Here is a 55,391-nt window from a genome sequence, read left to right as displayed (position 1 = left end):
AAAACAGTTTTTACTATGCTTTCCAAAGATAGATTCCTGTGACAATACGACTTTGACAACCGCATTCTCGCAGTTTCTATCTTTGGTACAACCTACCATTCTCAGCCAAAAACTGTCCACAGTATTGTTTTAGAAACTGTCGATAAACTAATTAATCAGTTTGAGCCAAGTAAAATTGGCGTTCGACTTTCGCCACTTGGATCGTTTAATGACATTGCGGATGATGAAGCTGAGGAAGTTGCTTTATACGTACTTAATGAGCTAAACAAACGAAATATAGCGTATATTCATTTAAATGAACCAACTTGGGCGAATGGGCAGCCTTATACAAACACCTTCAGAGAAAGAGTAAGGCAGAGCTTCAATGGTGCAATTATTGTTTGTGGAGCCTATGACAAAGCGCGGGCAGAACAGGTCGTAAACGCTGGCTGGGCTGACTTGGTTGCTTTTGGCAGACCTTATATTGCTAATCCAGATTTGGTAGATCGTTTTAAATCTAATTCAGAATTAAATGAACCTGATCCAGATACATTCTACGGCGGTGGCGCAAAAGGTTATATTGATTATCCTATACTTCAAGCAGCTCTAGCGTAAGCGAAATAATTTTGAAAATCATACCATTATTGTTTTAGTGACGGCATTGTAAGTTGAACAGGCGACAGTTCATCGATATTAAATCCAGGTTGCCGTATTAATGCGGCAGCCTGGATTTAAGGAATGAATAGATTGATTCTTAAAAATAATGGACTCGTTAACAGAGTAAGCTCTTTACTCAGTGAACAATGACCTCATATTCTTCTCCAGAGCCAAAGAGAAAAACACGTCCAGGACAACCTTGTTCATCAAAATCATACCACTTTGCATGTTGTTGGCCGTCAATTGACTCGGTATAACCACAGCCTCTGGTTTTATCTGGTACATTTTGATTCCAAAAAATATCGCAGCCGTTATTTGCAACAAAACCAGTTGCAGTCGCTGATGTGTCACAGCCGTTTGGCCAAATACAGGTAACAGTCCATATCGTTGCACAATCAACTTCAACGTTAGTTTGTAGCGTATCATGTAACTTTTGTGTTACTAATTGATTATTCTCGACAGTGGTAAATCCTTGGCTAAATGCTAAAGCGGACAATCCAGCTGTAACTAAAAATATAAATCCTTTTAAAAAAACCATAATAAATCTCCCTATTAATTTCTTACATAGCGTTAACAGGCTCTAGTAACATTGTTACATTTAAGTACTATAGCTGTCTTACAACATTGTACGCCCTATAATGGTGTGAATTTTGGACTACTGAAAAAAACTATCTATTATCAATAGTGCGCTAATCAACGGTAAAACTCAATGGGAATGTTTACTGATGGAGAGTCTTTTGGGGGGACATGTCAGTCAGTGGATAAATAGCTTTGAAGGATAGATTTATAGATACCTGATTGTTTCATCGCCAATAAGTTTCGGTTGAATAAATCTTTTAATTTTTTATTAGTAAACCCTGCCTGTTGATAAATTAGAGGAAATATTCTATGTATAGTGTAAGGCTTTTGTGTATCTAGACCTTCAGACTGAAGTTTCTTTTTCATCCACAGAAAAATGGATAGATCACATACGATAACTTTAGTTTTATTTTGCCAAAACATTTGGTTTTGAAGTTTTTGAGAAGGAACTTCAAACCACAACGCTTTATTTTTTTGATAGAGTATTTGGTATTGTTTTCCCAGTACTTTAGATGCCCCCTTCCATGCCAATAAATCAAGACCATTCAGATCATTGATTGTTGCTATAGTAAGATTATGTTTCTTTAGTGTTATTACCACATCATCAAGTGCTATGTAAGGTTCAGAGTAGAACAGTTGTTCATATTTTTTATGGGTAAATGCTGATGCATTGATTTTAGATTTTCGTAGATTAAAATCCATAGCGGTATTAGACATTGGTATAAATTTTAATTTATAATCTCCTTTTTTGAATATATAGGTGAATATGTCATAAAGTATACCTTTTTGATTGAAGGCATAAGGAGGTTTATCATTAGGAATACCAATTGAAATATAGTCAGCATAGGTAGTATTTAACCAGAAAAGAACTGATAAAATAACCAGCTTTTGGTGAAGGGTGGGTGTTATCATTACGTGGCTTATATTTTTTCAGTGTTTTTAGAAAAGCCAAAGTTTTTAACGAAAAACTGTATTGCTGTAGATATATTTTCAAACTCACTTGAAGGTAACTTATCAAACTCAGCGAGCTGATTAAAGCCAGGAATTGTACATTCTAAGGTGTTCTTAGTCATACGTTTAAATCCCATACTCCAGTCAGGAAAATCTCTGTGATAGGTTAACTCGGTATGAATAAGGGTAATACCGTAGTGTCTTTTATCTTCGCAAATAGTCGAAAATAGGTTTTCAACGATATCTCTATTACCTTCTAAAAACTGAATAATAGTACAGTCACAATATAGCAATAATCCGGTTATATAGAGTTGGCTATTATTTTCTCTAGCGCTTTTTAGTAAGGTAATAAGCTCTTGCTCGGACATTGGCGCTGTAGCTGAGCTAACGTAAATAAGTTTAAAGATCATTTTGCCTAAAGGGGTCCATCCCGTATCAAGAACACCTCTAAAGTATATTGAATAATTCCTATTGTGTATAGGTAAAAGATTTTTTAATAGAAATCAAATGAAAATTTATCAAGTGTAATCTTGACAAGCATTTTTCACTTTTTCTCACGAGGACATGAAAAATTTAGCAGCATCCTTGATTATTATTGGTGATAGTTATGGACTTATCAAAAGGCATATCAATACCGCAGTCCGAAAATGGTCCAAAGTGATGAGTAAAGTTTCCCATAAACTCAAAATGTGGTTTAAAACGAGTTTCATTTAACATTCGCCAAGTATTTCCACACACAGAGTAAATTTTTCCTTTTTCAAAAATATGGTGTTTATCAAGTGTTATTTCTTTTTCAAAGAAAGGGACAGTTCCCTTATATACAACAGCTTGACCATAATCTTCACAGTTATCATCCAGATTGGTTAATTTGAAAAGTCGGTAAGTGGCTGAGTAAAAATCGATATTGTTTACTTTCAGTTGTATTTCAGGATTTTTAATTAAAATAGGGCGGTCACTCACTAAACGAGGGTCTGTGAAGCCCGTTTTTTTGGCTATAGATAAGAAGTCTTGCCAATATAGGGCTCCGCTGAGGCATTCTCCGTAAAGCGCTGTATCGTTCTGTAAATCAGATGGTATTCGACGACTAGCGTATACATCAGAAAAATAAAGTTCACCACCATTTTTAAGTAGCTTATAAGCTTGTTCAAATACCTTATTTTTAGCAGGCGACAAATTAATTACACAGTTAGACACAATAATATCAAAACTATTTGGCTTCAGTTCTAGCGAAAGTAGATCTTCGATATAACCCTGGTAAAATGTAACATTGTTTTTCTCATAGCCAAATTGTTTTTGATGATAGTCTTTGTATTTGTTAGCAACAGCAATTTGTTCATCTGTCATATCGACGCCATGTACCTGGCCTCTTTCTCCTACGAGATGAGCTAATACATAGCAGTCACGTCCACTGCCACAGCCAAGATCCAGCACATGGCAGTCATTTAATAAAGCAGGTACCACAAAGCCACAGCCGAAATATCGGCTTTTAACTGCTTCATGAACCAGTGCCATGGCTTGTAGAATATCAGGCGTGGGTCGATCAGTAGTCGTACATGCGTCAGTTTGAAGGTCCTGTGAACGTTTTAAGACTTTGCCATAGTAGTTTTTGATATGATCTTGCATAATATCTCTTTCTAACTGGTTGCAGTCAAAATGAGCTTTCCTGTCTCATATATTACAGATATGACTGTTATTGTAAGTATACTTTAAAGGAGCCCTTTAATTGAAACATTGCATTTGGATGTATGTGTAATCATTATAGTCTTAATTACTGCTATAGATCAGTATGAGCAACACAGTGAATAAAATACTTAACTTTCTCGTCGTACTAAGTGCAGGTGTTACCATTGGTTGGTATGGACACGTTTTATGGCAAGAACTCAATGAGTACGATAGACAACAGTTGATATCTACATTTGATATACGTCAGGTCATTGAGACTGAGCCGGTTCAGACTCCTTCGCTCCAGGCATCCTATTGGCGAGCGTTCCAAGATGCCTTATTAACAAAAGACAGTCAACTAATTATTAACTCATATCATGCATTGGTACTGAGTAATCCTGTTATGCAGCAGGATGCAGATATACTTCTAAGAGAGTATCTTCAAGGCGAGTTTAATGCCAAACGATTTGTATATCTTATACCATTACTGGAAGCACTTTTAAAAAATTATCCACAAGATATTACCACTTGGAATATCCTTATTGAGAGTTATCTACAGTCTGCAGATATACGGCAAGCAATTTTCACACTGTATAAGCTTGAGAGTAACCTTGATAACTATGAGGCTATTGAGAAGGTAAAATCTAGAATAAAGCTTTTAGTGCAAGCTTATGATCAACAGCTAATTGAAGATAATCAAGTCACTCAATTACTGAAGTTTTATGAAGAATTATCATTTATTGATGAAAGTAATTATAGTTATTTATTCAGAAGAGCAGAGCTTTTTGCTCAGTTAAAGGATTACTCTCAGGCACTGAGCTTGTTAGACTATTTACAAAGTGACTATAAATGGGGGGCGGCCGCAAAACGTTTAAAAGATAAAATTCTGGAAAAAATGAGAGCTAAAGATGGTATTTTACTGACTAGGCATGGTGAACACTTTATTGTGCCTGTTGAATTGAATAGTCAGTATAAGCTGAATCTGTTGATTGACACTGGAGCAAGCTTATCAGTTATTTCAAGAGCATTTTTTCAAAACGTTATTGGAAATAATGTCGCTCATTATCAAAGCCAGGTTAGAATGAATACCGCTAATGGACAAGTAATTGCACCTGTTTATCGATTTAAAACTATATCTATTGCTGGAAGACAGGTGAAAGATATTGATGTGGCTATGGTCGATATGCCTGAATCAAATGCTTATCAGGGATTATTAGGCATGAATTTTCTCAAGTTTTTTCAGTTTGAAATGGATCAGGAACAAAGTTTACTGTTCCTTGACCCTAAGCATTAGAGCACTGCTAAAAATGCAATTTTTTCATGATAGTGAAGTTAACTGTGCTCTTATATCAATATTCATTTTAAAAGTTAATTTATTGGATGCCATAAATTTGTTCAGGTAGCCATGTAACCATTTTTGGCCAACAGGCTAAAATAATCAACACAAGTAACTGTATTATAATATAAGGTATTACTCCCTTGTATATTTGTGTTGTTCTTACGTTGTTTGGTGCGACGCCGCGTAAATAAAATAATGCGAACCCAAAAGGTGGCGTGAGAAAAGAGGTTTGTAAATTCACGGCAATCATTACGCCTAACCAGATAGGGTGTAGACCCATTGCTAATAACACAGGGCCAACAATAGGCACGACAACAAACGTTATCTCTATAAAGTCAAGAATAAAACCAAGTAAGAAAATGACAACCATGACAATGAGTGTTGCGGTAAAAACGCCTCCTGGCATTGTTTGGAAAAAGTGATGAATGACCTCATCTCCGCCATATGCTCTAAAGACAAGTGAAAAAATAGATGCACCGATGAGAATCATGAAAACCATACATGTTACTTTCGTTGTTGACTGCACCACTTCAGAAAGTTGTTTCATGTTTAATTGTTTCTTGCTAAAGGCTAATAGTGTGGCACCTAATGCGCCTACTCCAGCCGCTTCTGTTGGCGTTGCTATTCCTGCCAATATGGAGCCTAATACTGCAATTATTAAAAATAATGGCGGTAATAAGTTAGATAAAAGAGAGGTTTTGCCATTTGTGCGTTGATATAATTCCTGGCGATCAATGGCTGGTGATGTTTCTGGTTTTATTAACGCTAAAATAAATTGAAAAACAACATAAAAAAAGACAAGTAATAAGCCTGGAATGAGTGCACCAACAAATAAATCGCCTACAGAAACAGTTTTTAGAGAATATAAACCTAAGTTTAATTGCGCTTGTTGATAGGCGCTTGATAGTACATCGCCTAGCAGTACGAGCGCAATGGAAGGAGGGATAATTTGACCAAGGGTGCCTGTGGCACAAATTGTTCCTGTGGATAACGAGGGGCTGTAACCTTGTTTTAGCATGGTTGGTAATGAAATTAAGCCCATAGTTACCACGGTCGCACCAACGATTCCTGTGCTGGCAGCTAATAACATACCAACAATGGTCACAGAAATGCCTAAGCCCCCAGGAAAACGGCCAAAGATTACTGCCATTCCTTCTAAAAGATTTTCTGCAATTTTGGATTTTTCCAACATGACGCCCATGAGTACAAAAAGTGGTACTGCCATGAGCGTCTCATTCGTCATTGTGCCATAAAGTCTGCTCGGTAGTGCCGTTAAAAAAGAGGTATCAAATATACCTGTTAATATACCCCCACTGACAAATAATAAGGCTGTGCCTGCAAGAGAAAATGCTACAGGGTAACCAAGTAACAGCACAAAACAGACAACTACGAACATTAGAAGTGGAATGAGTGCGTCCATTATACATTCACTCCTGTTTTATGTGGGTGATTCCACGCGTTAGCCAGAATTAGAATTGAGCGGAAGAACTCAGCAAAACCTTGTAAAATAAGTACACTACTCATGACAAGTATTAGGGTTTTTAATAGAAAAACACCTGGGATTCCACCTGGCTCATTTGAGCTTTCCAAAATTTGCCAGGATTTTCCTACGTAGTCCCAGCTCATGATGCCAATAAAAAAACAGACAGGTAATAAGAAAAATAGTGAACCTATAGCATCAATGAACGCTTGGCGTTTTCTGGACATTTTTCGGTATAAAATGTCCACTCGAACGTGAGCGTTGTGTTTAAGCGCATAACCGCTTGCGGTCAGAAAAATAAAAGAATGTATATAATGAGCGGATTCTTGTAATGCAATAGAGCCGATATTAAAGACATATCGAAGCAAAACAACTAGAAATATAGACAACATAAGTAGCAGTGAAAACCAAGATACAAAACGACCGATGTGTTCTGTGAGAAGGTCTATCTTCGTTGTTGTTTTAAAAAGAATAGTGAGTATTTGATTAGATTGAACGTTGTGCGTTGGGTGGTTTGATGGAGTATTATTAGAATAGTTGTTGTCTTTAGTCATTATTATTATCCCAGGTTACAACACGTGATATGCCTTTTGGTTATGACTTTAGAAAATGCTTTTTTTACACTGTACTTAAAACATCATGAATACTTGGTATATTGGCATGTTAAAATGTACAGTTCTTACCCTCAGAGCTAAATAAAGAAGTTAATCCATTTAATTTCTTCGTGTTTAATATTCCAGCATTTACTAATATTTTTATTTTTCGTTCTGTTTTAAGGTTCATATACTATATAAAAATGGTCATCTCACCATGTTTAATAGCCACAGTTTACCAGCTTTGTGTCGTAAAAAACCTCCAATGCGAGTATTGAATGAGGTCTTGATTTCTTATTATTGTGACCAATTATACTTGAAATGACTATAAAAATGCCAAAAACCTTTAATACGTTTGGTATTCACTGCACATGGGCTGTACAAATTTGCATCAGTTCTCTTTTTGCGCGAATGGGCGTGACTGTCTAAGTAGCTTAACATAATTGTCATATTGCATTCATATAGTTTGCGCATAGTCAACGCACATCACCGCTACTAAAAAAACTTGCAGGAGACTCAAATGAAACTGAAAGCATTTATTATTGCGCTGTCAGTTGCCTCCATGGGGATTACAGGCAGCTCTGCTATGGCAGCTTCACAAGTAGATACTAATTTACCTGAATATAAGAAGGCGAGTGGCGTATCAGGAAATTTATCAAGCGTTGGTTCTGATACATTAGCAAATTTAATGACGTTATGGGCTGAGGACTTTAAAAAGACTTATCCCAACGTCAACATTCAGATACAAGCCGCTGGCTCTTCAACTGCACCACCTGCGCTCACTGAAGGGACTTCAAATTTAGGTCCTATGAGCCGTAAAATGAAAGATAAAGAGCTCGAAGCGTTTGAGAAAAAATATGGTTATAAGCCAACCGCTATTCCTGTCGCCATTGATGCCTTAGCGGTTTTTGTTAATAAAGATAACCCCATCAAAGGTCTAACGATAGCCGAAGTCGATGCTATTTTCTCTTCAACTCGCAAATGTGGTGCAAAAGGCACAATAGAAGCCTGGGGAGATGCTGGTTTAGAAGGACCTTGGTCTAAGAAAAGTATTCAACTGTATGGTCGTAATTCCGTTTCAGGGACCTATGGTTACTTTAAAGAAAAAGCACTTTGTAAAGGGGATTTTAAGAACAATGTGAATGAGCAGCCGGGATCTGCTTCTGTTGTTCAGGCCGTTAGTGCTTCAGTGAATGGTGTAGGGTATTCTGGGATCGGCTATAAGACATCAAGTGTAAGAACAGTGCCATTAGCGCGTAAACTTGGTGGTAAGTTTATAGATGCAACGCCTGAAAATGCCATAAAAGGTGCGTATCCCTTATCACGCTTTTTATATGTCTATGTGAATAAGGCGCCAAATAAACCTTTAGCACCTCTGGACCGAGAGTTTATTAAGCTTGTTTTATCTCAGCAAGGACAAGGTATTGTTGTTAAAGATGGATATATTCCATTGCCTTCACAGGTTGTTATGAAAGAGCTCAAAAAGTTAGGCATTAATTAATGTGATGCCATGTCAGGTAGAGCTTAGACATAAAGGCAGTCAACGCTGCCTTTATGCTTTTTAAAGAAAAGAATCAATATCATGTATGACTTTTTATTCTCTATATCTAGACGCGTTATAGCACAGTGATTACTTTTAATGGAGTGTTGAATTTGCCTTAGAAAATCGCGCAACAGTTCAAGTTAAGGTCAATTAATTGTAACAAATATGTCATATGACGTCGGTATGGTACTGCTGCATGAAACCATATACATCTAAGTACAGCTCAATTGTAGACTTCTCAAGTCCAGCGCTTAAGCGCCATAAAATGCTGCGTCACTTTAAAGACAAATTAGCCGAGTGGGGTGTAGCTGTTGGTGGTGTTGGTGTTATTGTGGCAATTTTGCTGATTTTTCTTTACTTGCTATATGAAGTTGTACCCTTGTTTCGTTCTGCCAGTATTAATTCTGTGGCGACTTACTCTTTGCCCGCATCATCAGCAGAAAAAAATCTATATTTTGCGATGGAGGAGCAAGCTGAGATTGGCTTGAAGCTGGATAGTAATGGGCAGGTAACCTTTTTTAAAACGAATACTGGGAGTGTTATTCATACCGAAACAATTCCTATACCTGAAGATGCATCGATTACCAGTTTAGCCGAAGCTGATCCTGCAACTCATGTGCTTGCTTTAGCTCTTTCTAATGGTCAGGTTATTGTTTTTAAACATGAATATGATATTCAGTTCGGTGATGATAATCAGCGGACAATCAGCCCAAAAATTAGTTATCCCTATGGTAAAGAATATATATCCTTAGCAGCCGGTACGTCTTTTTCACATCTGGCATTAAGGGATACTGACGAGGCGTTAATTATCGCTGGGGCTGGAAAAGATGCTTTTGTTGTAAAAGCGTTAAATAAGGAAGAAAACTTTTTATCGGGCGAAGTCACGTTAACAGAGCAATTACTGTCTGTACCTAAATTACCAGGAACAATTAATGGCTTATTAATCGATCCTGAACAACGCTGGATTTTTGCTGCTTTAGAAAATGACCATTTGGCTATTTTAGATATTAAGGATAAAGATAAGCCTGTCATCAATGCTGTGCTTGATGTGACTGAAGATGGATCCAGTTTGACTTCTATGCATTTCTTGTTAGGAGGCATCTCGTTATTACTGGGAGACTCTTCAGGCCATATCAATCAGTGGTTTTTTGTCAGAAGTGAAACAAATGAATGGCAGTTGAAAAAAATTCGAGGTTTTCAATTGGGCCAAAGTGCGATTGTGAGTATTGCACCTGAACATAGGCGAAAAGGTTTTGTGGCTGCCGACGCTCAGGGCAATATTGGTATTTTTTATACCACAGCACAACGCACGTTAATCAAGCAATCCATTACAGATCAATCAGTAGCAGGTATTGCTATCTCTCCGAGGGCAAATGCGTTACTGGTAGAAAATCAGCAAGGTGAAGTCAGTTTCTGGGATGTTAATAATACACATCCGGAGGTTTCCTGGTCTGCGCTATGGGACAAGGTCTGGTATGAAAGCTATTCTGAGCCAAAATATATCTGGCAGTCTTCTGCAGCAACCAATGACTTTGAACCCAAGCTCAGTTTAATGCCATTATCATTTGGCACACTGAAAGCTGCATTTTATGCAATGTTATTGGCCGCACCATTAGCAATATGTGGTGCTATTTATACGGCCTATTTCATGGCACCAGCAATGCGCCGTAAAGTTAAACCTATCATTGAGCTAATGGAAGCATTACCCACGGTAATTTTAGGTTTCTTAGCGGGATTGTGGTTAGCCCCGTTTGTTGAAAATACCTTAGCAGGCATATTTGTACTGCTACTCTTTATGCCAATTGGTATGTTGTTATTTGCTTATATTTGGGCACAGCTACCTGGCAGTATTCGTCATAGAATTCCTGACGGTTGGCAGGCCGCTATTTTAATTCCAGTGGTTCTTTTAATTAGTTGGATCAGCTTGCAGCTAAGTGCGCCGATTGAGAGCTTATTTTTTGGTGGTGATATTCGTCATTGGATAAATGAAGCCACAGGGCTTAACTACGATCAGCGCAATGCGCTGGTGGTTGGCTTGGCTATGGGCTTTGCTGTTATACCTACCATTTTTTCCATTGCTGAGGATGCAATCTTCAGTGTTCCTAAGCATCTTACCTATGGCTCCTTAGCCCTTGGTGCAACGCCATGGCAAACCTTAGTCAGGGTGGTGTTATTAACGGCAAGCCCAGGTATTTTTTCTGCATTAATGATTGGTTTAGGGCGCGCTGTAGGCGAAACAATGATTGTTTTGATGGCGACGGGTAATACGCCCATCATGGATGCCAATATTTTTGAGGGAATGAGGACTTTAGCGGCCAATATTGCTGTTGAAATGCCTGAGTCTGAAGTAGGCAGTTCGCATTACCGTGTTTTGTTTTTAGCGGCCCTAGTGCTTTTCTTATTTACGTTTGTCGTGAATACCTTAGCAGAACTGATTCGGCATCGATTACGTAAACGTTACAGCTCTCTCTAATTAATTGACTCTCTGACGATGGAAAGCGTGTCTTATGCGCATAGGATTAAAAAACTGGTATAAAAGTGGAGAGCCTTGGGTTTGGCTAAATGCCGGGGCTGTTGCCATTAGTATCATTATGGTTGTTGGCTTACTTGCGCTGATAGCCATTCGAGGTTTAGGGCACTTTTGGCCTGCTGATGTTTTTCAGGCTAATTATGCCGTGCCAGGTAAAGAGCCTGTCATTATTGCTGGAGAGGTGGTTGAATCAGAAGAAGTTTCCGTTCAACGACTACGTGATTCGGGTATATCAATTTCTGATAATGATATTGAATTCATGGAGCGCCAGCTCATTAAGGTGGGTAACCGTGATGTGTATGGCAGTGATTTCCAGTGGATTTTGCCCGCTTTTTTACAGCATGTAGATCTTCCCAAGAAAATCATGGTGATAGAGCGTCGTGAGTGGGGAAATTTCTATGGTTTTTTAAAAGAAGTCAGAGAGGGTGACAAGCCTATCTTAGATGACAAACCATTGTGGGATACTTTCCAACAACGCATTGCCAGGGCTGAAGAAATACACGATGCCATTTATGAAATAGAGAAGCATCAAATAGGTCGAATCAATGCTTCACTTGAACGTTTACGGCTGCAAGAGCGTCGACTTGAGTTAGAAGCTAAATTGACTGATGTGGCTCAAGCCCAGCTACAGTTAGAGCGTGCTGAGTTTCAACAACAATATAAGCAGCTTGAACAGCGTTTAGGTGAGTTGTACCAGCAGTTTAATCAAGACCACTTTGTAGCCGAAACGGTTGATGGTCGGCAGGTGACGCTGTCTATTGGTAGTGTGGTAAGAGCTTTTCAACCAAATGCAATGTCACTGCTTGATAAGATTGCGCACTATGGTGACAAGGTCTGGGAATTTGTCGCTGATGATCCACGTGAGGCGAATACTGAAGGGGGCATTTTTCCTGCTATCTTCGGCACAGTGATGATGGTCATTCTAATGTCGGTCATTGTGACGCCTTTTGGGGTTATTGCTGCTGTGTATTTGCGGGAGTATGCACACCAGGGTGTAGTGACACGCATGATCCGTATTGCTGTGAATAACCTTGCAGGTGTTCCTTCCATTGTTTATGGCGTATTCGGCTTAGGATTTTTTGTTTACTTCATGGGGGCAGCGGTTGATGAGACATTTTTTCCTGAGGCGTTGCCAGCACCTACATTGGGTACACCAGGTCTGTTATGGGCTTCAATTACACTAGCGTTGCTAACATTGCCTGTTGTTATTGTGGCGACAGAGGAGGGCTTATCACGTATCCCTCGCTCTGTACGTGAAGGTAGTTTAGCGTTAGGTGCTACTAAGGCTGAAACGTTATGGCGGGTGGTGTTGCCTATGGCCAGTCCAGCGATGATGACAGGTTTGATCCTTGCAGTTGCTAGAGCGGCAGGGGAAGTTGCTCCATTGATGTTGGTGGGTGTGGTTAAATTAGCCCCCTCTTTGCCACTGGATGGTAATTATCCCTATTTACACTTAGATCAGAAGTTCATGCATCTGGGCTTTCATATTTACGATGTTGGCTTCCAGAGTCCGAATGTGGAGGCTGCCAGACCACTGGTTTATGCCACTGCATTATTACTGGTGGTTGTAATTGCCATATTGAATTTATCTGCGGTGGCAATTCGCAACCATTTACGAGAGAAATATAAGGCTTTGGAAGTCTAACTAACGAGTTTCCATTATAATGTTAGCAAGAGTGCAGTTATGTCTGAGGCAACGGTAGATTTAAGTACTGATCAGCAACAGGCTGATAAAAAGGCGCATGCAATTAATATGCAGTCTCTTGGTCGAGTAAAACAGGATTTAGACATTGGTTCTGAAACAACATGTTTGGATATCAATGGTCTCAACCTTTTTTATGATGAAAAACAAGCGCTGTATGATGTATCAATGAGTATTCCGCAAAAACGTGTTACATCATTCATTGGTCCATCAGGCTGTGGTAAGTCGACTTTATTACGCACCCTTAATCGGATGAATGATTTAGTCGATGGGTGTCGGGTTAATGGAAACATATTGCTTGATGGTCAAGATATTTATGCAAAAGGTGTGAATGTAGCTGATCTTCGTCGTCGAGTTGGCATGGTATTTCAAAAGCCAAACCCTTTTCCCAAAAGTATCTATGAAAATGTTGCCTATGGATTGCGTATTCAAGGTATCAATAAAAAACGTATTCTTGATGAAGTTGTAGAGTGGGCCCTTAAGGGTGCTGCACTTTGGGAAGAAGTGAAAGACCGTTTACACGAGAGTGCGTTAGGTATGTCAGGTGGTCAGCAACAGCGTTTGGTGATAGCCCGGACCATTGCTGTAGAGCCTGAGGTTTTGTTATTGGATGAACCAGCTTCAGCATTAGACCCTATCTCTACATTGAAAATTGAAGAATTGATTAATGAATTAAAATCAAAATATACCATTGTCATTGTGACACATAATATGCAACAAGCCGCGCGAGTATCAGACTACACTGCTTTTATGTACATGGGAAAATTAGTGGAATTTGGTGATACAGATAGCTTATTTACAAATCCTAAAGAAAAACAAACCGAAGATTATATTACCGGACGCTATGGCTAAGCGTTGTTAAACCTTGGTACATTTTTTAAATTGAGCGTTTGCGAATATCATAATTTTGTGCTTGCAGGTGGTTTAAATAGTTTGTAGTAATAAGTAGTTAAGCATATACCCTATAAAGACGATTTATCATGCTATGTCATTACTAATGTATTTACAAAGACATTATTTACTGTCCATTAATTATACATAATATGGATATTGGTAATTAAGTTGATGTCATTGTTTGGACATGCAAAAAAATCATTTGTGTTAACATTAAAGGGTATGCTATTTCGAAATACCATCCTTTTTGAGGCTTACCATGGATAAAAACCCAGACATGTATTCGCAGCACATTTCTCAACAGTTTAACAATGAACTGGAAGAAATAAAAAACCAACTGTTGTCTATGGGAGGCTTAGTCGAAAAGCAGGTCAGTGATGCGATGCGTGCATTAATTGATGCTGATAGTGGTTTAGCGAAAGAAGTACGACGTAAGGATGATGATATCAATCAGATGGAGTTGCATATTGATGAAGAGTGCACTCGAATTTTGGCTAGACGGCAACCTGCAGCGATCGATTTACGCTTAGTTTTAGCCTGTAGTAAAGCTGCGACAGATCTTGAGCGCGTTGGAGATGAAGCGGCAAAAATTGCCCGTCATGCTATCAAGCTGACTGAGGAAGGTGAAGCGCCGCGAGGTTATATTGAAACACGACATATCGGCTCTAGAGTGCGTCGAATGATTCAGGATGCACTGACAGCCTTTGCCCGTTTTGATCCAGAGCTTGCTTTTCGTGTGGCACAGGAAGACAAGTCAGTAGACCTGGAGTATAAAACGGCCATGCGTGAACTTGTGACTTTTATGATGGAAGATCCAAGAAGTATTACCCGTGTACTCAATATTATTTGGGTTTTACGCTCCCTTGAACGTATTGGCGACCATGCACGCAATATTGCTGAGCATGTTATTTATTTAGTTAAAGGTCAAGATGTGCGCTATATTGGCTTGAAGCGAATGAAAGAAGAAGTGCTTAAGGATAGCTGAAATTCAGTAGAAATAGTTTGAGTTATGTTGAGCCATTATTAAACATATTCCTTTTACTACATTTTATACCAGATATCTTTAGTTGCTTATCTAATGGCATATTAAGCAAGTTACACGGATTAATTCATAATCAACTCGTTGGCTGATGTGCTCACTAAACCAACATGTGCAGTTAATACATGAGTGATTAACTGCCAACGTTCACATAAACTTCCACATAAGTTTTCACCATTAGAGGGTTAATTAACTCTTTTGTCCTGTGGGCCTATATTGTTGTTTTCAGCTAGTATTTATAAGATTAAGTCGAGTTGGAGGTGACGACACAGGAGATGGCTATAGTCAAATATCTGACACTATTCGTTTGTTTGTTGCAGATATCTATCAGTTGTGCAGAGCAAACTATACGACTGACAAACGGTGAATGGGAGCCTTTTCTATCAGAAAAATTGCCACACTTTGGTCCATCTGCTCAAATTGTTACTGAGGTATTTTCGAGGTTAGGAATAACGGTTCGTTATGATTTCTTTCCATGGCCTAGAGCTTATGAGAACGCCCGAATTGGACGCTGGGAAGGTTCTGTTATTTGGATAAAAAGTGAAGAACGAGCTAAATATTTTTATTTTTCAGATCCTATTCTTACGTTACCTCGTTACTTCTATCATTTAGCTGATCGAAAATATGAGTGGTCAACAATTAAAGATCTTAAAGGCTTAGTGATTGGTGTTACTTATTCTTATACCTATGGTCCAGAGTTGGATGAAGCATTAGCAAGTGGATTTGTTAAAGCCTCTTGGTCTACGTCAGACCTTATCAATATTAAAAAGTTGGTTGCCCGAAGAATTGATTTATTACCTTTGGAACCTCATGTGTTCAATAGTTTATTGAATCAGAATTTTAGTAAAGGTGTGAAAGACAAAATAAAGTTTTTAAAAAAACCTGTTACGGTCGCTGCTTATCGATTAATGTTAAATAAAATTAATCCAAAACACGTTCAACTCATTGAATCATTTAATCTAGAATTAAAAGAGCTTAAACGTTCTAAGCGTGTTGAAAAAATTTATCAGCCTGTCTTTAATGATACCCCTATGCCACTCAATATTGATTAAATATTCGCATTAACTGCCCTTGTATTAATATCTAATAGTAATTAGCAAGCCACTATACCCTTAGTTGTGAATATATTCGGTACTAAACGCGCTTTGTGATTACACACATGCTAGCGCTCAATCGACTATATTCATAAAGATAACTTCTGATTTATCTGGGTGATCTATGCAGAAGGTAAAATTGCTGGTTGTGGATGATGCTTCATTCATACGCGATTTGATTAAAAAAGCTGTACGTAGCCGATTTCCTCATTTCATTCTGGAAGACGCTGTGAATGGGCGTCGTGCGCAGTCACTATTGGAAAAGAATATTTATGATTTAGTACTTTGTGATTGGGAAATGCCAGAACTCAGTGGTCTAGAGCTATTGCAGTGGTTACGTGAGGAGTTCCCTGATCGAAAAACGCCTTTTATCATGGTGACCAGCCGAGGTGATCGAGAGCATGTGTTACAGGCAATAGAGGCAGGCGTCAGTGATTATATAGGGAAGCCATTTTCTAATGACCAATTAATTTCAAAAATTGTGAAAGTACTTTCCAAGCGCGTGTCTGCTGATCGTATTAAAGGACAAGGGCGTCCTGCTGAGTCAGGTGATGCAGTAAGCTCCTCACTAGAAGCACTCACAGGAAAAGCTAAACCTGCTGGAGGAGCACCTTCTGGTGGAATGGCAACCCATCAATCGTCGGTGAGTGTACTCACAGGAGGAAGTGCTCAAGCATCAAGCCCTGTGCCTTCAAGTGGGAGTAAAGGCAAGCATAAGGGGCAAGTCATCGTTCGTGTTCACGATAAAGCCATGCCTTGTGCGATAGAAACAATTACGCTGAAAGAGATAAAAGTGATTGCGAGAAAAGCTGATGGTATTCCACAGTTATTTGAACAAGCTGTAATTGATTTTGAGCAAGGGGAACAGGCTTCAGATATTGCCCGAATCAATGGCTGTATTTATTTACTTCAATCTCTTGATAAAAAAATGGAGGCTGAAGGGTTTAAAATAGGTATTTTATTTGTCGACGATGACCCTCAAAAATTCGAATATATTTCAAAGCTGATAGCATCTGGTACAGGGCAAAAATATTATTGAAAAAATCAGGGGATGACTTGGTGGGTCTTAGCGGGAAAGGTAAAGTGACAGCATAAACCATTTTCAGGTAAAGGTGTTATCTGTAGCTTGCCTTCTGAAGAAGAGATGCTTTTACTTAATACAATATCCATTTTTATTTCTTCTATTTTGTCAATGGTTGATTGTGTGCCAGTAATATTTTCTGTTATCTCTTCATCTCTATCTGACTTTTTGGATGTATAGGTTTCAGTATATATAAGATCACCAGAGTCAGCTTTAGCAACAAAATCAATTGTTATTTCAAGTGAACTATTGTTTGAGCGATATATAGACCCACAAAGAAGTGCAATGATTATCTTGCTGAAATTTACTGCAGGCACTGTGAAATCTATAATGTCAGATGTTAGATCATTAACTTTAACTTGGTTTGTATCAATGTTCTGCATGAAATAAATTAATGCTTTATTAATAAGTATAGACGGATGTAGTTTTAAATTATATTCCTTAAAAGAGTTTACGTTTAAACCTGATAGTCTTTTTTGTAAGCCTTTAAGTTCAGAGCCAAGTTGGATGGTAAGTTCTGAATAAAGCTTTATGTGGCTAAATAATTTATTGTTTTCATGTGCTGTTTTATAGTATATGTCACTATTTTCTGACGCTAACTTATCTATGAGGTATTCTGCGGTGTGACAATATTTATGTGTGTAGTCAGTGATAACCTCATACAATGCAATCATAACAATTTCGTCATCAATACCTGTGGTTGCTGGAATATCAGGTTTGTTTTGATACTTTGTATCAGACTCAAGTTTTACTTTTATTTTTGAGGCTTTTCGATAATTGTCTGTGTATATGGTTGCGGTTATTAAGAATATAATAAAAATGGAAAAATAAATATCAATAATTAAAAGGTTGTTTTCTCTGGTGGTGTCAATGTGCTCTTTTAACGAAATTGATCCAATAATAATATCACTAGGTGTTTTTGTTAATGCAATGAAGTAAGTCATTCCAGAAATGCTTGCTTCCTGGAAAATAGGCGTATTATTTCTCGCATCGTTCAGTGACTCTTTTTTTATATAAGGAAGTTGATAAACATGTTCGTATATTGGGTTTTGACGATCAACATTAATAAAAACTTTGTTGGTTGCCCCATCGATAAAAAATAAAAGTGACTTAGAAGTGCTTTGTTGTGCTTGTAAGATTTGCAGCACTTTATCCAAACTCCATTCGACGGATATGACTCCCTTAGCGGCCTCGGATGAAGGCATAACATAAGTCGTTGATAGAGAGTATTGTTTATTGCTTCCTGGAGATGGGAATGCTATATGCCAAGTTAACTGACGATCATGTTTAAAGTAATTCTGTAAGCTACTGAAATACCACCTGGGATACAGTTGGTCTTTATCTAGCTTTTTGTGGGATATACTTTTGGTTTCTCGAAACGCAAATGAAGATCGATTAACTAAATGAGAGTGAGCCTTCAAGTATTCTGGTGTATAAAGTAGTGTAATGCCTAATAACTCTTCATAATTATTGAAAAGATGTGTTAGATAGCTTTCCAGCGTGGACTGGTAGTTTGTATGATGGTTATTGTTGATGAAGTATTCTGTATTGACCAGGATATCCCCAATACGTTGTAATGAATATTCAAAGTAGTTTGCTGAAAACTTGAGATCATTCGCATATTGTTTGGTTACATTGTTTTGTAGGTAGTCATCAATAAATCCGCGTAAGTGTAGGTAAATTGAAGTAAAAAGAATTAGTTCAATTAGTACTATAACTGCTAAGCTTTTAAAATTTTTCGTAATTAACATGGCTGCTCATGATATTGCACTCACTACTAATCATAGATGAATGTACAACTCAAAGAGGATAGGAATACGTTTAAAATTTGATTTTTTATAGTCGTTGATTTTGTATAAACTTTCTCCACCTTTGTTCTTAGTCTTACTGTTATAAATACATTATTGTGGAAATCTACTTATAACTTATGGTGTGGCAATGTTGAATGGTTATTAAAGTTATGCCCCCTTAAAAGTAAGTGCTTACTATCAATTTCATTCACATAAGTAACCTTGATTATTTGCTCATTCAGCCACTTTTCTAAATATCGTTATGCCTTGGGCCTGTGAGATGGAATCAGAAACTAATTTGTGGGAGTAGATGTAAACATTGCTGCTATCAAAATAGCTGAAGTTTTAATTTTATATGTTTTTAACGCAGTTAATAAAATAGTTTTTAGTATACGTTAACTGTCTTGATTTAGGTATTTTGATGGTTTAATGTTCTGGTGGATATCGCTTAAATGGTATCAAGAAAGGACCCTCTATCATAGGGTAATGAAAACTGACATACTAACAGGAAGAAGTATGGCTATAACAAAAAAAGCCACAGCCATTGCGCTTGGCACATTTATCAGCGTTGGTTTAACTACTCAAGCCCAGGCAGGGTACATGGCAGCAGATGTTGCCTTTGTTATTGACCAATCAGGGAGTATGCAAAACGAATTTGCATGGTTGGGAAATAGCCTGGCAACGATGGACAATCAAATGCGGGCTAATGGTATAGACGCGCGGTATGCTGTAGCTGGTTATGAACGTCTTGCTGGAAGTGAAAGTAATAAAAATATTTTTGTAGATTTTACAAAGGATTTTAATACGATTGCATCCAACGTAAATTTTGTGAATACCTATGGTTCTCAGGAGCGTGGATATCATGCAGCTCATTGGGCATTGGGTGGCTTTAACTGGCGGGATAATCGAGTCAAGATGGTTATTTTGATTACTGATGAATCGGGTGACCAAGCAAGTTCTATGACTGAATCTCAGCTGGCTGGAGTGCTTAAAGCTAACAATGTTTTGCTAAACGTAATTTCATTGAACAACTACGCTTCTGAATGGGATGAAATGGTTTACACAACGAAGGATGGTGAAAAAGGGTTTTTTGACTTAGATAAGTTGAGAGCTGATCCAGAACTCGTTACTCATGAAATCATTAAGCGTAAAGTGAAAGAAATTATTGAAGCGCCTGAGCCAACGACTGCAGGTGTTATTGGTTTTGGTTTGCTTTCACTGTTATTCACAAGACGCAGACGTTTAAATCAAGCAAAATAAGTGTATTTTCAGAGAGGCTCGCCTCTCTGAATTTGTGAGAGAGCATATAAAGCAGAAATTATTTTTTGGGATAAAATGTCAGTGAAGCTAAGGGATCTTTCAGCAACCAAGCAAAAATTTTTTCAAGCTAATCAACAAATAACGATAAAACAAAAAGCAGACTATTTTCGTGATGGTTATCTTATCATCAAAGATTTTGCATCCTCGTTAGAGTGTTTAACGTTAAAACAAGTTATACAGCCTTATTTAAAACAGGGTGAGAGTGAGGAAGTTATTTTCTCAACTCAGGACCAACACCATTGTGAACAACAGTACTTCCTTGAGTCAGGTAACCAAATACGTTGTTTTTATGAAAAAAATACAAAACAGGGTGCAACAATACGAGAGGTCAATAAAGTAGGCCATGCTTTACATGCTCAGGATGCAGTTTTTAAACGTTGGTCTACCTCGCCTAATATCGCTAGACTTGCATATGATTTGGAAATGAAGCAGCCTGCAATTATACAGTCAATGTATATCCTAAAGCAGCCCTTTGTCGGGGGAGAAGTGACTTGTCATCAGGATGCGACATTTTTGCACTCTTCCCCTATAACGGTAACAGGTTTTTGGTTAGCACTGGAAGATGCTTCAGTTAAAAATGGTTGTTTATATGCTATACCAGGTGGTCATCAATCAGAATTAACCCAACGTTTAGTGTGTAATGGAAATCGACAGGTTTACATGCAACGCTTGGTTGAAAATGAGTGGGATATTAAGGAAGCCATTCCTTTGGAAGTAAAGCAAGGGACATTGATTGTTTTGCATGGGTTGCTACCCCATTATAGTCCTGTGAATTATTCTGCGGCATCAAGGCATGCTTATGCAATACATGCTGTAGATCTAGCAAGTCAATTTTCAAACGATAATTGGTTGCAGAACCCCTGTATAGAAAGGTTAGGGTACTGTTAGTTTTAGTGAAAAACACTCCTCCCTATTCGTTTTAAGTTCTAGGGAGGAGGGTATCGGTATTGCTGCTGGGATTTATGCGGTTAACTTATGTGTGAGTTTATATATCACTGCCTCGTAAGGTCTTAGCCTGAGAGAAGTTAGTTTATTTGTGGTATCACTGTAATTGCTAAGCAGCACTTCGGCATTGTCCTGGCAAGTAGTCAGGAGGGCCGTTTCCTCTAAAGGAAAATCGGTGTGCTGATCATAAAAGTTACAGACAATCAGTAACGCTTGGTTGTTATATTCACGCACGTAAGCAAAAAGTGTTGGGTGTTGACTCAGCAAAAGTGAAAAACGACCATATGTAAGCAAGGGCTCCGTTTTGCGAAGCTTAATTAGCTGTTGATAATGATAAAACACTGAGTCTTCATCATTGAGTGCAGACTCAACGTTAAGCTGATGATAATTATCCGCAACTTTCAGCCAAGGCGTCCCTTCTGTAAACCCTGCATGGTGAGAACTATCCCATTGCATGGGAGTTCTTGAATTATCACGAGACTTTGCTTGAATGATGGGCATAATTTCCTGATCAGTCATGCCTTGGTCACGCATTATTTGGTAGTAATTAATGGTTTCAACATCTTGGTAGGCATCAATAGATGTATAATTTGGATTGCACATACCAATTTCTTCGCCTTGATAAACGTAAGGCGTGCCACGTAAGCCATGTATGGCGGTTGCCAACATTTTAGCCGACTGCTTGAAGAATTTAGTCGTATCACCAAAGCGTGAAATTACACGTGGTTGATCATGATTACACCAGAACAAAGCATTCCAGCCACGCGCGGAAAGACCTTCTTGCCAATCAGCAAGAATTTGTTTCAAACTAATAAAATCGAAAGGTGCTTTTGACCATTTTTCACCATTGGGGTAATCAACTTTCAAGTGGTGAAAGTTAAATACCATACTTAATTCTTGGCTGGTTGGATCAGAATATTGCTGGCAATGTTCAATGGTAGTGGAAGACATTTCGCCGACGGTCATTGCATTCCATGGAATAAATACCGCTTTACTTAATTCTTGTAAATACTCGTGGACGCGTGGACCATCAGTGTAAAAACGTCGGCCATCACCGATTTCGTCACTAGGAAAGTTTTGCTGTTTTGAGATCAGGTTTATGACATCAAGTCGAAAACCATCAATGCCTTTTTTTAGCCAAAATTCGACAACTTTTTGTACTTCTTGCCGTACGGTTGGGTTCTCCCAGTTTAAATCTGCCTGTTCTTTAGCAAACAAATGTAGATAATATTTATTAAGGTGTGGAACAAACTCCCAGGCTGAACCACCAAACTTGGACTGCCAGTTATTAGGAGGATTTTCTGCATCACCCTGATGCCAAATATAATAATTATGGTAGGGGCTGTTTTCTGAGCTTATTGCTTCTTTGAACCAGTGGTGTTCAGTTGATGTATGGTTGACTACCAGATCCATAATTATTTTTATATCTCGGGCATGTGCTTCTTTGATAAGGTATTCGAAGTCTTCCATGCAGCCATAGCTAGGATCTATGTTGTAGTAATCACTAATATCATAGCCATTATCAATTTGCGGTGAGCAGTAAACAGGGGTCAACCAGATGGCATCAATACCCAGTTTTTTTAAATAATCCAGTTTGCTGACAATGCCTTGTAAATCGCCTGTGCCTTGTTGGCCTGAGTCTTTAAAGCTTTTGGGATATATCTGATAGATGGTGGCAGTCTGCCACCAGGATAATTCTGTTGCTGTCATACTGAAACCAATATCAATAAAAAAAGGGCTACTTTTGTAGCCCAACGACTATGCCATCAATTCCAGAATTTCTTCTTTAAGGATTGAAGAATTTGTTCCAAATATGGCTTGAATCCCTTTGCCGATTACAAGCACATCTTTTGCACCTAGTTCAATAAGGCGTGGTTTATCAATTAAATCATGGTTATTGACTGAGACTCTTAGTCGGGTCAAACAAGCATCAACATGTGCTAAATTTTCTGTTCCACCAAAGGCGGCGATGACTTGTGCTGCCTGAGAATCGTTGTCAGGTTGTGATGAACTTTGTTGAGCTTGCTGCTCTTTTTGCTTCGCCCGGTACTCTTGAGATGAGTACAGTTTAACTTGATCTTCTGTACGGCCTGGGGTGGGTAAGTTGAACTTCAAAATCAAAAAGCGGAAGGTTACATAGTAAACCGCAAAGAAAATCACTCCTAATATGGCAATGGTAATCCAGGCATTATTGTGGTGTGGCAATACATTAAACAGGAAATAGTCAATAACACCTGAGCCTCCACCAAAACCTGCTTGTAAATCAAGCATGGCCGCTAAACCAAAGGCAATACCTGTCAAAATGGTATGAGCAACGTAAAGTAAAGGTGCTACAAATAGGAAGGTAAATTCTAAAGGCTCTGTAATTCCAGTTAAGAAGGCCGTAAATGCGGCAGCAATTAGCAAGCTTCCTGCAATTTTACGCTTGGCTGTTTTAGCCGTATGGTACATGGCTAAAGCGGCACCTGGTAAACCAAACATGACGGGAATAAATTTACCGGCAATAAAATGTCCACCGACAACGCTTATGTTGCTATTTTGTAGACGGTCAACAACAGAGGCAATGTAAATGTTTTGGTCACCTACAATGGTTTGCCCGTCTATTGTAAGGTACTCACCACCTAGCGGAGAAAATAGCAAGGGAGCGTTATAAATATGATGTAAGCCAAAGGGAATCAGCATTTTCTCAACTGATCCATACATACCCACAACAAGGGCATTAGTATTTGAAGCAATTAGATCACCGATACTCAAGATAGCAATATGAGCGTAAGGCCAGAACCAGAAAAGTAGTAAGCCTAAAAGAATTGCAAAGAACGAAGCCATAATAGGCACACTGCGCTCACCTGCAAATAATGCGATAGCATCTGGAAGTTTGACTTGATGAAATCGGTTGTAAACCCAAGCACTGATAAAACCAATTAACATACCGCCAAATACGCCTGTTTGCAGCGTTTCAATACCTAACTCTTTGCCAAACATACGTTGCAAAGCATCTACTGGCTGACCAATATCCGCAGCCCAGGCTTCAGCCAACGCGGTTGTGCCACCATTAGTTTGTATCAGCACACTGATTACCGTATGCATAACTAAAAAGGCAATTAAGCTGGAAAATCCGGCAATGGGTTTGCCTGTCCAAGTGGAAGCAATACCGACTGCAAAAAGTAAAGGTAAGTTATTAAAAAGGGCTTGTCCGGCCTTTTGTAGGAAAAGTCCAATGGATAACCAGGAAGGTGCATCAAGGAAGGGTATAAAAGCATGAACATTCGGGTTTAGTATTATGCCACCTATCCCCATTAAAATAGAAACCAGGGGCAGGATGAGTACTACAGTCATCATTGCCCTTCCAACTCGTTGGAAGAACTCAAATGACTTGGCAGCTTGCAAGTTCATGGGCCATCTCCGCGTATATTATAATCATTCTTACTGCTCGGGTGTTTCCCCGTTTATTATCACAATCAAACCAGCGCTGATTTGAACTAGAACCGTGTTGTAACATTCCGTCGTGCTATTATGTACCACATCGTAGCAGAATTGGAAACGTTTCCAATTCTGTATTTTCCACAATTGTTGGTTTTGTGATATGACGAGCATCACAGATGTGGCGAAGTATGCTGGTGTCGCTGTTTCAACTGTTTCAAGAGTGCTTAACGGTTCTGGTGCTACCAGTGAGAAAACCAGACAGAAGGTTATGGCTGCAGCTGCAGCCCTCAACTACCAGCCTAATCTGACAGCCAGAGCGCTGAGCACTAAAAAAAGCAATTTGCTGGGGTTATTAGTACACAACTTTAAAGCACCAGGTACTGCAGCATTAATTGCCGGTATTGAACAGGCTATTCATGACAGTGGCATGGAGCTGTTAGTTATTTCTTGTCAAAGTGAGGAAGAACGTGAGGCAAAATCACTTAATACATTATTAATGAGAAAGTGTGATGCCATGATTTGGCAGTCACGTACATACAATGAGCAGTTAATTCATGAATTTGCTAATAAGGCACCACTGGTTCTTGTTCCACCATCTGCATCGTCTTCTCATGTGAATACACTGTCTTTTGATTATGCCCTCGGAAGTGAGATGCTGGTTAACTATTTACTGAAAAAAGGGCATCAGCAAATAGCTTACATTGCTGGTAATCGAGGTTATTTAGATACAGAAGCAAAGTTAGCTGGATTTCAACGAGCAATGGATCAGGCGGGTATACGACACAATCCCGAACTACTGGTCTGGAGTGAGGACTCCAGTGCAGGAGGTTACAGAGGAATAAAGCGGATTTTACAAAAAGGTGTGCGATTTACCGCTATTATGGCGGCCAGTGATAATATGGCTGCAGGGGTTATGCATGCATTACGTGAAGAGGATATTCGAGTTCCTAAGAACATTTCTGTTGTCGGATTTGGGGATAATCAAGCCGCACGTTATACCATGCCTCCTTTAACCACTGTTTCGTGTCCTTATGAAGAAATCGGTTTACTTGCGGGCCAAACTGCTCTTCGATTGGTCAACAATGATCCACCAGAGTTGAGTACATTAAAAATTCCTGTTTACTTAATAGAACGAGAGTCTGTTGCATCCTTAACTGAGCAAGTGCTTGGACACTGGTAAGGATAAGACTATTTTTTCAATCATAAATGATTATTACACCGTCCATACACTCTTCATCCCTAAATATTATTTTGTCAGAACTCAATAGTTACGGGTTTTGCTAATGGATATTGTGCAAACATGTGGTTCAATGGACGGTCTCGAATAAAATGACTGAAAATGAATCATATGAAGGTTTTTCATTTGCTGATTGACTTCGATGGACTGACTGTATCGGCTTATGGATTTGCCTGATTGTGTTTCGTTGAGAGGGTAGCTCCTGTGGGAGTGGTTTAGTGAGTAACAAGAAAGCCTCTAAGGAAAATGCATGGTTATGCGTAATAAGAAACTCGGCAGCGCTTTAATATTAGCGGGTACTGCCATTGGTGCGGGTATGCTGGCACTCCCCTTAAGCTCAAGTAGTTTAGGTTTCCCATTAATGATTGCATTAATGGTTTTGTTTTGGGGGCTTATGTTTTATACCGCTATGTTAATCATGGAAGTTAACTTAGCGATTGAGCCTGGCTCAACACTGTTTACGATGGCCCATCGAACATTGGGTAAGCCCGGAAAAATAGTTGCTAGCTTTGCCACACTCTTCCTTTTTTATGCGCTGTTATCTGCTTACATCACAGGCGGTTCCTCTTTACTAAACAGCTACTTAAGCTCTCTGCTTGATCAGCCGTTATCTCAGGTGAATACAACACTATGCTTTACTGTGATTGCCGGGGGGTTAGTATACTGGAGTACCAGGACAGTAGATTTTGTCAATCGTCTTTTGTTTTTGGGTAAGATTGCTATATTCCTAACGATTATTGCTTTCCTGCTTCCTGAAGTTAACCAACACCATCTGACTGAAATGCCCGTTGATAATGGACTTATGTTGGCTGCAATGCCTATCGTTTTTACTTCATTTGGTTTCCATGGCAGTGTAACCAGTGTCATAGCCTATCAAGGTAGTGATGTGAAAAGCCTGCGAAACATAATTCTTTTTGGCAGTTTGTTGCCGCTTTTGGTCTATTTTGCATGGGAGATCGTAACATTAGGGGTGCTACCTGCAACTGCTATTGGGGCAATTGTCCAGCAGGGCGGCTCTGTACCTGAAATGATTTCTGCACTAGGTAACCAAATTCCTAAAACACCCTGGGTAAGTACAGGATTAAACATTTTTTCAAACATTGCTTTGCTTACATCCTTTTTAGGGGTTGCTTTAGGGCTATTTGATTTTATTGCAGATGCTCGAGATCATGGCGACTGTCGCAGGGGTCGTTTGATTACTGCTTTATACACATTTATACCACCTCTCATCTTTGCTCTTTTCTACCCGAAAGGCTTTATCATGGCATTGGGCTTTGCTGCTTTAGCACTGGCTGTGTTAGGGGTAATTCTTCCTGTATTAATGGCCTGGAAAGTAAGACAAAATGCCAATGAAGCCCAATATCAGGTATTTGGCGGTATGCCGCTGTTAATGATTGCAATGCTATTAGCTTTACTTATTATCCTTATTGAATTGAGTTCAAGTGTGGGACTCATCGAGGGGTTATAATCTGCCGCCAATAAAAGTGAGTATACATTCTTTATATTGGTAGTGAGGTTTCATTCGTTAGATATGGCTACTAAATAGTGCATTATCTGTGGCTAAACAATAATAGTGATTTATATAGGAAAGATGTGCAGGGAAAGCACAAGTTATTGGAACGGCCTGTAATATGTGCCTATAAAAAAGAAGGATATATTAGCCGTTAAATATGCATTAAACTAATTAGCCTGGCTTAATTAAGTCATATCTCATTGATAATAATAGGTAGTTGACTAAACAATGTTAAGATTTAGAGCAGCTTGGTTATTATTGCTGGCACCCGTTGTCCTTAATGCTCAGGACTTACAGCTGAGTGAGCACATCTCTCTACCTATTCCCGAAGGTTGGGAAGTAGGTAAACAGCTAAGCCCAGCAAATGACCTTCATTATCACACGTTGTATAATCCTAAAACACAGCAAAAGCTACTCATTTTAAACGGTCTCATAGAAGAGTGGCAAAGCCAGTGTAAAGTAGATGCCCGTGTTAGAGAGTGTGTAAAAGAACAGCTACAAGAGAAAGGATTAGCTGAACGAGATAAGCTTTTACAGTCGTATCAAAAAAAGATAATTAGTGGTCCTGACGTTGTTAATAAACAAGTTAATGAGCAAAATGAATTGTTGCGATTCAGTTGGATTGCACAAGATAATAATATTGTTGATTTAAATTCAGCAACGCAAGAAACACCTTTATTTTACGATTGTTTTGTTATTGGTTATATATTTAATGATAAATACGTTACTCATTTAACAATGATTGATATAGTTGATCAACCACAAGACTGCAAGAAAAGAGAAGCATTTATTGATGAAATAGCATGGGCTGTTCGTGTTATAGAAGATAAAGCTCAACAACAAGATGATAATAAAGAAAAGCCTGCTACAGAACCCAATTGAGTCGATTTTTAATTATAATGCTTTTTTACAGAAGTCACCTGCCCGGTCACAAGGCAGGTAACATTTTACACAACACTTAATTTGTATTTAAAATCATAAAAGATATTGTTTAGAAAATATCAAAAACGTAATCAATATAGATGCGGTTATAATCGATATCTTCTACATTTCCAGGTCTTAGAGTTTTTGATCCTCGATAAGTACCATTATTCCAGGAAACACTTAAACCTTTTAGGGTAGGATCTTGGAAAGCATAACTTAGTGTCATATCTCGACCCCATTCTGTTTCTGGTCGATCTATTGGATTATTCAAACCATCGTCATGTTTGTCTAGTCCAAAACCTCGTTGGTAGTTAATATCAAATTCTAAGCCAGGCATTCCCATGTCTGAAAAATCATATGAAAAGCCAACTAAGAAAGCTTTTTCATCTTTGTATGCGAAGTCTGACCAAACAGGAATACTTGAGTTAAAGCCTCCATAGTATTCACCGCTTTCCCAGGCATAGAAGAAATCACCTCCAGAGGTTTGCTGGTAAGCAACACTATAAGTTGCAGAATCAAAATGTAATTGAGCTAAAAGTGATGTATTTTTTGACTTAAAGTCATCAGAGTTAGTAAATGCTTGTTTAAAGGGATCACCTATACTTTCAATCGTATGATGAATACCTTCTAAATAAAGCTTATTATTGTCACCAAGCTCCATGGTGTAGTGTAGCTTATAGAGATTAGCTTTTTGGAAATCATTTGACTTACCCCAGTCGTACTCAACACCAATCCCATTATCAAACTGATAAGCGAGTCCATAAGCTTGAATATAATTTACCTGCTCTTGACCATCTGAAAAGTGTTCAAAGTGTCCGGATGAGCGCCATGAGTGTTGGGTAATATAAGCGCCATGGAGTTTAAGCTCTCCAATATTTACTTCACCTGTTGTGCCATATAATGAGCTAGGAACAGCACGGGATGAAGACCCTTGAATCAAGTTATCATTGTAAATTTGGCGACCATGTTTAATGTTGATATTAAAATCATCATCACCATATTTAAATTTTACAAAAGCTTGACCAATTTTATTGATGTCATTGGTTTCTCTTTGGTTTCTTTTATCTTTTGGTAAATGAGTAAAACTATCACCAGGAGAGTCCAGGTCCCATGCACCATAGTAGGACATGTCAAAACCAATCATATCGGCAAAATAGCCTGAATGATAATTTAGGTGTAAGCCCTGAACCCATTCACGGTTATCATAGGTTGACTCATCACGACCATCACGATTGAAGTAAACGTTTCTTAATTTAGCATCAAGATGACTGCCTTCAAGAAAACCGTTACCTTCGTTTGCATGTGCATTAGAAAAAGAGAAAATAGTAGCGGTGACGGCACAAAACAATGCCGAATACTTAAAAGTATGCATAATACCAAGTTACTCCTAGAGCGTTTTGTTAGACACTTTTTTATTATTAATTTATATGCTCGTGCTAAACTCCTGGGCCTAGCTTGCGAAACAGTAAAAGAGTGTAAATTCGCTGCTAAGTCTTATTAGCTGTTTTAATTTTATACTGTTTCGTATTTAACAAAAAATAAATAATTTTAGCAAATAAAAATCGAAAATAAGTTTAATATATGCTTATTCTAATTTAAAAAACTTTCCCTATTATAAAAACAATTAATGGTAAAGAGTAAAATATGACTAGTAAGTTTGAGCTGTTCTTTGAATTTATTTCGTTAAAGAATTATTTTTAGCTAATAATAAAAATATCCTCAATAAAGGATATAAATGACGAGCATAATACATCATTAGGGCTTGTAGCTTTAGATGTAATGGGAGCAAAGGTAACGCAGATATGGATTGGTCTGACAAATCTGGTGATGCGTTTTTGTAAAAAGCAGTGAACTAGAATGAAGTTAGTCAATACATAAAACAGCCACTTGCTGAGGAATTGAGTTAGGATTTTGACTGAGGGGTTGCATTACTGAAATATATCTGTATTATAAGCGGCCCGTTGGGTCGTTAGCTCAGTCGGTAGAGCAGTTGGCTTTTAACCAATTGGTCGCAGGTTCGAATCCTGCACGACCCACCATTCTCACCGCTTGTACTTATTTTCTCACCTGAAACTTATTCTGTAAGTCAGTCATCGTTTGGCCGTTGAACCTTCTTTGTTTTAAATAGAGTGATTTATTGCTGTTTAAATATCGTTTTGGCGCTATTTAAACGGTGAAAAATGCACGAGAGTAATGTTACTAGTGGTTAGGTAAGCTGCCAGCCTGCAATTCGTTACTAAACCACCAGCATCACATCTTCTAGCCAAACAACTATTGACGTACTAATCGTAAGTTATTTGCTGGCAGTGCTTCAAAGTTACTTCTAAATGGGTTGATATCTAAACCGCCACGGCGAGTATATCGAGCAAATACGGATAACTTCTCTGGAGCACAGTAACGTTGAATATCAACAAAGATTCGCTCAACACACTGTTCATGAAACTCTTGGTGTTGTCGAAAAGAGATGAGATAGCGCAATAAGGCTTCTCGATCAATCTGCGGTCCTTGGTAGTGTATTTGGACACTTCCCCAGTCAGGCTGACCTGTGACCAAGCAATTTGACTTCAATAAGTGGCTATGCAGAGTTTCAGAAACAATCATATTTGATGTGGCATTTTTCAGCAGAGCTGGGCTTATTTCATAATTATCAACTGATATATCAAGCTCATCCAAAAGTTCTCCATCTAAATCAGCCATGGCGAGTGGTGTGCTGGATAGAGGGTTAATTTGGACTGTGACCGTGCCACCTGCGCAAGCTGATAGATCCCGTTGTAAGGTTGACCTGACTTCTTCAATAGAGGCAAAGCGAGTTTGATTAAAACTATTTAAGTACAACTTGAAGGATTTTGATTCAATTAAGTTAGGTGTAGCGGCATCTATTCGCACTTCACCCATTGCGACACAAGGTTTGCCTTTTTCATTCAGCCAGGATAACTCATAAAGAGTCCAAAGGTCTTCTCCATGGAAAGGGAGTGCGTCATCACTTACGCTAATCTTTGATCGGTTAAGTTGTCTGGGAACTGGATGTAGCAGCTCCGGTTTGTAGTGACAAACATACTCGGTGGCTTGCCCTAAAGGAAGATTTTTTAGGATATCATCATTACTCATTTGTTCTTTTCCCTGCAACAAATCTAAATAGGAGAAGGAAGGGCTTTGAGCAATGATCTCTACTTTAGTCGCATTGTGCAAGTGCCTCTTGGGCAGGTAAACTTCATCCGCTAAAATGGGTAGATTTGTGTTAGTAAGTGCCTTAAATATCTGTAGCCTAAAAGAAGTCTAAATAAGTATATCTAGGACCATTATTTCTGGGAGATGTGCCATGCAGGAAACTCAACCTATACTTTCGGGCATAACGATTTACCCCGTTAAATCAATAGCAGGTATTTCATTATCTTCTTCTTATGTTGAACTCCAGGGTTTAGCATTTGATCGGCGCTTTGTGTTAGTCGATCAACATAATAAGTTTATTACGGCACGTACTGAGCATAAGTTACTTCATATCAGAGCTACCCTGAACGTGAGAGGGCTGCAGCTTTCTGCTCCAGATATGAAGCCGTTAGCCATTGATTATGGTGTGTTTGCTGAAAACCAGAAACAGTCTTTAGAAATTTGGGGGAAGCAAGCTGATGGGCTTCATGGTAGTCAAGACTATGATTTATGGTTCTCAGAGTATTTAGATAAACCATGCTCATTACTGTATCAGGGAAATATCAGTACCAGAGAAGTAAAAAGCAGCCCTGACTATAAGGTAAGTTTTGCTGATGGTTTTCCATTTCTGCTTATATCTGAAGACTCTTTAGCAGACCTTAACCACTATACAGAAGAAGCCATTAGCATGAGTCAGTTTAGGCCAAACTTAGTAGTTTCAGGTACTAGTGAAGCATTTGCAGAAGATGGCTGGGATCGTATTCGAATTGGTGAGGTTGAATTTTCAGTTGCAAGACCATGTACGCGCTGTGTATTAACTACAGTTAACCCAACAACGCTGAAAAAAAGTTCGGTGAATGAACCACTCAAAACCTTAATGACCTATCGACGTGATATTGAGGGCAGAATAGATTTTGGTCAGAACCTGATAGCGTTAAATGAAGGTACGATAAGTGTTGGTGATACTGTGGAAATCATTTCAACAAAAGCAAAGCCCGTTTACGTTGATCTTCGCACAATGGTTGCTTCCACAAAAGTTAATGTTGAGAACCGTTCTTCTGCACAACCGTCTCGATCAGATGGAAAATATCAAGCAGCCATTGATAACGAGGTCGTTAATCAGGATGCAGTTAATAAGAGAATACCATGGCCTACAGCGGAAGAAGGCCAATTAAAGTGCTTACATCGTGTGCAGGAAACATGGAATACCGTAACATTTTGGTTCCAATTATTAGAAAGTTGGGCGCTTTCATTTAAAGCTGGACAATATATTACGTTGCATCAGGAAATAAATGGAGAGCCTGTTTCCCGTTGCTATACGATTTCTTCTGCACCAGATACAACTAACAGTTTTGCGATTACTGTGGAGCGCACTATTGATGGTGTATTTTCTAGCTGGCTCCATGAGCATTGCCAAACTGGTACTTTAATCAAGTCGAGTAGACCAGAGGGTTTATTTCATAATGAAGCGACGGAGAATGAAAAAGTTTTACTATTAGCAGCTGGTAGTGGGATCACGCCTATGCTGTCTATGATTCGTTATTGGTACCAACAAAAATCTGATAAAGACATTATTCTTATTTACACGGCGAAAACAGAATCTGACTTAGTGGGTGCTGATGAACTTAAAGTTATTGCCAAACATTACCCTTCTCTGCAATTAATATTCACGCTTACCCAAAGTGATATGAGTTGGCCGGGATTCAAGGGACGATTAAACCAGTCAAGAATCTTGCAGATGGTGCCAGATGTAAGTCATCGAGCGGTTTATATTTGTGGGGGCGAATCTTTCATGGCTGATATGCACGAAGCTTGTTCTGCATTAATGGTAAAAGAAATATATGAAGAACACTTCCAAATAGTAATTAAAGAACAGCCTGCTATTCAGCATGAACAGCGTAGTATTACTTTGCTTTTTGATAGTTGGGATACTTTTATTGAAGATGGTAACAGCCAGGATACATTATTAGAACAGAGTGAAATGGCTGGACTGGATCTGGATTATTCCTGTCGTGCAGGGGTATGCGGTATTTGCAAGGTGAGAGTTGTTTCTGGGTCATATGACCATGTAGCAGATTATGCGTTGACTGAAGATGAAAAGGAAAATGGGATTGCGCTGGCGTGCTCTTGCATACCTCAGAGTGACATTGTCATTGAATCGCTATAAGTTTTATTAATAGTTGTTCGGTCGTTCCACTGCTTTAAGGATTGAGCATAAATTTAATGCTGTGAATATAGCTGTGGATAACAGTGTGATAAGTGTTCATTTACTGTGGATAGAATAAAAGTGATTTGTTGTTTTTAAGCTGCAATTAATAATGCGCTCTTTTCACTTCAATATTGTTTGCATACAGGCTTGGTTTTTTAGTTTAAGAATCAGAGTGGAGTAATGACTTTTACGCTTGTTAAAAACTAAGTATGTAAAAAATATAGCTTAGCGGTTTCTCAGTATTGATAAACGAATTGACTTAAAATAGGTATACACAATATGATGTATTTTTAAATGCATTAATACAGCTACGGGGTTTTACGTACGAATAGTACCGGACTCAAGTTTATCGTAATAACTGAATTTAAAGGTACGATGAACTCGTATTTACGATGAGGTGTTGCCTACACTGCTAAATATTGAAACGCTGTTTTAATAATGAAAGAAATTGGCGGTAGACCAATATATTGGTATACGTGTTTCCTAAACAATTGATGTAGTAGCAGATTGATACCCAGACTCGTTTGATACACTGAAGCTTGATATATTTAACAAAGTTTATTCGATCTAAGATAAAAGAATGAAATCTGATATACACAATATGGTATAGGTATGAGAACTAGCTTATACACTTTACTTTCATTCTTTTATACAGTTTGGCTTTCAGGATATTAAATGACAAAAGGGTAAAAGGAGTTAAAATGGCGATTACTACAACAGATGGTTGGGTGGTAGTCCACGATAAACCCATCAATGGTTTTCCATGGTTGTATCGTCGGCTTATTGATCCAGACCATTTTCAAATTCGCTATGCAACACCGCATGGTGACTGGGTAGAGAAAATAGGGTCTTTGGACTTGTTAGGTGAGCTGCCTGAGCCAGATGATCATATTGACTGTGTAGTGGCTGGTCACTGTCTTATGGATGATGACGATACCCGTTCAATTGCTCTGCTTAAAATTGGCGTAAGACATTAGTATATACCTCACCAGTAATCCACTTCCCTTTAGATGATATTGAGCATAAATGCCCTTGGTTGCTTAGGGCATTTGTAGTGTATATAAATCGTATGCTAAAACACGCCTAGCAACATTATCACCAAACTTTCGCTATAGTTATGCTTAGTTTTTTATTATTGGTTAGGCAATACGCTACTTCTTCTAACAAATCAAAAGTCTGAATAGCCATATATACGACAAATGGTTAATATTAGTGATTTGGTATATCGAGTTGAGCTAAGCAATTTTGGGTTTTTATGGCGAATTTTAACACACACATAAATGTTGCTGCAGCAGCCGGTGGCGTTGTATCTATTGTGGGTTTGGGGGAAGGCTGGCTATCAATCTCTCAAGCGTTAACAACATGGTTGCTTATTTGTATTGGTGGTGTTTTGCCTGATATTGACTCCGACCATGCTAAGCCAGTCAAAGCATTATTTACAGCACTTGCTGTTGGGTCGGTCGTATTGGTAGTAACGCATTTAAAACCAGTACCTGCTACACCATTTTTATTGCTAATAGGCTTTTCCGTATTTTTAAGTGTACGTATTATTGGTTATAAAGTATTTGCAAAGTTTAGTGTACACCGAGGTATTTACCATTCATTGTTGGCAGGGGCATTTTTTATGTCGATCACAATTGTCCTCTGCCATTATGCCTTGCAAGCTAACCCTGTATTGGCTTGGGGTAGTGGTATTGCCATTGCGTTTGGCTTTTTGATTCACCTCACATTGGATGAAATATACAGTGTTGATATCGCTGGAGCCAGAATTAAAAAATCATTTGGTACAGCATTAAAGCCGATCGATTTTAGAAATCCACTTAATTCTGTATTAATGGGGGGAATTGTCGCTGCTTTATTTTTTATATCGCCTTCACCAACTCCTTTTGTTGACTGGTTGATTAAGTAAAACATACTTTCCATTCTCTGTGCACTTATCCCCTCCACCTATTATTTAATATGAGCGCTATCCTTAGCGCTTCCCCTAACAACTCCGCAGATCTGTATTCATGTCGTACTGACACATTTTTGCTGTTTGCGTTCTTAAACGAAAGTCCTTGTAATGCTCTCTTAGCCTCACTAAACCCCTTACATAAGGAGGATAGATTGCGCACATAGCTGTTCAGGAAGTTGGCCTTATTCTCTTATGGTTTATTTGACTGGCGGTAGCTATTTAGCTCTTCTAGTAGCCAGGATGCACTGTTTTGTATAGGTTTACCTTGGCAGTGGATACGATAGTGTTTACCAGATAGTTCGCTCTTGGTGGCACTATAGCGAATAAAGTCTTCAGTGGTTTTCACTTTGTCTTGGAAGTAGTTATATTTCTTCTGGATATGCTCTACAGCTTCTGAGCCTGTGTGCATTTCCCCATTTCGGTCATACTTGCAAGTAGTGTTTTGAACAAATTCCAATAAGTGTGCTATCTCTTGTTTGGTTTCAGGGCTTATGTCAGCTATTACTTGGGTACTTGAAAGCAGTGCAGTAAGAGCAATAGTGATTGAGTACTTCATTTAAAAGTCACCTGCTTACTCGTTTAACTTTTGATCATAATGGGTGATTCTGGATCCAGCAACTTGAGACTTATCATTCCATGGTTACTCGATCCCCATGGCTTGGTGGACATGATATTACCAGCAAGTGCAAGTCTTCACTTCCTTGATTACTGAGTTTGTGAGTGACACCCTGTGTTACATGAAAACCTTGGTTGGTTTTTAATGTGTGAATATGACTGTTTTCTAATTCTAATGTGGCTTGGCCTGCTAAAACATAAAAGAACTGCTCAGATCGCTGGTGATAATGTCTAACTTCGGAACTATTTGGCGGAACACGTTCTTGGATAACACTTAAGTTTGATGATTTAGCCAGGTGCCAACCATCACAGATTGACCCCCAGATATAATGTTCTGCATTTTCGGTGGATACAATACTCATCAAGCACTCCTTATTGTTATACCCTTCACGAATCATTTTTAGGGTTTGTTGTCCGCGCTCTTCACCCCAGTCACTTATTAATATAAGCTCCTGAGGCTTCATCGCTTGACAGCCGCCCCTAAAAATCCTTCGTATTGGGTATATTTAAAAGCTCCCGTAGCCTCTTGCTACCATGAGCGCAAGTAAAGGCAGTAATAAAAACAAGGTTAATTCTACTCGCAAAATGATGGGGATGGCTTTAGATACGGATATTTTACTTAAGTTGCTCTTACGATTTTTTATGAAAAATATTGTGGGGTAAATAGAAAGAATAACGATTAAAATAAATATTGAAATTTTGGTATGAAAAATCCAGTTTTTCAAATAGTAGTCTGCAGGCTTACCTACAACGAACCATAATAACAAACCGGCAGTTAAAGTGACTAAAGCGCTAATGCCATATACAGCATCAATCCTTGCAATCTTTTTAATTTGTTGTGCTGTTAATTCTGATGAGATCAGTAAATGCTCTACAACAAGTGTTGCACCTAATCCAATAATTCCAATAAAGTGAACATAGCGTACGATTATTTCTACCATAAATCCATGTCCTTAATAATGTCTGTTATTATACTTTTTTTATGATTATGAGTTTGAAAGGCTCATTGCAAAGCATATGCATAATAGCTATATAAAACAACAATTATATTCTTTTTTTGAAAATCCTAAATTTGCTAGTATGTCTGTGATTCGATCAGATCAGATAAATGAAGAAGCCTATGTAATTGATACGACTATTAAGTAGTCAGTTTTTATTAACGAGAAGTATTTTGTTAGACAATTGTTTATGCCAGTGAGTTGCAGAGAACCAGCAAGGCCGGCGAATATGAACTTGTTCTTATTGGGTTGTTAGGTCCTTTCTAATAAACACATAAAAGCTTCATATATTACGTATTATTCATCTTGTGGATATTCAGTACAATTATGCTTTGTAATCTCTTAACCCGTTGGACCCCTTTCTATGGATACTGACATACTGCTGGGCAAAGTTACCTTTTTATTTATTCTTGTTGTGCTAGGCTTTATTGCGGGCAAGCGCCTTCCTTTGAATACCCGAACATTCTCTTCATTACTAATTTATGTCGTAGCACCTATTGTTATTTTTACAGGCATGATGGAAGCACCAATTAAGCTCAGTTATGCCATGCTACCAATTATGTTTTTTTGTATTTCCTGTAGTTTAGCTTTTATAGCTTTTCTATGGGGAGGCCGTTTGTGGCAAGATAATACGCGTAATTTATTTGCTTTTTCATCGGGTACAGGTAATACGGGCTACTTTGGATTACCGATTGCCATGGCACTGTTCGATGCAGAAGGCATTGCTGTGGTACTTTTTTCACTAATGGGTTTTATGGTATTTGAGAGTACGGTTGGCTTTTATATTACGGCACGTGGAAATTTTACGATTCAGGATAGTTTACGTAAAATATCCCGGTTGCCTTTAATTTATGCATTTTCGACAGGTTTAATTTTAAACTTAGCGGGTTTTCATTTACCTGCAAATTTAGCAGAAAGCCTTGAAGCATTTAAAGGTGCTTATACTGTTTTAGGTATGATGATTGTTGGCCTTGGTTTAGCACAAGTATCTCGTAGCCATATTGATATGAAGTTTATTGCGGTCACATCAATTGTTAAATATATCTTTTGGCCAGTTGCCGTAATCATCGCAATCATTATTGATCACTTTGTTTTTCATAGTTTTAATCGCACAATTATGTACGGCATTTTATTAATGTCGATGGTGCCTTTAGCGGCAAACAATATTGCAGTAGCAGTCGAGCTGGATGCTCAACCACAAAAGGCTGCAGTTGCCGTACTTGCGAGTACGGGGATGGGCATTATTATTATTCCATTTTATATGTCATTAGTGCTTGCATATTTATAATACTTTAATTTCTTTTTTTATTCTCCTTCTTATCCCCACCCTAACCCTCCCCTTACTCAAGGGGAGGGAACAGAGAGCATAGCGATATGTTGCATGTTTAATTCCGCTTTTTTGTTGAAAGGAATGGAATAGATTGTGCGGTTTTTTAATTCCTCCCCCTTGTTGAAGGGGGAGGTTAGGAGGGGGTTAAGTAGTGTGGTTAGGCAAGTGTCTTAGCAGGAAGCGCTTCAAACCTCATAATAAAGCCCGAAACCTTCACGAGGACCCACAAAAACAGCAACGGTAATAAGACGGTTTGTAGTAGAAAGCTGGCAATTAATAGCATCATATCTTCAATAGCTTGGTTTGCTTTAGCCTGTAAAGCTTCAAACTGTTTTGATGGGTTAAGCTGCCGACTAACCTGATCCCATCGATCACGAAGAGAATCCATGAAAGATTTTTCTTCATGGGATTGTTCGATTTGCTGCTGTTGAAAATCCTCAATAGCCTGAGTGGTTATTTGCAAGTGTTCCGTGGCTTGCTGCTGTTGTTGCTCAAGAAAATGTACTTGCAGTAAATGATTAGCCAGCACAACTATCGTTAAAGCAAAGCGTACCACAATCAGTAATGCAAACAGCTTGGTAAACCACAGTTGAGTACGAGGTATTGCTTTTGGAGTCCATAATGCAATGACAAGTAAACCCGCCATGACTGACAGCATAATGTTAAACCAGTGCGCACTGATCATTTGAATCAACAGTTTTTGAATGCCGAGGGAGGTGGTACTGGCGAGCATTACCCAGGAAAACCGCTCAACCATATCATTCACTGGGTCAAGAATTTCCCCGGCTTTAAAGGTAAGTCCTATACCCACAGGTTCTATGGACAGCTCAGTGCCTTGCACAACCGAGATAGCGCCATTCAATAAGCGTGCAGCCGCAAACGTGACAGCCGCATTTTTTAAGTGCTCAGTTATGATGGCATCGGTGGACTGATCAATAGGCTTAATCCAGGCAATGCTTGCCAGCAATGCAATAATAAGACTTATCAAGCATTTCAGACGCAGCGGCATAGTGGCTCCTTTTCAACCTGTCTGGTTAAAAAAGACACTAGCATCTTTGTTTGCTATAGCCTAGTTTTGAAATGAAGGAGAAGGGCGTAAAACACATTACGCCCAAATTTTACTGGAAGAAAATCACGTTTTTAGTGAGACTTATTTGATAGCTCTAACTTTTCAGGCAAACGTAACACAATAAACTCAGTGTCGTCTGGTTGCTTGGATGCTAAATGACGACCCATACTGAATGGGTAGTTATTGTCGTTCATTATTGCAATGTGCTGTTCATCCAACACCTCAATGTTTTCAATGGTCGTGTAGCTAAAGGCAAACTTACCATTGCCAACGCCAAAATCACCTGTCTGTTTATCTGCCAGTTGATGAGGATCATTAATCGTCATTAAGTTGACCAATGGCTTTTTTGATACTTGACCATCGTTCTGCAAGGTAATGAGATAAACCATTTTGAAGGCTTCAGCAGTACCTTCTTCGTTATCACGTTCTATCACTAACCCATGTTTTGCATTAATCATGGTGAAGTCACCTATGGCCTTGCTTTTATCTGCCATAGGGTAGCGATAGCTTTTTCCGGAAAATACTTTACGTTGCAGGTCAAAAGCATGAATTAACAGCTCACGTTTATCGTTACCAATCACTGGCTCTTCAAGCATGGCAAACAGAGTATTGCCATCGGCACTTAATGCCATGCCTTCAAAGCCGCTACTGCGATTGATGCGGATACCATCAACCAACGCAGTGTTGCGATAAGGCCAGTATAAACCAGCTAACCACGGTGTATTTTTACCTTGTTCATCCTGTAAGTTGGTACCGTCATCAGCATAAGGCCCTTTATTGGGAAAATCACCGATGAGGTAAACGGTTCGAATTGCAGGATAGTTTTTCTGAACATATAACAGTGAGCGAAAATCAAAGCTTTGAATATCCGCTCGCTTTGTTAATCCATTACGCATGATAGTATTCGCTAAAATTGTTGCCATTTTTTCTGGCGTAACAGTACGCTTGTTATAAACGACACCATGGCTATCACGATCACTACGTGGATTTAATTTCGTTTCAATATTAAATCGAACTTGCTGAGCTACTTTGCTGCGTTGAACGGCAAGAGGATGGTTTTTACCTTGGCCTGTTGTATAAAACTGTTGATAAAAACGAACAAAGTTAAAAACCTGCTGTAAGCTAGGCGGTGTATAACTGTGTTTTAAGCCTATTTTCTGGGTAAAAGCTAAAGTAACTGGCGATAGTGAGGCATCGTTAACCTGAGAGTCACCACGAAAGACTTTATCGCAAACAAAATTGTTTTGAATTTCATTAAATGTAAGGTCTTTGATAAGTTTTTGCTGGTGTTCTGTATAAACCCTGTTATTACTTAAACGACACTTAGTGGCTTCAATATAAGGGTCATGACTAAGTACCGCAACACCATCTTTAGTAATACCAATATCTGTTTCCAGTGTCGTCATTAGGTTATCCAATGCGACTTCCATTGCGGGCAACGTATTTTCAGGGCGTAAATTACGACCGCCACGATGGCCTTGGGCGTCAAAATGTTGGGCATCAATCAGTCCTTCAGCAGTGAGGTAATCTGGTTTGCCATCCTTGTTTCCATCAAACTGCTTAACTGCGGTTAATAATAAGTCTGGACGGTCAGAAATAATGCCACTCACTCCTAGCTCCATCAGTTCCAACATTCTTGGAAGCTCATTAACGGTCCAGGTAACAACGGGGTAGCCTGCTTTTTTAATGGATTGAATATCAAATACATCACTTGCCGCAAGTTTTAAACCATTGGGGGTGTCATTATCCCGTGCATAGTGAATTACTTTTGGATTATTGTCCTGCAGCATAACATGGTAGGGTGAAAACACAGGCTGATAATTGGCACCGTGTTGTGCAGCATGTTGAGCGACAGCATTCATAATACGAACACTAGAGCCTTCCTCTAAATAAGGATTTTGTGGCGAGTTTAAATAGTGACCTGTCCGACTAAAGTCAGGCAGTCGATAAGGCTCTTCTAAAACTTTGCCATTAGCATCTACATGCAGTAAAAAAGGACCAAACTCATCGCCTAACCAATAAGTACCATCTGCTGTACGACGTACAGATTCAATATCAAAATCCGCTCCTGTTAAAACACGTTGTTGAGTAAAGTGGTTAACAATAGCAAAGGGAATTTTATGGTCAGGGTCATGTAGCTCGATAAAGCTTTTTACCTTTACGAGGCCTGCATCTGTTTTATCATTGGTTTTTAGGTTTGGCTGAATAGTATATAAACGCAAGTTAAAATCAGCTGAATTTTCCACCTTACCAAAGCCATTGTCGGACATGGCTAAAAAGGTGCCATCAGGATTTTTTAAAACAGCGGAAAAGCCTTGGATGGGCTGTCCTTTTTTAAAAGGAACTTGTTTGCCGTTAATGGTGGATACACCTAAACCTTTACCTGCCACAGGCCCTTGCGCAAAGCTATCGGCCGGTAATTTAGCATAACCCACCAGAGTAGCAGGTGCTGGTTCAGTATAGTGTTGACAACCTGAAAGAATAAACGCAAGCGATGTGCCTAAAACACAACGAGAGAGAAAGTGATTTGTCATGTTACTCATACTACCTTTTTTATAAGCGATAGCGTTAACAGGCATAAATCGTCAAGAAATGACTTATATAATGCACAGTTTTCGCTCAACTTACTGTCCATGTGTTGCTTTTTAGTGACGGTAACATGACAAATTTAAAATATAAAGTACAAACCCCACTCTAACTTTGTATCTTTATTGAGAAGGGGTTGAACCGTAACTTTTAGTTCCTCTACCTTATTTGAGGGGAGATATTTTCGCATTAAGTTCCTCCCCCTTGCTGAAGGGGGAGGCTAGGAGGGGGTTAAATGAGCTTAAATATATAAGTGCTGAATTTTGCGGTATGTATTACAAACCCCACCCTAACCCTCCCCTTACCAAGGGGAGGGAATATACGGTGTATACTTTCTGCACTTAGTCCCGCAACCTAGCTTTAAAGAGAGATATGCTTTTGTGTTAAGGCACTCTCTTGTTCTAGGAGGATGTGCCTTTGCTTTTGGTTCCTTTTGCTTATTGTAAGGGAGGTATTTTCGTATTTAGTTCCTCCCCCTTGCTGAAGGGGGAGGCTAGGAGGGGGTTAAAAGAACAAACAGAAAATTTAATCCTTTAAAGCCCGAATAAAAGCTTTAGCGGTGCTCTCACTGGACTGAGGATTTTGCCCAGTAATTAATAAGCCATCAATTTCAATATGATCTGACCAATTGTCAGACCCACGATAATCGGCACCAAGTTCACGTAACCGGGTTTCCAATAAAAACGGCACATGGTTAGTCATACCGACTTCATGCTCTTCTTCATTGGTAAATGAGGTTAGAATACGGCTTTTGACGAATTTAGGTCCATAACCGGGGATATCATTAATTAAGGCACAAACCCCATGACAAACTGCTGCAACAGGCTGATGTTTTTCAATATAAAAGCCAATGGCATAAGCAACCGCAGGATTGTTAGGCAGGTCAAACATAGTGCCATGCCCCCCAGGAATAAATAAACCGCAATAATTGGCAGGGGCCACATCAGTGAGGGGAATGGTATTTTCTAATACCATCATCGCTTCGGCATGCTCTCCCTCTTTGGGCAGACTTTGTTGGTCTACCGGTGCCTTTCCTCCTTGAATACTGGCAACAGTGATATCAAATCCAGCCTGTTTAATTAGCTCGTAGGGTACAGCAAACTCCTCAAACCATAAGCCTGTGGTTTTGTCATCCGTGAGTTGACTGTGGCTGGTTACCAGCATCAACACTGCTTGATCACTCATTGTACACTCCTTGTTATACGTTATAAGACTGTATGACAAGTATAGTGTAGTTAAGGGACAGGTGTGTGAAGATGAGAGGGGATAAGGAACTGAGAGTATTGTATACCTAAAACGAAGGGTTTTTATACCACTAGGGCACAAGGGGGTGGCCGTTAAATGCTCCTCGGCAATAGCTCCTGCATTGCTCTACTATATGACATCCATGTCATTATGTATAAACTGCATTCCCACCGTCCTTGGTAGTCAAGAGTGCTGACAATAAACCCTAAAAATAATTCGTGAAGGGTATATTTAATGTTTAATAGACTTTTGGAAATCAACTAATTGTTGTTGCTGATGTTGGGGAGCATTTTCAATGGCTTGAGCAATCAGCATTGATGCTTTCTTTTTTTCTCCAATATCATTTCGCACGCGGGCCTCTAGATAATAGTAATACCAACTATTATCTCCATGGGTCTGAAGCCATTGCGTCCACTCAAAAGCTTCTGCAGGATAATATTTATACCAAGCTTCAATCCAACGGTTAATGATTAACGTTGTCGAAGGAAATGACCGCACCATCGTTGCTGCAAAAGAGTTGGGTGCTGGTATAACAGGTCTAATGAGCCAGTAGGTGTTTGTGAGATGTAAGCAAAAGAGTAATATAACAACTCCGCTGCATAAGTTCTTATATGCAGTAGTTAATATTGGTTGTTTGTTGTTTAACGAGATTGGCAATAGATAAGCAATACACAGCGCAAAAACTAAAATAGAGTAGGAATGATAAAATACGCCTGCATTTAAAGAGTGTAAGCAGAGTGATACTGCGGCAAAAAAAGCAATAATTTGAGTATGACTTTCAATAGTTTTTTTGTAGATTTTTAAGAGTGTATTAATCAGTATATAGCCGATCAGTGAAAGAAAGCTGACTGTGCCTATAGTTCCCCAGTCATGGAGAGCCTGTACAATAGCGTTATGGGGTTGCATAAACACAAAGTTTTTACATGTGACTTGATAAGTATTGACACCATAACCAAACAGAAGTTTTTTAAAACTAGATAAGCTTTGGAGGGTTTCAATCCACATACCAATTCTGATGGCAATTGACATTCTACTTAAGTGCTCAATTTCGCCTGCACTAGTGTTTGTAGATGCAATGATAGCGATAAAAAAACCAAATGCTAGGGATATTAATGTAGTTAATACTAGTTTTTTTCTATAGGAAGGTAAAACAAACAAAGCAAAAATAATCGTGATTAAATAAGAGTAGAATGCACCTCTTCCTGCTGTCCACACTAAAAAGCTAACAGATATGATAGTTGCTATAAGCCAAAGTTTCTTGTGAAGATCATTACTACTAAATAAGTAACTAAATTGTGCAATAACAGCTGCTACTGTACAAAAGTATCCCAGCTGGCGGATATTTGTAAAAGGCGTTGCATAATTTACCCAATTGAAATTATGTGGATCTTCTAATGTAAACCATTGATATACATAGTAAAATGCAGTACAAACCAGCGTAAAAGGAATAGCTGCTATTAGCTTATCCCAGTGCTGTTTGCTGAGATGTTGTGCTATCACAAAAGCAAATATAGCGTGAGTAAACCACTCGAGTTGCGTGATCAGAGAAAAGTAAAACCTTACTGATAGCACCGTGGATACTATGGTTGAAATAATCCAAATGCTAAAGAATATTATGATCCATTTGGGTAAACTTTTAGCGTGGTTACTTTTAGATTGAAAATAAATAATGGTGGCTAGTTCAATTAGGCAGATGATAGCCCGAACACTATCCACATTCGCTGGCCCAATCAATAATTGCCAATATTGAGCAAAGCCAACACAAATAAAAAGCGCCCAGAAAGGCGCTTGATTAAGTAAACTTACTTTAGATTTCATTTAACTACCTGAAAATTTTTGACAAAGTTGGTATTTGTCAAAACCTGTATCATTTTTATAGTGTGTACAAAGTGCATCGAGCATTTCGCGCCAAGGTGCCATGTTCTCTTCTTTATAATGGGTTAATGGCCACCAGATTTTTGATTTACGGTTAACCATAATCATGTTATCCGTCATATCCGGAAACATTGCTAATAACCAGTCTTTATAGATAACACCGCGCTGTTTGGCTGCTATGGTTTCATCAATGAGTTCTGGCTTAATGGTTACCAGGCCTTCTTTTGTAGTTGTGTAGTAATGTATACCTTGCATCATGACTTTAATTGCATCAAGACGGCTGCTATTCATACTTTCAACACTTAAACTACTTTCAATAAATAAGAAGCGTTCGCTATCTTCTTCAATACCGCCTTCTTGCCAGCTTAATGCTTTACCTTCAGGCTTATAGTCAGGAGTAATATTTAAATAATCGTAGATAGTAGGTGCAATATCAATTAGTGAAACAGGTGTTGTTTTGACTATACCTTGGCTTGATTTCTCAAACTTTTGAATACCTAAAACAACTTGATATTGTTCTAGGCTTAAAATGTTAGTACCGTGTCCCATGGCATTAGTTTTAAATGAAACACCTTCAATGCCTTTGTTAAGCTTATCTTGATCTAGCATAAATCCTTCACCATGGTCAGATAAAACAATAACTAATGCATTTTCAAGCACGCCAGCATTATTTAATTGATCAACAAAATACTGAAATTGCTTGTCAACAGCTTGTAACATTGCCATATAAAAAAAGTGATTGGGTTTTTTTTCGTCAAACTTACGACCCTGAGGTATCTCTAGTTGAGAATAACGAAAAGGCCAATGTGGAAGAGTAAAGTGAGTTGATATAAATAAAGGTTTGTCAGCATTAGCCTTTATAGTTCGCATAACAGAATCAACAAAATTTTTAGGTATATAGGTTGAGTGTTTGGCTCTGTTATTGCAGGAATAAGGGAATATATACTCTCCAGCTGAAGTCAAGCAAGTAAGGTTGACTATTGGAATATCTGATATGCTAGCAAGAACAAAGTCGGCTGCACCAATTTTGGGTCCTACCACATAGTCAAAACCATAGCTCTCATCTATGTTGTTAAAACGGCGCTCATCAATTGCGTAAATTGTAGTATAGCCTTTTTCCTTTAAAGTATTTTGAAGGTTATGCTGACGGTCAACCATTCCTTTAGGCATTAAGTTGAAACGGGCATGTGTGTTGGTGCCATAAAGTCCTGTAAGAATTGACACCCAGGCAGGGTATGTTCTTGCTAATGGAGTCGTGACGTCTGTATAGAAAGTACTGTTAGTTAGAAATTTATCTATATTTGGAGTGATACTAGGTTGTGTATCATTTATTCCAAGAAAATCTGGACGTAAAGCATCTATCCCTATAATAACAATATTTTGTTGTTTCTCTTGCAAGCTTGAATTTGATGAAAATAGAAAAGCAGAAAGAGCTAACAATGGTAAAGCAAAGGCAATTTTATTTATCTTTGATTTGCACTTGTTCTTATATTTTTTTTCAATTAATAGTGAGCCAACGATAAATATTATAGTTATGATTGTCGATGGTGTGAAAATATTGTTGTAAGGAAAAATATTTTGGTTTATTAAGACAAGAATCAAATTAATAAAAGCAGATATTGTTAGTGGATACTTGCTGCTAAGAAGAGAAGATGCAATAAATATTATTGTTTGTATAAGTAATAAGGTTAATATAAATCTTGATACAGGAGCAAGAAGAGGAAGGAAAGAGATGTCTCCCGATTCAACTTTTTGTGGTAAGTTGAGATAATTTATCCAAATCAAGGATAGTAGGTACAGAATGTATATAAGAAGTTTTTTACAAATACTCATTTTGATATATCTGTATACGTAGGGCTGACACCCCTACGTATTTTTAAAGGTAAAGTTTTGTGTTATGACTGGGTTTAGTCACAAATTTTAGGTCTGATGTCAGAGCTTAATGTAGTCGTTCCATTTACACAATCCCATTCTAGGTTACCATTACGATCTTGGGCCTGAAGAACAAGTATTCCACCCGTTTGAACCTTAGGACCAAAGCTAATAGAAATTTGACTACCAGTAATAGTTATACTTGATACGCCAGCTTCAGTGTTCGATCCAGCTATGCTACTGGCACTACCTAATGCTGAATTGTTAGCTGGCCAGCTTCCATTGAATGCATAATGTTCAACCATTTTTGTTTTTACACTTTCCACGGAAGATATAGCGTTCGCAACACGTGATCTTTTAGTGTAGTTTTGATATGCAGGCATAGCAACAGCAGCCAAAATACCAATAATCGCAACCACGATCATCAATTCGATGAGCGTAAAACCTTGTTGTTTTTTCATTCGAGTCTCTCTCCGTTCTTTTTACTAATAAACAATCCAGTTATGTTCTATGAGAAGAAGATGTAAGTTATGTATTTAGTAAGAAGATTTGTTGACCTTAACCAAGAACGCATTCGTATGAAAAACAACAAGGAGAGCCACTTTAAGGAGGCTACGAATATGTATTTATCTGCAACAGTTAAGGTCGTCTAACTTTCTAAAATACGATTCTTATATCTAACTTGCTTCATAGTTGGTTTGGACAACCAAGAGAGATACACTCTAATTTATTGATTGAAGTTAATTATACTTTTCTAAAAAGGCATATTTAAGCTGTAAATCAACATAAATTGTAGTGTACTAAAAGATAAGAAGACTCCTTCTCTTATGTTAATAAAAGAAGATTCAAGTGCTTCGTATTTATACGAATATAATAGTTATCTTTTACTGTCTTGATTACTTCCTAACCAAAAAAACTAAACACGTTGCATTTAATATTTTAAAATGTAGAATTCATCACACATTTTCTGCTTGTTCTACTAAAACCATTCCTGTAGCAAAACAAGTACGATGCAACGAACGTACATATTAAGTGCTTTGTGCTGTGGCATTATGCTACAAAGGTTTTATGATTGCCAACCTGTTAGCATTTTAGTATTGATGTGCGTATATAAAAAAGTGATAACTGTTAAGCTTTCAACGATGGGTAACCAATTCTACGCATAGTTACGTACAAATTTTGTTGTATAAAGCTTGTGCAATAAAGCACTTTATGTGTATGTATTTTATACAGGCTATAGATTTGTAAAAACTAAAGTACGAATATAATCGTATAATTAATATACAGATTGTTGGTTGTTATCTTTCTGGGCTCTCTTTTCCTTCCGAATTTTAACTATTACCTCTTGTACATATACCTCATTAAACGTACTGCTTATGATGTTTATGGTTAGTTCTTAACCCCACCCCTCCCCTTGCTAAGGGGAGGGAGCAGATCATGCAAGCAGCAAACAATTTGTGTTTCAGGTTTAGCACAATCAATTCCTCCCCTTTGTTGAAGGGGGAGGTTAGGAGGGGGTTAATGAAGGTGGCCGGTTGAACTCTATCTATAATCAAGTTAAATACACACAAGCATCAACCCAAAATTTACACTACAGTGAAAAACGACAAGAACAGTCTAACCAGAAGAAGAGTATTGCGTAGTAATTTGACTGAGCCTGAAAGAAGGTTATGGAATGCTCTGCGTAAGAAACAATTGAGAGTTAAATTTAGACGTCAACATGGTATTGGCCAGTATATAGTGGACTTTTATTGTGCTGAGCGACGTTTAGTTATTGAAGTTGATGGCGAGAGTCATTTTACACAAGAAGGAATGGCTTATGATGACGTACGTGATACATTTTTAATGTCTTGTGGTTTAAAAGTACTTCATTTTACTAACCAACAAGTGATGTGTGAGTTAGAAGGTGTATTAGGTCGAATATTGATGGAAGTAAATAAGACTTAAACCGTAACTCTCTGAATTTCCTGTTAGAAACAAACCCCACCCCAACCCTCCCCTTGCAAAGGGGAGGGAGCAGACCGAGCAAGCAGCAGATAACTTTTGTTTCAGGTAAGCACAATCAGTTCCTCCCCTTTATTGAAGGGGGAGGTTAGGAGGGGGTTAATAATCTCTACGTTTGGCAATCGTCCTAGGCTTTGTAATACTAGAGCCACTTAATAGAAACCAATTGACTAATCACAAAGGTAGCTCAGCACATGCTTACACTATCTATAGTTAACCATTGCTTATGAACCAAAACACCACGGACCATCAGCCTCAGGAACGCTTGGAAGGTAGTGTTGAGCGGGTGACGTTTCATAGTGAGGAAACGGGCTTTTTTGTGGTGCGGACAAAAGTGCGTGGTTATCGGGAGTTAGTCACTATAACGGGAAGTACGCCAGCAATCACGGCAGGCGAATATATTGAAAGCTTTGGTATCTGGGTGAATGATCCTCGCCATGGCCTGCAGTTTCAAGCTAAGTCTGTGAAGATGATTGTGCCTACTAACCTGGAGGGTATGCAGAAGTATTTGGGTTCGGGCATGGTTAAAGGGATTGGCCCCCACTTTGCTAAACGACTAGTGAAGCATTTTGGTGAGCAGGTATTTGATGTTATTGAGCATCAGCCAGAACGCTTATTAGAATTGGATGGTATTGGTAAAGTACGACAGGAGAAGATCACTTCCGCATGGCAAGAGCAAAAAGTCGTGCGCGATATTATGGTGTTCTTGCAGTCTCATGGTGTGGGTACGGCACGTGCTGTACGTATTTATAAAACCTATGGTGAGGATGCGGTCGAAAAAGTCTGTGCTAATCCATATCAGCTTGCATTAGATATTCATGGCATTGGTTTTAAAACAGCGGATCAAATTGCCCAACGACTCGGTATTGAGCCTACTTCATTAATACGTGCGCGAGCGGGCATACGCCATGTGCTGCAGGAAATTTCTGGCAATGGACATTGTGCTGCGCCCTTTGAAGAGTTGGTTCAGTCGGGAGAGAAGCTGTTAGATATTCCAGATACCGTTTTACGGCAAGCAATAAACGAGGAGTTAGTTGCCGAAAACTTGATTGCACAGAATATTGATGGTGTACCTTGTGTGTTTTTAACACCTTTATTCCATGCTGAACAAGGTGTAGCGAATCATATTCGTCAGTTGGCTCAAGGGCATACATTTTGGCAGGGGATTGACTTAAATAAAGCAATTCCCTGGGTGGAACAGCAAAATCATATTCAGTTATCAGCGTCCCAACAAGATGCAATTCGACGTGTTATCCATAATAAATTCTGTGTAATTACGGGTGGGCCTGGTGTAGGGAAAACCACGGTTGTAAATAGTATTTTGACAATTATTGCGGCTAAAAAAGCCCATGTTACTCTGTGTGCACCGACTGGTCGAGCTGCAAAGCGTTTAACTGAGTCTACAGGGCGAGAAGCTACTACAATCCACCGCTTATTAGAGTTCGATCCAAAGCAGTTTGACTTTAAGCGTAATGCTAAAAAGCTGTTAGAAACCGACTTTTTGGTCGTCGATGAAACATCTATGGTGGATGTGGTGCTCATGAACCAGTTATTACGTGCCGTGGCAAATAATACGGCAGTATTGTTGGTGGGAGATGTTGATCAGTTACCTTCAGTTGGGCCAGGATCAGTACTGGCAGATATTATTAACTCAAATACTGTTCCTATCGCAAAATTAACAGAGATTTTTCGGCAGGCGGCTACATCGAAGATAATTACTAATGCACACAGTATTAATAGAGGTTATAGCCCTAAAGTCAGTGAAAAAGATGAACAATCTGACTTTTATTTTATGGAAGTTGATGAGCCTGAGTTAATTCAAGCAAAGCTGATATACTCGGTAAGCGAACGTATTCCTAAGCGGTTTAATGTAGACCCGATTAATGATATTCAAGTGCTTACACCAATGAACCGTGGTGGTCTTGGTGCGAGAAGTTTAAACCTTGCATTACAAGAAAAGCTGAATGGCGACGCTCATCCTAAATTAACGCGATTTGGCTGGACCTATGCACCAGGCGATAAAGTCATCCAAAATGTGAATAACTATGATAAGGAAGTGTTTAATGGCGATATTGGGCGTGTTCAATCGATTGATGCAGAATCAGGCGAGTTGTTAATTTGTTTTGAAGGACGAGATGTTGCCTATGAACAACATGAGTTAGATGAGCTTTCTTTAGCTTATGCCACAACAATTCATAAGAGTCAGGGATCAGAATATCCTGTTGTTGTGATACCAATAGCGACCCAACATTTTACCTTGCTTGAACGTAATTTGCTTTATACCGGAGTGACACGGGGTAAGCAGTTAGTTATTTTAATCGGTCAGAAAAAAGCAGTAGCAATGGCTGTGCATAATGTCAAATCCAGCAAGCGTTTGACTTACTTACTGCAGACATTACAAGCGTTGTTTAAATAATTTGTTATAAACATGTAATTTATGTAAGTGTTTTTTCGATAGAGTATATTTCTTTTATTATTTTTAGTTTTATAAACTTATTTAAGGTAATTGAAATGAGTTAAATTAATATCTATTTTGAATACCTATCTTATGAATTGAATAAGAAAAAACATATCGATTGCCAAATTTTATTCAAACAAAAATCTTAATTTGATAAAAAAATTAACCCCTCGTTCATTTTGTTTATGCCAAAATGATTATTGTTAATAATAAAAATACTTAAATGTGCCCTGTATTTTAGGTATACATTTATTCTTTCGTTGGTCGATATTTATTCGATTAAACTCTATTTTTATGTGTAGCCAGGAGGCATAAGCATGTTAACGGACTTACTTAGAACAAAGCTTGTAGCAAGTATTTTGCTGTCATTATCTGCCACACCTGTTTTATCTCAAGATCAGAATAATGTATTAGAATATACCTCGGAGGTGAGCAGTGAAGAATTAGAAGCATCGTTAAAACCCATTATTATTGCTGATCGAGTCGAAATGCCTGCTTCATTATTGGGTGGAGATTTAGAAGCACTGGGTGGAGAGGTTGTGATAAATGAACCAGGAGCAAGTTTTATTAAGGTGCATTTTTCTGAGTTTGATATTCCTGAGGGAAGCTGGGTAACAGTCAGTAATAAAGATGGGTCAGAAGAATATCGTTATGGTAATACACAACGCGATGACTTTACTGTGGATAACGAAGAGGATGGTGTTAATCGTTGGGCAAGTATGTCAATCACTGGCGATACTGCCATTGTGCGGTTGCACCAATATGAAGCAAATAGCTGGGTGCCTACAAAAAATAATCTCAAAATAAGTCATTACATGAGAGGCTATTCGGAAAATGAAATTGCCTATCGTGTTCGTACATTATCAACATGCGGTAGTAATGAGCGTAAAGATGTCGCCTGTTATGAACGTTCGCACCCTACTGAGTTTAAATATGCAAACGCGGTTGGACGATTAGTGATGGGGAGAGGTTTATGCACTGCATGGCGGGTAAGTGCAGATAACCGCATGTTTACTAATAACCATTGCATGAGTACTGAATCATCTGTACGAGGCTCAGAAGTTTGGTTTAATTATCAGCGTAGTAGCTGTAGTGGACAGCAAATGAATCAGGTTGTGAAGGTTTCTGGCCAGTCTCTGTTAAAAACTGACTATACACTTGATTATACGTTATTTACGGTGAACAATTTTAGTGCAATTCGACAGTTTGGTTATTTAGGGTTAGAAGTGCGTGACCCACAAAAAAGCGAAGTTATTTATATCGCTCAGCATGGTAGTGGAGCGCCAAAACAGTTTGGTATAGAAAGTGACTATAATTCAGGTAATGTGTGTCGGGTTGATGCGTCAAGTCGAACTGGGCGCGCAAGTGGGACTGATTTAGGCTACTACTGTGATACAACGGGTGGCAGCTCTGGATCACCTGTTTTAGCAGGGAGTTCAAATAAAGCGATTGGTTTGCATCATTATGGTGGTTGTTTGAATCAAGGTGTTAAAGTGTCCCGTATCTGGCCTCAGGTTCAAGACTTTTTTAATAACCAAGTACCTTGATTAGTCGTTAATGAATAACTTCCCTTGTTTGAACGAGGGGAGTTATTAGCGTGTTTCTAATAACCATTTTTTGGCTTCTTGTTCTTCATAAAATAATTTAATATTGACATGTCTGTCTTTTGCGATGCGTGTTACAGACTCTGCTCCATAATTGGTCGGTGTGGTGATGATTGCGATTTGAGTATTTTGAGGAAATCCTTCAGAAAAGAAACTAGTGGCAAAATTATAATAATCCATTGCATTCCGATGTACTGACTCCCCCATTTCTTTTAAAAACACGAGCAAGCGATAGTTATTATTCTGCTGACAAGCCTTAAGCACTTTTTTGCGTGCATGTTTTAGTAGGTGACTATCTATTTCTACAGCTTCTACTTGAATATATTGAAGCTGAGGATCAAAGGTCGTTTTAATACGTTTTATTGCAGCGTCATTTGTCATGGTAAAAATGATTGTTTTGTTAGAATCAATGTTGTTCAAATATTTCAGGCTGTATGATTTAACATGGTTATACTCTATCAGGCTTGTTTTCAGTTTATATTAAATAAGCAACTTGTGTAGACTGTCTAGTTGATTTAGTTATGTGAAATACTGAATGTGTTTGATGTAATAAAGAATGACCTGGAATTTCAGTTATATGATCTTTCGTTCTGATGGGGGGGTTATCAGTCGGCGGGTTGTTCGAAAAATGGACAGTTGTGGTTGTGTAGTTTTCTAAAAACGAAATTTACCAATGTTTTTTTCATAGCAATAGCTTACTGTGGTTACTGAAAGTATAAGGAAGGAGCGTTAGACAATCTTCAGTATATTGGAAGAGATATTCTTGATTGAGCTATTTTAAATAAGCGGCTCATGATTTAGGGTTGGGATTGCTTTATGTGGGATCAGGAGTATTGCCTTGAAATGGCGCGCCCTAGAGGATTCGAACCTCTGACCTTTGCCTCCGGAGGGCAACGCTCTATCCAGCTGAGCTAAGGGCGCTTAGATTTGGGCTGTAGATCATACCATAGTTTTTTAGATAGTCCATACCTCATACCAGGATATTTTAGCTGCTATTTACATTTAACCTGTCGTTTTATAAATGTCTCTGTACCAATTAAGAGCCAAGCAGATCACAAGGTGAGGTACTTATATGGTTTCTGCTGGTTAATTAATTGGTTTATAATCCCCTGCCATATAAATAATGTATCAATGAATCATTAGTCACTTGTTCAAGTGTATACAAAACTAGATACACACTCACAGCTTATTATCTTTTAATTACATGAGTGGTATTAATGGTATTGAAATGGCTGAAAGCTCAGAAAGTTGACTGATTGTTGGAAGCTGGCACAACTATATATGAGTGAAAATGCTTTCACCTTTCATGCTTGGATAAGTTGATAGTGCTACAAAAACGTGATGTGGTCTAAGTGGGGACTGTTAAGGGGATAGTAACGTGGGTTCTATGAAAAAATTATTGCAACGTATCTTACCTTCAGCTGTAGTGGCAGGTGTTGTGTTTTTGGGGCAGGGGGCGAATGCCGCGCTTAATGATGAGATTGCAGAACGTATTAAGCCTGTTGGGGAAGTTTGTCTTGAAGGTGAAGAGTGTGCAAAAGCTGCAGCTGCTCCCGTTGCTGCAAATGATGGTCCTCGGTCTGGTGAAGATATATATAATAGTGCTTGTACTGCTTGCCATAGTATTGGTGTTGCCAATGCACCTAAGAAAGGTGATACAGCAGCATGGCAGGCTCGTCTAGATGCTGTCAGTGGTGATGTAAGTGCATTATTGAATAGCGTCATGAATGGGAAAGGTGCTATGCCCGCAGGTGGTAGCTGTAGTAACTGTTCTGAAGATGAATATAAAGCTGCTATTGAGTTTATGAGTGGCTTAGATATTGAGTGATCTACCTCTTTAGTTGTATTAGATGGACACTCTAAAGGCAGCTTTTTATCAAGCCTATTTAGGCGAAGAAAAAATTGAAAAAAAGGTTGCATCTGTGAGGGAGGTCTTTATAATGCGCCCTCACTTCAGCGGTAACGCTTTTCAAGCCTTCGACGCAGTACAGGTTAATCCGGATTGAACAAATCCATTAACCAAATTGATACGCGTCAAACGTCGTTTAACAAGATGACGGAAAAAAGGAGGGGTTGACAAAGTTACCCAGTGCGCTAGAATGCGCGGCCGCTGAGAGGCGAGTTGAGGTGTGTTTGAGCTTGAAAATAAA

General features: G+C 38.6%; 44 protein-coding genes and 2 tRNA genes. 23 read left to right on the top strand and 23 right to left on the bottom strand.

The window, feature by feature from the left end:
• The first annotated feature begins 63 nt into the window (after nucleotides 1-63).
• On the top strand, nucleotides 64-594 hold the full coding sequence (locus tag ACQ96U_RS24900) for a hypothetical protein (protein WP_431723983.1): 531 nt from the start codon (nucleotides 64-66) through the stop codon (nucleotides 592-594).
• A gap of 178 nt (nucleotides 595-772) precedes the next feature.
• Here ACQ96U_RS24900 and ACQ96U_RS24895 read toward each other — a convergent pair whose 3' ends face one another.
• The 4 genes from ACQ96U_RS24895 to ACQ96U_RS24880 all read right to left on the bottom strand — a co-directional run bounded on the left by ACQ96U_RS24895 (nucleotide 773) and on the right by ACQ96U_RS24880 (nucleotide 3,789).
• Nucleotides 773-1,174, bottom strand: coding sequence for a hypothetical protein (locus tag ACQ96U_RS24895; RefSeq protein ID WP_431723982.1), 402 nt, complete (start codon nucleotides 1,172-1,174; stop codon nucleotides 773-775).
• Nucleotides 1,175-1,386: 212 nt separating this feature from the next.
• Entirely contained in the window at nucleotides 1,387-2,127 is a 741-nt protein-coding gene (locus ACQ96U_RS24890) for a substrate-binding periplasmic protein (protein WP_431723981.1), read from the bottom strand.
• A gap of 8 nt (nucleotides 2,128-2,135) precedes the next feature.
• Complete coding sequence (locus tag ACQ96U_RS24885; protein WP_431723980.1) at nucleotides 2,136-2,576, bottom strand: BLUF domain-containing protein; 441 nt, start codon at nucleotides 2,574-2,576, stop codon at nucleotides 2,136-2,138.
• Between the two features lie 163 nt (nucleotides 2,577-2,739).
• Nucleotides 2,740-3,789 (bottom strand): methyltransferase domain-containing protein, encoded by a 1,050-nt coding sequence (locus ACQ96U_RS24880; protein ID WP_431723979.1) that lies wholly within the window; start codon nucleotides 3,787-3,789, stop codon nucleotides 2,740-2,742.
• 175 nt (nucleotides 3,790-3,964) lie between these two features.
• On the opposite strand from ACQ96U_RS24880, the gene ACQ96U_RS24875 reads away from it, so the two are divergent.
• Nucleotides 3,965-5,122 carry a retroviral-like aspartic protease family protein gene (locus ACQ96U_RS24875; protein WP_431723978.1) on the top strand — a complete coding sequence of 386 codons (1,158 nt, stop codon included), beginning with the start codon at nucleotides 3,965-3,967 and terminating at the stop codon, nucleotides 5,120-5,122.
• Between the two features lie 79 nt (nucleotides 5,123-5,201).
• On the opposite strand, the gene ACQ96U_RS24870 is transcribed toward ACQ96U_RS24875, so the two are convergent.
• Together ACQ96U_RS24870 and ACQ96U_RS24865 are read right to left on the bottom strand one after the other, a co-directional pair.
• Entirely contained in the window at nucleotides 5,202-6,587 is a 1,386-nt protein-coding gene (locus ACQ96U_RS24870; protein WP_431723977.1) for a TRAP transporter large permease, read from the bottom strand.
• The gene (locus ACQ96U_RS24865; RefSeq protein ID WP_431723976.1) at nucleotides 6,587-7,201 is read right to left on the bottom strand and encodes a TRAP transporter small permease subunit; all 615 of its coding nucleotides are present in this window, start codon (nucleotides 7,199-7,201) and stop codon (nucleotides 6,587-6,589) included. The genes ACQ96U_RS24870 and ACQ96U_RS24865 overlap by 1 nt, the downstream gene beginning before the upstream one ends.
• Before the next feature lie 559 nt (nucleotides 7,202-7,760).
• On the opposite strand from ACQ96U_RS24865, the gene ACQ96U_RS24860 reads away from it, so the two are divergent.
• The 7 genes from ACQ96U_RS24860 to ACQ96U_RS24830 all read left to right on the top strand — a co-directional run bounded on the left by ACQ96U_RS24860 (nucleotide 7,761) and on the right by ACQ96U_RS24830 (nucleotide 17,081).
• Complete coding sequence (locus ACQ96U_RS24860) at nucleotides 7,761-8,741, top strand: PstS family phosphate ABC transporter substrate-binding protein (RefSeq protein ID WP_431723975.1); 981 nt, start codon at nucleotides 7,761-7,763, stop codon at nucleotides 8,739-8,741.
• A 238-nt stretch (nucleotides 8,742-8,979) separates the two neighbouring features.
• Nucleotides 8,980-11,256, top strand: a complete 2,277-nt coding sequence (locus ACQ96U_RS24855) for an ABC transporter permease subunit (protein ID WP_431723974.1) — start codon at nucleotides 8,980-8,982, stop codon at nucleotides 11,254-11,256.
• Nucleotides 11,257-11,290: 34 nt separating this feature from the next.
• Nucleotides 11,291-12,958 carry a phosphate ABC transporter permease PstA gene (gene pstA / locus ACQ96U_RS24850; RefSeq protein ID WP_431723973.1) on the top strand — a complete coding sequence of 556 codons (1,668 nt, stop codon included), beginning with the start codon at nucleotides 11,291-11,293 and terminating at the stop codon, nucleotides 12,956-12,958.
• A gap of 108 nt (nucleotides 12,959-13,066) precedes the next feature.
• A complete protein-coding gene (pstB, locus tag ACQ96U_RS24845; RefSeq protein WP_215819025.1) occupies nucleotides 13,067-13,867 on the top strand; it encodes a phosphate ABC transporter ATP-binding protein PstB in 801 nt (266 codons plus the stop codon).
• Nucleotides 13,868-14,168: 301 nt separating this feature from the next.
• Nucleotides 14,169-14,894, top strand: coding sequence for a phosphate signaling complex protein PhoU (phoU, locus tag ACQ96U_RS24840; RefSeq protein WP_431723972.1), 726 nt, complete (start codon nucleotides 14,169-14,171; stop codon nucleotides 14,892-14,894).
• Nucleotides 14,895-15,223: 329 nt separating this feature from the next.
• Complete coding sequence (locus ACQ96U_RS24835; protein WP_431723971.1) at nucleotides 15,224-16,000, top strand: substrate-binding periplasmic protein; 777 nt, start codon at nucleotides 15,224-15,226, stop codon at nucleotides 15,998-16,000.
• A gap of 166 nt (nucleotides 16,001-16,166) precedes the next feature.
• Nucleotides 16,167-17,081 carry a response regulator gene (locus tag ACQ96U_RS24830; protein ID WP_431723970.1) on the top strand — a complete coding sequence of 305 codons (915 nt, stop codon included), beginning with the start codon at nucleotides 16,167-16,169 and terminating at the stop codon, nucleotides 17,079-17,081.
• A 5-nt stretch (nucleotides 17,082-17,086) separates the two neighbouring features.
• Here the strand turns inward: ACQ96U_RS24830 and ACQ96U_RS24825 are convergent, their stop codons facing one another.
• Nucleotides 17,087-18,874, bottom strand: a complete 1,788-nt coding sequence (locus ACQ96U_RS24825) for a hypothetical protein (RefSeq protein WP_431723969.1) — start codon at nucleotides 18,872-18,874, stop codon at nucleotides 17,087-17,089.
• Nucleotides 18,875-19,429: 555 nt separating this feature from the next.
• Here ACQ96U_RS24825 and ACQ96U_RS24820 point away from each other — a divergent pair.
• On the top strand, nucleotides 19,430-20,173 hold the full coding sequence (locus ACQ96U_RS24820; protein ID WP_431723968.1) for a vWA domain-containing protein: 744 nt from the start codon (nucleotides 19,430-19,432) through the stop codon (nucleotides 20,171-20,173).
• Between the two features lie 81 nt (nucleotides 20,174-20,254).
• Entirely contained in the window at nucleotides 20,255-21,121 is an 867-nt protein-coding gene (locus ACQ96U_RS24815) for a phytanoyl-CoA dioxygenase family protein (protein ID WP_431723967.1), read from the top strand.
• A gap of 72 nt (nucleotides 21,122-21,193) precedes the next feature.
• On the opposite strand, the gene treC is transcribed toward ACQ96U_RS24815, so the two are convergent.
• Both treC and ACQ96U_RS24805 read right to left on the bottom strand, forming a co-directional pair.
• Nucleotides 21,194-22,888 carry an alpha,alpha-phosphotrehalase gene (gene treC, locus ACQ96U_RS24810; protein WP_431723966.1) on the bottom strand — a complete coding sequence of 565 codons (1,695 nt, stop codon included), beginning with the start codon at nucleotides 22,886-22,888 and terminating at the stop codon, nucleotides 21,194-21,196.
• A gap of 48 nt (nucleotides 22,889-22,936) precedes the next feature.
• A complete protein-coding gene (locus ACQ96U_RS24805) occupies nucleotides 22,937-24,571 on the bottom strand; it encodes a PTS transporter subunit EIIC (protein ID WP_431723965.1) in 1,635 nt (544 codons plus the stop codon).
• A 190-nt stretch (nucleotides 24,572-24,761) separates the two neighbouring features.
• Here ACQ96U_RS24805 and ACQ96U_RS24800 point away from each other — a divergent pair, with 190 nt between their 5' ends.
• From ACQ96U_RS24800 to ACQ96U_RS24790, 3 genes are all read left to right on the top strand, one after another.
• Entirely contained in the window at nucleotides 24,762-25,781 is a 1,020-nt protein-coding gene (locus tag ACQ96U_RS24800) for a LacI family DNA-binding transcriptional regulator (RefSeq protein WP_431723964.1), read from the top strand.
• Nucleotides 25,782-26,094: 313 nt separating this feature from the next.
• Nucleotides 26,095-27,306 (top strand): aromatic amino acid transport family protein, encoded by a 1,212-nt coding sequence (locus tag ACQ96U_RS24795; protein WP_431723963.1) that lies wholly within the window; start codon nucleotides 26,095-26,097, stop codon nucleotides 27,304-27,306.
• Between the two features lie 273 nt (nucleotides 27,307-27,579).
• Nucleotides 27,580-28,233, top strand: a complete 654-nt coding sequence (locus ACQ96U_RS24790) for a hypothetical protein (RefSeq protein WP_431723962.1) — start codon at nucleotides 27,580-27,582, stop codon at nucleotides 28,231-28,233.
• A gap of 109 nt (nucleotides 28,234-28,342) precedes the next feature.
• On the opposite strand, the gene ACQ96U_RS24785 is transcribed toward ACQ96U_RS24790, so the two are convergent.
• Nucleotides 28,343-29,647, bottom strand: a complete 1,305-nt coding sequence (locus ACQ96U_RS24785) for an OprD family outer membrane porin (RefSeq protein ID WP_431723961.1) — start codon at nucleotides 29,645-29,647, stop codon at nucleotides 28,343-28,345.
• 591 nt (nucleotides 29,648-30,238) lie between these two features.
• Here ACQ96U_RS24785 and ACQ96U_RS24780 point away from each other — a divergent pair.
• Nucleotides 30,239-30,314: transfer RNA gene (locus ACQ96U_RS24780), tRNA-Lys, on the top strand.
• Nucleotides 30,315-30,546: 232 nt separating this feature from the next.
• Here ACQ96U_RS24780 and queF read toward each other — a convergent pair.
• A complete protein-coding gene (queF, locus tag ACQ96U_RS24775; protein ID WP_431723960.1) occupies nucleotides 30,547-31,383 on the bottom strand; it encodes an NADPH-dependent 7-cyano-7-deazaguanine reductase QueF in 837 nt (278 codons plus the stop codon).
• 211 nt (nucleotides 31,384-31,594) lie between these two features.
• Here queF and ACQ96U_RS24770 point away from each other — a divergent pair, with 211 nt between their 5' ends.
• The 3 genes from ACQ96U_RS24770 to ACQ96U_RS24760 all read left to right on the top strand — a co-directional run bounded on the left by ACQ96U_RS24770 (nucleotide 31,595) and on the right by ACQ96U_RS24760 (nucleotide 35,540).
• Nucleotides 31,595-33,589 carry an MOSC domain-containing protein gene (locus ACQ96U_RS24770; protein WP_431723959.1) on the top strand — a complete coding sequence of 665 codons (1,995 nt, stop codon included), beginning with the start codon at nucleotides 31,595-31,597 and terminating at the stop codon, nucleotides 33,587-33,589.
• Between the two features lie 743 nt (nucleotides 33,590-34,332).
• Nucleotides 34,333-34,608, top strand: a complete 276-nt coding sequence (locus tag ACQ96U_RS24765; protein ID WP_431723958.1) for a hypothetical protein — start codon at nucleotides 34,333-34,335, stop codon at nucleotides 34,606-34,608.
• Between the two features lie 278 nt (nucleotides 34,609-34,886).
• Nucleotides 34,887-35,540 (top strand): metal-dependent hydrolase, encoded by a 654-nt coding sequence (locus ACQ96U_RS24760; protein ID WP_431723957.1) that lies wholly within the window; start codon nucleotides 34,887-34,889, stop codon nucleotides 35,538-35,540.
• A 235-nt stretch (nucleotides 35,541-35,775) separates the two neighbouring features.
• Here ACQ96U_RS24760 and ACQ96U_RS24755 read toward each other — a convergent pair whose 3' ends face one another.
• The 3 genes from ACQ96U_RS24755 to ACQ96U_RS24745 all read right to left on the bottom strand — a co-directional run bounded on the left by ACQ96U_RS24755 (nucleotide 35,776) and on the right by ACQ96U_RS24745 (nucleotide 37,141).
• On the bottom strand, nucleotides 35,776-36,141 hold the full coding sequence (locus ACQ96U_RS24755; RefSeq protein ID WP_431723956.1) for a DUF5329 family protein: 366 nt from the start codon (nucleotides 36,139-36,141) through the stop codon (nucleotides 35,776-35,778).
• A gap of 73 nt (nucleotides 36,142-36,214) precedes the next feature.
• Entirely contained in the window at nucleotides 36,215-36,664 is a 450-nt protein-coding gene (locus tag ACQ96U_RS24750) for a cupin domain-containing protein (RefSeq protein WP_431723955.1), read from the bottom strand.
• 42 nt (nucleotides 36,665-36,706) lie between these two features.
• Nucleotides 36,707-37,141 carry a DUF2214 family protein gene (locus ACQ96U_RS24745; protein ID WP_431723954.1) on the bottom strand — a complete coding sequence of 145 codons (435 nt, stop codon included), beginning with the start codon at nucleotides 37,139-37,141 and terminating at the stop codon, nucleotides 36,707-36,709.
• A 421-nt stretch (nucleotides 37,142-37,562) separates the two neighbouring features.
• Here ACQ96U_RS24745 and ACQ96U_RS24740 point away from each other — a divergent pair, with 421 nt between their 5' ends.
• Complete coding sequence (locus tag ACQ96U_RS24740) at nucleotides 37,563-38,486, top strand: AEC family transporter (protein WP_431723953.1); 924 nt, start codon at nucleotides 37,563-37,565, stop codon at nucleotides 38,484-38,486.
• A gap of 199 nt (nucleotides 38,487-38,685) precedes the next feature.
• Here ACQ96U_RS24740 and ACQ96U_RS24735 read toward each other — a convergent pair whose 3' ends face one another.
• The 6 genes from ACQ96U_RS24735 to ACQ96U_RS24710 form a co-directional block, all read right to left on the bottom strand.
• The gene (locus tag ACQ96U_RS24735; protein WP_431723952.1) at nucleotides 38,686-39,537 is read right to left on the bottom strand and encodes a hypothetical protein; all 852 of its coding nucleotides are present in this window, start codon (nucleotides 39,535-39,537) and stop codon (nucleotides 38,686-38,688) included.
• A gap of 131 nt (nucleotides 39,538-39,668) precedes the next feature.
• Complete coding sequence (locus ACQ96U_RS24730; protein WP_431723951.1) at nucleotides 39,669-42,131, bottom strand: esterase-like activity of phytase family protein; 2,463 nt, start codon at nucleotides 42,129-42,131, stop codon at nucleotides 39,669-39,671.
• A gap of 577 nt (nucleotides 42,132-42,708) precedes the next feature.
• Complete coding sequence (locus ACQ96U_RS24725; protein WP_431723950.1) at nucleotides 42,709-43,368, bottom strand: type 1 glutamine amidotransferase domain-containing protein; 660 nt, start codon at nucleotides 43,366-43,368, stop codon at nucleotides 42,709-42,711.
• A gap of 291 nt (nucleotides 43,369-43,659) precedes the next feature.
• The gene (locus ACQ96U_RS24720) at nucleotides 43,660-45,246 is read right to left on the bottom strand and encodes an O-antigen ligase family protein (RefSeq protein WP_431723949.1); all 1,587 of its coding nucleotides are present in this window, start codon (nucleotides 45,244-45,246) and stop codon (nucleotides 43,660-43,662) included.
• Nucleotides 45,247-47,136: a sulfatase-like hydrolase/transferase gene (locus ACQ96U_RS24715; RefSeq protein WP_431723948.1), complete on the bottom strand. Its 1,890-nt coding sequence runs from the start codon at nucleotides 47,134-47,136 to the stop codon at nucleotides 45,247-45,249.
• Between the two features lie 74 nt (nucleotides 47,137-47,210).
• Nucleotides 47,211-47,636 (bottom strand): pilin, encoded by a 426-nt coding sequence (locus ACQ96U_RS24710; protein ID WP_431723947.1) that lies wholly within the window; start codon nucleotides 47,634-47,636, stop codon nucleotides 47,211-47,213.
• A gap of 1,135 nt (nucleotides 47,637-48,771) precedes the next feature.
• On the opposite strand from ACQ96U_RS24710, the gene ACQ96U_RS24705 reads away from it, so the two are divergent.
• The 3 genes from ACQ96U_RS24705 (at nucleotide 48,772) to ACQ96U_RS24695 (ending at nucleotide 53,184) form a co-directional block, all read left to right on the top strand.
• The gene (locus ACQ96U_RS24705; protein ID WP_431723946.1) at nucleotides 48,772-49,122 is read left to right on the top strand and encodes an endonuclease domain-containing protein; all 351 of its coding nucleotides are present in this window, start codon (nucleotides 48,772-48,774) and stop codon (nucleotides 49,120-49,122) included.
• A gap of 283 nt (nucleotides 49,123-49,405) precedes the next feature.
• Complete coding sequence (gene recD2 / locus ACQ96U_RS24700; RefSeq protein WP_431723945.1) at nucleotides 49,406-51,595, top strand: SF1B family DNA helicase RecD2; 2,190 nt, start codon at nucleotides 49,406-49,408, stop codon at nucleotides 51,593-51,595.
• Nucleotides 51,596-51,954: 359 nt separating this feature from the next.
• Nucleotides 51,955-53,184 (top strand): trypsin-like serine peptidase, encoded by a 1,230-nt coding sequence (locus ACQ96U_RS24695; protein WP_431723944.1) that lies wholly within the window; start codon nucleotides 51,955-51,957, stop codon nucleotides 53,182-53,184.
• A 45-nt stretch (nucleotides 53,185-53,229) separates the two neighbouring features.
• On the opposite strand, the gene ACQ96U_RS24690 is transcribed toward ACQ96U_RS24695, so the two are convergent.
• Nucleotides 53,230-53,622: a hypothetical protein gene (locus ACQ96U_RS24690; protein WP_431723943.1), complete on the bottom strand. Its 393-nt coding sequence runs from the start codon at nucleotides 53,620-53,622 to the stop codon at nucleotides 53,230-53,232.
• 463 nt (nucleotides 53,623-54,085) lie between these two features.
• A tRNA-Arg gene (locus tag ACQ96U_RS24685) sits at nucleotides 54,086-54,162 on the bottom strand.
• 466 nt (nucleotides 54,163-54,628) lie between these two features.
• On the opposite strand from ACQ96U_RS24685, the gene ACQ96U_RS24680 reads away from it, so the two are divergent.
• Nucleotides 54,629-55,069, top strand: coding sequence for a c-type cytochrome (locus tag ACQ96U_RS24680; RefSeq protein ID WP_431723942.1), 441 nt, complete (start codon nucleotides 54,629-54,631; stop codon nucleotides 55,067-55,069).
• A 141-nt stretch (nucleotides 55,070-55,210) separates the two neighbouring features.
• Here ACQ96U_RS24680 and ACQ96U_RS24675 read toward each other — a convergent pair.
• On the bottom strand, nucleotides 55,211-55,391 hold a 181-nt coding region (locus ACQ96U_RS24675), incomplete at its 5' end, for a hypothetical protein (RefSeq protein WP_431723941.1).

Origin of the sequence: Zooshikella sp. RANM57 (genome assembly GCF_050749885.1) — a bacterium.
Taxonomy (GTDB): domain Bacteria; phylum Pseudomonadota; class Gammaproteobacteria; order Pseudomonadales; family Zooshikellaceae; genus Zooshikella.
The sequence above is the reverse complement of the archived record's forward strand: the minus strand, read 5'-3'. Positions and strand labels throughout refer to the sequence as shown.

What these genes read in the sequence shown, in the direction of transcription:
- ACQ96U_RS24895 (WP_431723982.1), bottom strand. Translation starts at nt 1,174, where the DNA reads ATGGTTTTTTTAAAAGGATTTATATTTTTAGTTACAGCTGGATTGTCC.
- ACQ96U_RS24890 (WP_431723981.1), bottom strand. Translation starts at nt 2,127, where the DNA reads ATGATAACACCCACCCTTCACCAAAAGCTGGTTATTTTATCAGTTCTT.
- ACQ96U_RS24885 (WP_431723980.1), bottom strand. Translation starts at nt 2,576, where the DNA reads ATGATCTTTAAACTTATTTACGTTAGCTCAGCTACAGCGCCAATGTCC.
- ACQ96U_RS24880 (WP_431723979.1), bottom strand. Translation starts at nt 3,789, where the DNA reads ATGCAAGATCATATCAAAAACTACTATGGCAAAGTCTTAAAACGTTCA.
- ACQ96U_RS24870 (WP_431723977.1), bottom strand. Translation starts at nt 6,587, where the DNA reads ATGGACGCACTCATTCCACTTCTAATGTTCGTAGTTGTCTGTTTTGTG.
- ACQ96U_RS24865 (WP_431723976.1), bottom strand. Translation starts at nt 7,201, where the DNA reads ATGACTAAAGACAACAACTATTCTAATAATACTCCATCAAACCACCCA.
- ACQ96U_RS24860 (WP_431723975.1), top strand. Translation starts at nt 7,761, where the DNA reads ATGAAACTGAAAGCATTTATTATTGCGCTGTCAGTTGCCTCCATGGGG.
- ACQ96U_RS24855 (WP_431723974.1), top strand. Translation starts at nt 8,980, where the DNA reads ATGAAACCATATACATCTAAGTACAGCTCAATTGTAGACTTCTCAAGT.
- pstA (WP_431723973.1), top strand. Translation starts at nt 11,291, where the DNA reads ATGCGCATAGGATTAAAAAACTGGTATAAAAGTGGAGAGCCTTGGGTT.
- pstB (WP_215819025.1), top strand. Translation starts at nt 13,067, where the DNA reads ATGCAGTCTCTTGGTCGAGTAAAACAGGATTTAGACATTGGTTCTGAA.
- phoU (WP_431723972.1), top strand. Translation starts at nt 14,169, where the DNA reads ATGGATAAAAACCCAGACATGTATTCGCAGCACATTTCTCAACAGTTT.
- ACQ96U_RS24835 (WP_431723971.1), top strand. Translation starts at nt 15,224, where the DNA reads ATGGCTATAGTCAAATATCTGACACTATTCGTTTGTTTGTTGCAGATA.
- ACQ96U_RS24830 (WP_431723970.1), top strand. Translation starts at nt 16,167, where the DNA reads ATGCAGAAGGTAAAATTGCTGGTTGTGGATGATGCTTCATTCATACGC.
- ACQ96U_RS24825 (WP_431723969.1), bottom strand. Translation starts at nt 18,874, where the DNA reads ATGTTAATTACGAAAAATTTTAAAAGCTTAGCAGTTATAGTACTAATT.
- ACQ96U_RS24820 (WP_431723968.1), top strand. Translation starts at nt 19,430, where the DNA reads ATGGCTATAACAAAAAAAGCCACAGCCATTGCGCTTGGCACATTTATC.
- treC (WP_431723966.1), bottom strand. Translation starts at nt 22,888, where the DNA reads ATGACAGCAACAGAATTATCCTGGTGGCAGACTGCCACCATCTATCAG.
- ACQ96U_RS24805 (WP_431723965.1), bottom strand. Translation starts at nt 24,571, where the DNA reads ATGAACTTGCAAGCTGCCAAGTCATTTGAGTTCTTCCAACGAGTTGGA.
- ACQ96U_RS24800 (WP_431723964.1), top strand. Translation starts at nt 24,762, where the DNA reads ATGACGAGCATCACAGATGTGGCGAAGTATGCTGGTGTCGCTGTTTCA.
- ACQ96U_RS24795 (WP_431723963.1), top strand. Translation starts at nt 26,095, where the DNA reads ATGCGTAATAAGAAACTCGGCAGCGCTTTAATATTAGCGGGTACTGCC.
- ACQ96U_RS24790 (WP_431723962.1), top strand. Translation starts at nt 27,580, where the DNA reads ATGTTAAGATTTAGAGCAGCTTGGTTATTATTGCTGGCACCCGTTGTC.
- ACQ96U_RS24785 (WP_431723961.1), bottom strand. Translation starts at nt 29,647, where the DNA reads ATGCATACTTTTAAGTATTCGGCATTGTTTTGTGCCGTCACCGCTACT.
- queF (WP_431723960.1), bottom strand. Translation starts at nt 31,383, where the DNA reads ATGAGTAATGATGATATCCTAAAAAATCTTCCTTTAGGGCAAGCCACC.
- ACQ96U_RS24770 (WP_431723959.1), top strand. Translation starts at nt 31,595, where the DNA reads ATGCAGGAAACTCAACCTATACTTTCGGGCATAACGATTTACCCCGTT.
- ACQ96U_RS24765 (WP_431723958.1), top strand. Translation starts at nt 34,333, where the DNA reads ATGGCGATTACTACAACAGATGGTTGGGTGGTAGTCCACGATAAACCC.
- ACQ96U_RS24760 (WP_431723957.1), top strand. Translation starts at nt 34,887, where the DNA reads ATGGCGAATTTTAACACACACATAAATGTTGCTGCAGCAGCCGGTGGC.
- ACQ96U_RS24755 (WP_431723956.1), bottom strand. Translation starts at nt 36,141, where the DNA reads ATGAAGTACTCAATCACTATTGCTCTTACTGCACTGCTTTCAAGTACC.
- ACQ96U_RS24750 (WP_431723955.1), bottom strand. Translation starts at nt 36,664, where the DNA reads ATGAAGCCTCAGGAGCTTATATTAATAAGTGACTGGGGTGAAGAGCGC.
- ACQ96U_RS24745 (WP_431723954.1), bottom strand. Translation starts at nt 37,141, where the DNA reads ATGGTAGAAATAATCGTACGCTATGTTCACTTTATTGGAATTATTGGA.
- ACQ96U_RS24740 (WP_431723953.1), top strand. Translation starts at nt 37,563, where the DNA reads ATGGATACTGACATACTGCTGGGCAAAGTTACCTTTTTATTTATTCTT.
- ACQ96U_RS24735 (WP_431723952.1), bottom strand. Translation starts at nt 39,537, where the DNA reads ATGCCGCTGCGTCTGAAATGCTTGATAAGTCTTATTATTGCATTGCTG.
- ACQ96U_RS24730 (WP_431723951.1), bottom strand. Translation starts at nt 42,131, where the DNA reads ATGACAAATCACTTTCTCTCTCGTTGTGTTTTAGGCACATCGCTTGCG.
- ACQ96U_RS24725 (WP_431723950.1), bottom strand. Translation starts at nt 43,368, where the DNA reads ATGAGTGATCAAGCAGTGTTGATGCTGGTAACCAGCCACAGTCAACTC.
- ACQ96U_RS24720 (WP_431723949.1), bottom strand. Translation starts at nt 45,246, where the DNA reads ATGAAATCTAAAGTAAGTTTACTTAATCAAGCGCCTTTCTGGGCGCTT.
- ACQ96U_RS24715 (WP_431723948.1), bottom strand. Translation starts at nt 47,136, where the DNA reads ATGAGTATTTGTAAAAAACTTCTTATATACATTCTGTACCTACTATCC.
- ACQ96U_RS24710 (WP_431723947.1), bottom strand. Translation starts at nt 47,636, where the DNA reads ATGAAAAAACAACAAGGTTTTACGCTCATCGAATTGATGATCGTGGTT.
- recD2 (WP_431723945.1), top strand. Translation starts at nt 49,406, where the DNA reads ATGAACCAAAACACCACGGACCATCAGCCTCAGGAACGCTTGGAAGGT.
- ACQ96U_RS24695 (WP_431723944.1), top strand. Translation starts at nt 51,955, where the DNA reads ATGTTAACGGACTTACTTAGAACAAAGCTTGTAGCAAGTATTTTGCTG.
- ACQ96U_RS24690 (WP_431723943.1), bottom strand. Translation starts at nt 53,622, where the DNA reads ATGACAAATGACGCTGCAATAAAACGTATTAAAACGACCTTTGATCCT.
- ACQ96U_RS24680 (WP_431723942.1), top strand. Translation starts at nt 54,629, where the DNA reads ATGAAAAAATTATTGCAACGTATCTTACCTTCAGCTGTAGTGGCAGGT.